Here is a 57671-nt window from a genome sequence, read left to right as displayed (position 1 = left end):
CCGGGCCTCTCCGTCAGGGCCTTACGTATGGTTAGGCTAACCTCAGATAAACGGTTCGTCCGTAAACTACCATTACCCGGAGAACACCCATGCTTGGCACCCGCATGACCAAGACCCTGCTCGGAACCGCCGTCGTCGGCGCCCTCGCCCTGGGCCTGACCGCGTGCGGCTCCTCGGGTTCCGGAAGCTCCGCGGGTGGCTCCGGCTCCTCCTCCGCCGCCGCCAAGGACGGCAAGCGCAGCATCGACACCGCCTTCGGCGCCGTGGAGGTCCCGGCCGAGGCCAAGCGGGTCGTCGCCCTGAACGACACCTCGTTGGACACCGCGCTCTCGCTCGGCATCACGCCGGTGGGCACCAGCTCCAGCCGCGGCGGCACCACCGCTCCGGCCTACCTGAAGGCCGACGCCGTCCCGCTGGTCGCCACGGTCAAGGAGCCCAACGTCGAGGCGATCCTGAAGGCCGCCCCCGACGTCATCCTGGCCTCCTCCGGCATCGAGAAGTCCCAGTACGACAAGCTCGCGGCGGTCGCCCCGACCATCGTCCCCAAGGCCGGCGACTGGCGCTCGGTGCTCGCCGTCTACGGCGACGCGCTCGGCCGCAAGGACGACGTCACCGCCAAGCTGGACGCCCTGGACAAGCGGGCCGCCAAGGCCGGCGAGGGCAAGACCGGCAGTGCCGTGGTGATGCGCTGGATGCCCAACGGGCCGATCGTGATGAACACCACCAACATGCCCGGCGACCTGCTGAAGAAGGCCGGCGCCACCACCATGCCGATCGCCGACGGCCTCGGCGCCCAGCCCCACTCCGACCCGCTCTCCCTGGAGAACCTCAACAAGGCCGACGCCGACCGGGTGTTCGTCGCCACCCTGAACGCCGAGGGCGAGAAGGCCCTGGAGACCGCCCGCAGCCAGGAGGCCTTCAACCGCCTCAAGGCCGTCGGCAACCACCAGCTGACGGGCGTCGACGGCCAGGTGTGGAGCAGCAGCTCCGGGCCGATCGCGGCGGAGAAGGTCGTCGAGGACATCGAGAAGGCCTTCGGCGCGAAGTAACCGCGCCCACGGGGGAATCCCCCCCCCCCGCTGAACCGAAGGGCCGTCACCGTCTCCCCGCTTCCGGGAGGCGGTGACGGCCCTTCGTCCATCCGCCGACGCCTGTGCCCCGGCAGGGGCCACAGGTCCCGCGCTAACCCGCCCCCGGGGCACGCTGCCCGCGCGTCTCCGCGGCCGGGGCCCCGCCCACGTCCGGGACGCGGCAGCCGGGCACGGTCCGCGGGTGCGGCGCCCGCTGCCCCTGGGCGCGCCGCTCCCGGTCGAGCTCGGCGCCCGCCCGGACCGCCCGGTGGACGGCCCGGGCCAGCCGGGCCCCCCACAGCGAGCGCGGGCCGCCGAAGGGGTCGGCGGGGCCCTGGGGCGCAGCGGCCCGGACGGCCACGCAGACCGCGTCGGACGGGGTGCCCGAGCAGTCGTAGCCGGCCTCCAGCAGGGCCTGGACCTTGGCCTCGGTCGCGGTGGCCAGCAGGTTGACCAGCCCGGCGTCGGTGACCGCGGCCGGCACCACGGCCAGGATGTTGATCGTGCCGGGCCGGTACTCCACGGGTTCCGCGGCCGGCTCGGCCGCCCAGAGCGCGACGCCGATCCCGGTGGTCGCCAGCGCGGTGACGCCGCCGTCCTCGGCCCGGGTGCAGTCGTCCACCTCGGCCGCCGTCATCAGCCCGACGCCGGGGCCCGAGAGGCCCTGCGCGGCGGCCAGTTCGGCCAGGTGCTCGGCCGGGTCCATCCGCGAATAGCCCGGCCGCACCTGGGCGTTGAGCACCCACCCGCGCTCCCCGAGCCCGCCGCCGAGCACCGCGCTGCTGACCATCCGCCAGCCGGGCCCGGCCCGCCAGACCAGGAGGTGGCGGCAGGCGCCGTCCTCGGTCCGTACCGCCCGGCCCACCCGCACTGCGCCGCCGTTCACGGTCACCGTCCCTCCGTCCCTGCCCATGCCCGCTGCCCTGCACCGCTGTCCACCGCCCGCTCACCCGCGCCGAAGCCCCCGGGCGTCAGGAGCAGACGGCGGAGCCGCCCACGGACGGCTCCGGGTCTTCCTCCCGCCCCGGGCGCATCACCTGCACGTTCTCCAGCCGCGCCTCGACCGGCTCGTCCGGGTCGAGGCGCTTCTCCACCGCCTTCAGATGGCCGATCCGCACCCCGGTGCCGATCTCCGGCGGGGGCGGGCAGGCCGCAGCAGTCCTCGTCCGGCAGGACGGAGGTGCCGGCCGTGCCGAGGGCCCTGGCCTGGTCGATGATCTCCTGCTTCTCCCACCCGACCAACGGGCGCACGACCGGCAGGGTGGCCGCCCGGTCCACCGCGACCACGGTGGCCAGGGTCCGGCCCGCCACCTGCCCCAGGCTGTCGCCGGTCACCAGCGCCTGCGCCCCGGTGGCCGCGGCCAGCGGCGAGGCGGTGCGGACCGTCAGGCGCCGCTGGGCCACCGCCCGGAGCCGCCCGGTGGGACGTCACCGCCGCGGGCGGCTACGCGGCCGGCCCTCCGCGCGGCTCCTCGGCGTCGCCCTCCGGCGCCAGCTCCGGCACCGGATGGGGCTTGCCCTCCGAGTCGACCGCCACGAAGACCAGTTGCGCCGTCGCGACCGTGGTCACGGGCCCGGCGAGGTTCCACCGCTCCGAGGTCACCACCACCGACACGTCCATCGACGTCCGCCCGACGCGGCCGACCCGGGCCCGGACGGTGAGGAGGTCCCCCGCCCTGACCGGCGCCAGGAACGACATCTCCCGGACGGAGACGGTGACGGCGGGGACACCGGCGTGCCGGCCCGCGGCGGCGGCCGCCGCGTCGTCGATCAGCTTCATCATCACGCCGCCGTGCACCGTCCCGTAGAGGTTGGTGTCGTGGTCGCTCATGATGTGGGCCAGGGTCACCGCCGAGTCGGCCGGGGTGCGGGACAGGACAGCGGGACTGGTCACAGCGACGGCCCGCCCGTCATGGCACCGTGGGGATCGTGGTCGGCGTTCCGCCGCACGGGAATCTCCTTCGTGAGGTCGCACACCCCGGGAGCGCCAAGGAGCGACGCGGCCGTGCGTGTACGGCTCGTCCGCACCGTCGGCCCGCCCCGGGGTCGTGGTGGGGCCGCGGGCCACCACGGCACGCGGGCAGCGGCAGGTCGTCGGACTCGCGGGCGCGCCCTCCCGGCCGGACCGGGACGGACGCCTGCCGGCCGTCGCGTCGCGGGCCCGGCGCGGATGACGGCGGGTGTTACCGCCCACCGCTGCGGGGCGGTCCCGGACTCCCGCCGGGCTCCCTCGTGACGACGCCCCGCCTGGCGGGCGGGGCGAACCAGCTGCCCTGCCAGCTTACGTCCATCCGCGCAGCTCACGACCACCGCCCACCTGCCCGGTCGGTCCACGCACGACCCCCGGGCCCGCGCGCCGGGGCGGACGGCAGAATGTCCCCCGTGCGGCACATCCTCGTCATCGGCATCGGCGCGGGCGACCCCGACCACCTCACCCTTCAGGCGGTCAAGGCGATCGCCCGCACCGACGTCTTCTTCATCCTCGACAAGAACGAGGAACGGCAGGACCTGGTCGACCTGCGCCGTCGGATGCTCGCCGAACACGGCCGGCCCGGGCACCGGGTGGTCGAGGTGCCGGACGCGGAGCGGGACCGCACCACCTCCGCGTACGCGGCCGCCGTGGACGACTGGCGCACCCGGCGCGCCGACCTCGTCGAGCGGCTGCTCGCCGAGCACCTCGGCCCGCAGGAGAGCGGCGCCTTCCTGGTCTGGGGCGATCCGGCCCTGTACGACAGCGTCATCGCCGTGCTGGAGGACGTGTCCACCCGGGGCGGCGCACCCTTCGGGTACGAGGTGCTCCCGGGCATCAGCAGCGTCTCGGCGCTCGCCGCCCGGCACCGCACCACGCTGACCAGGGTCGGCCGCCCGGTGCAGATCACCACCGGCCGCCGCCTGGCCGAGGGGTTCCCCGAGGGGGTGGACGACGTGGTGGTGATGCTGGACGGCCGCGCGGCGTTCGCCGGGATCGACCCCCGGGGGCTGGAGATCCACTACGGCGCCTACCTCGGCACCCCCGACGAGGTGCTGGTCTCCGGGCCGCTCGCCGAGGCGGCCCCGCGGATCCGCGAGCTGCGGGAGCGGGCCCGCGAGCGCAAGGGCTGGATCATGGACACCTACCTGCTGCGGCGCTCCGACGGCTGACGGCCGCGCTCCGGCCCCGGCCCCGGCCTCGGCCCCGGCCCCGGTCCCGGTCCCGGTCCCGAAACGACGAACGGCCGCGCCCCGCCGGGGAGACCGGCGCGGCACGGCCGTTCGGGCCCGCGCCGGTCAGGCCTTCCTGACCACGCCGGACTTGAGCTGCATCGCGCCGAAGCCCTCGACCCGGCAGTCGATGTCGTGCCCGTCCACCCCGTCCACCAGACGGATGTTGCGCACCTTGGTGCCGGCCTTGATGCCGGAGGCACTGCCCTTGACCTTGAGCGCCTTGACCACCGTCACGGTGTCGCCGTCGCTCAGCACGTTGCCGACGGCGTCCCTGACCACCCGCTCGCCGACCGCCGCACCGGCCTCCTCCGCGCCGCCGGGCACCCACTCGTGGGCGCACTCGGAGCAGACCACGAGGGCGTTCGTCTCATAGGTGTACTCGCTGGAGCACTGCGGGCACAGGGGGAGGCTGTCGCTCGTGCGTTCAGGATATCCGGGGGCTCGGAGGCGCCCCCGGCGACGGCCGACGCGCCGGCGCGGGAGTCGGAGCCGGGCGGGGCGGGCCGGGAGCGTGCGGGAGCCGGGCTGCGGCGAGACCGGCTACGGCCGGTCCGATGGTCGTAGGCATGCGGAAATCCTCTCCGGCGTACGGCAGTCGGGGAGCCGCTTCGCCGGATTTCCCGCCCCCCGGAGCCGCATGTGGCGCGATCCCGCACCTTCCGCGCGGCGAGCGCGCCCGCCCTCGGGCGCCGGCATGACCCAACCCCCTGGAACTCCCGACCCGTTCACCCCACGGAGGAGGAGTGCGGCCGCCGAACGGACGCGGCCGGGCCCGCGGCTCACCCTGCCGTGAGCGCGAGCCGGATCCAGCGCTCGGACTCCTCGACCGCCGCCGCCACGTCGAAGGACTCCGGATCGGTCGCGGCCTGCACCACCAGCCCCTTGAGCAGCCCGACGAACACCGGCGCGAAGGCCCGCGGGTCCACGCCGGGGCGCAGCTCGCCGTCCCGCTGCCCCTGCCCGACGACCTCGGCCGTCCACTGCCGGGTCCGGGCGTCCAGCTCGGCCACCGCAGCGGTCAGCTCCGAGGCTCCGGCGAGCGCCTCGGCGCCCAGCACCACGAAGGCCCGGCCCAGGTCGGTCGGGTTGCGCACGCCCTCCAGGCAGCCGCGGGCGAACCCGCACAGCTCCTCCAGCGCCCCCGCCCCGCTGCGCTCCGGCGCGGCCGCCGCCATCGCCTCGGCCAGCGCCTCCTCCTGCAGCCGCGCCAGCAGCGCGGCCTTCGAGCCGAAGTAGTGGGTGGCCAGGCCCCGGCTGAACCCCGCCTCCTCCCCGACCCTGGCCAGCGTGACGCCGGTGCTGCCGTGCTCGGCGATCAGCCGGGCGGCGGCCGCGATCAGCGCGGACTCGGCCCGTGCGCGCCGTTCGGCCTGGGTGCGGCGGGCCGGCGCCGCCCGGAGCGCCCCGGCGCCGCCGGCCCGGCCCTCATCGTGCGTAGACATGCCACCATGTTAGTGTGAACTTGCTTGTTGGATAACAAGTAACTTCCGGAGCGGCGGGCACACCCCCGACCCGCCGCCCCCGTGAGAAGGGAAGTCCCGATGACCGCCACGATGCTCGCCGGCCGGCTCGACGTCGCGAAGGGCTCCTTCGCCGTGGAGGAGGTCCCCGTCCCGGCCCCCGGCCCGGGCGAGGTACTGATCAAGGTCGAGGCCGCCGGCGTCTGCCTCTCCGACGTCCACCTGATCGAGGGCATGCTCAAGCCGCTCTTCCTCAAGGGAGACAAGGTCACCCTCGGCCACGAGGTCGCGGGCACCGTGCACACCCTCGGCGAGGGCGTGACCGGTACGGCCGTCGGGGACCGGGTGCTCCTCCAGGCCGGCGAGACCCGCGACGGCGTGGTGCACACCCGCGGCGTGGACTACGACGGCGGCTGGGCCGAGTACGCGCTCGCCACCGCCACCACCCTGGTGCCGATCCCGGACGAGCTGCCCTTCGAGCAGGCCTGCTTCATCCCCGACGCGGTCTCCACCCCGTGGGCCGCGATCACCACCACCGGCGCCGTGCGCCCGGCCGAGGCGGTCGGCGTCTGGGGCGTCGGCGGCCTCGGCGCCCACGGCGTCCAGCTGCTGCGGGCGATCGGTGCCTTCCCGATCGTCGCCGTCGACCCGCTGCCGGCCGCCCGCGAGCGCGCCCTGGCCTTCGGCGCCGACGCCGCCCTCGACCCGGCCGACCCCGGCTTCGCCGCCCTGCTGCGCGAGGCCACCGGCGGCCGCCCGCTGTCCGTCGCCTTCGACTTCGCCGGGGTCGCCCCGGTGCGCGAACAGGCCATGGCCTCCCTCGGCGAGCACGGCCGCCTGGTGCTGGTCGGCCTCACCGACAAGCCGCTGACCGTCACCAACGGCACCCTGGTCAGCTACCTGCGCCAGCAGATCCGCGGCCACTACGGCTCCGAGGGCCAGGACGTCGTCGACCTGGTCGACCTGGTGCGCGGCGGCCGGCTGGAGTTCTCCCGCTCGGTGAGCGGCACCCTCCCGCTGGCCGAGGCCGCCCGCGCGGTCGAGGCGCTGGAGCGCAAGGAGGGCAACCCGATCCGCCTGGTGCTCAAGCCCTGACCGAGCCTTCCCGGCCCCGGGGCGGGTGCTTGAATGTCCTTTCGGAAACTTCCGGCAAGCCGACGAACAGGACGACCGCATGCACCCGCTCCGGGACATCCCCTGGCACCAGGGCAGCTGGCTCAACGAGCCCGAACGCGTCCGCACCGACGGCACCGACCTCCTGGTGACCACCCGTCCGCGCAGCGACTTCTGGCGCACCACCAGCTACGGCTTCGTCCGCGACGACGGCCACGCACTGCTCACCGGTTTCCCGCCCGGCAGCGCCACCGAGATCACCTTCGTCGCGGACTTCACGGCCCTGTACGACCAGGCCGGCCTGCTGATCCGGGTCGACCCCCGGACGTGGATCAAGGCCGGAGTGGAAATGAGCGACGGCCTCCCCCACCTCGGAGCGGTCGTCACCCGCGGCGTCTCCGACTGGTCCCTCGCCCCCGTCCCCGACTGGCACGGCCGCGCGGTCACCGTCCGCGCCAGCCGCACGGGCGACGCCGTGACCATCCGCGCCCGCTGCGAGGACGCCCCCTGGCGCCTCGTCCGCCTCGCGCCCCTCGCCCCGGAGGCGGACGCGACCGCCGGCCCGTTCTGCTGCTCCCCCGAGCGGGCCGGCCTCCAGGTGCGCTTCACCCGCTTCGCCCAGGGGCCCGCCGACCCGGGGGGGGGGGGGGGGGGGGGGGGGGGGGGGGCGGGGGCGCGGGGCCGGGCCCCCCCCCCCCCCCCCCCCCCCCCCCCCCCCCCCCCCCCCGGCCCCCCCCCCCCGGGGCCCCCCCGGGGGGGGCGCCCCCGGGGGGGGCCCCCCCCCGTCACTCCCCGACGGCGGCCCCCGGCGCCGTCCCTCCCCAGGTGGCGTCACCCGCCCGACGCCACCACCGCCCCGACAAGCCGCCACGGCCCCAACTCCGCTCCCCCGGCCGGGAAATGGCCTGCGCACCCCTAGCCAACCGGCCAGTAGCGCCCCTACCGTCGACTCCCCGTGAGACTTCGACGGAGGAGTCCGCCTTGCGTTCACGCCAACGCCCCCGCCCCCGCTCCCTCCGACTCCCGGCCGCCGCCCTCGCCCCGGCCCTGCTCGTCACCGCGGCTCTGACCACCACCCCCGCCGCGACCGCCGCCCCCGCCCCCATGACCGCGACCGCCGCCCCCGCCGACTACTGCGGCGGCCGCTGCGCCGACATCCTGCCGCCCGGCGAGAACGGCAACGCCACCCTCGCCGAGATCCTGCTCAACCGGGCCTTCGGCACCCGCCCCGCGCACACCGACGACCAGCTCGGCCCCTACGCCGCCCTCGCCGCCGGCTACCCCGGCCTGACCGAGGCCACGCTGCGCGACTTCTTCAACGACGCCTCCTTCGGCGTCCCCGCCGACCAGGTGGCCTCCACCACCAGCCCCCGCCCCGACGTCACCATCGTGCGCGACAAGGCCACCGGCGTGCCCCACATCACCGGCACCACCCGCTACGGCACCGAGTTCGGCGCGGGCTACGCGGCCGCCCAGGACCGGCTCTGGGTGATGGACCTGTTCCGGCACGTCGGCCGCGGCGAGCTCTCCGGCTTCGCCGGCGGCGCCGCCGCCAACCGCCAGCTGGAGCAGACCTTCTGGCAGGCCGCGCCCTACACCGAGGCGGAGCTCCAGCAGCAGATCGACGCCATCGCCGCGCGCGGCGGCCGGGCCGCCCAGGCCCTCGCCGACGCCAACGCCTACCTGGACGGCGTCAACCGGTACGCCACGCAGGCCCACGACGCCCGCACCTTCCCGGGCGAGTACGACCTCACCGGGCACATCGACCCGATCACCAACGCCGGCTCGATCGAGCCGTTCACCCTGACCGACCTGGTCGCCCTCGCCTCCGTGGTCGGCGCGCTGTTCGGCTCCGGCGGCGGAGGCGAACTGGCCTCCGCCCAGGTCAAGTCGGCCGCCGAGGCCCGGTACGGCGAGGCGGCCGGGGACGCGCTGTGGGCGTCGCTGCGCGAGGCCGACGACCCGGAGGCCGTCCGGACCCTGCACGACGGGCAGAGCTTCCCGTACGCGACCGTCCCGGACCACCCGCGGGGCGAGGCTCGGCCCGACCCGGGCTCGGTGGTCCCCGAGCCGGTGGTCCACGACGCCACCGGCTCCGCCGGCTCCCCCACCACCACGGCCCCCGGCGTCCTGCCCGGCAACCTGCTCAGCGCCCGGCACGGCATGTCCAACGCCCTGCTGGTCTCCGGCGCCCACACCGACGACGGCCACCCGGCGGCCGTGTTCGGCCCGCAGACCGGCTACTTCGCCCCGCAGCTGCTGATGCTGGAGGAGATCCAGGGCCCCGGCATCAGCGCCCGCGGCGCCGCCTTCGCCGGCCTGAGCTTCTACGTGCAGCTCGGCCGCGGCCAGGACTACGCCTGGAGCGCGACCTCCGCGGGGCAGGACATCACCGACACCTACGCCGTCCCGCTCTGCACGACCGACGGCTCCCCGGTCACCACCGCCGCCGACTCCTACCTCTGGCACGGCCAGTGCCTGCCCTTCGAACGCCTGGAACGCAGGAACGCCTGGAAGCCGACCACCGCCGACCCCACCCCGGCGGGCTCCTACACCCTGGTGATGCTCCGCTCCCGGTACGGGCTGGTGAGCGCCCGCGGCACCGTCGGCGGCGCCCCCGTCGCCTTCACCTCGCTGCGCTCCACCTACCGGCACGAGGCCGACTCCATCATCGGCTTCCAGGAGCTGAACGACCCGGCCGCGGTGCACGACGCCGCGGGCTTCCAGCATGCGGCGCAGGACATCAACTACACCTTCAACTGGTTCTACGCCGACTCCCGCGACATCGCGTACTACAACTCCGGCAGCAACCCGGTCCGCGCCCCCGGGGTCGACCCGGGCCTGCCCGTCCTGGCCCAACCCGCTTACGAGTGGGCCGACTTCGACCCCGTCGCCAACACCGCCCGGTACACCCCGGCGGCCGAGCACCCGCAGTCCGTCAACCAGGACTACTACGTCTCCTGGAACAACAAGCAGGCGAACGGCTACACCTCGGCCGCCTTCGGCAACGGCTCGGTGCACCGCGCCGACCTGCTGGACGACCGGGTCAGGTCCCTGCTCGCCGACGGCGGCAGGGCGAGCCGGGTCTCGCTCACCCGGGCCATGGAGAACGCCGCCCTGGCCGACCTGCGGGCCGAGGACGTGCTGCCCGACCTGATCCGCGTGCTGCGCAGCGCCCCCGTCACCGACCAGGCCGCCCTCACCGCCCTGCAGCAGCTGGAGGCCTGGCTCGCCGCCGGCGCCCTGCGGAAGGAGTCCTCGCCGGGCAGCCACGGCTACGCGGACGCCACCGCGATCCGGGTGCTGGACGCCTGGTGGCCGCTGCTCGCGGACGGCGTCATGCGGCCGGGCCTCGGCGACGGGCTCTTCGCCGCCCTGACCGGCGCCCTGCAGGTCAACGAGTCCCCCTCGGGCGGCCAGAACGGCCCCGGCAGCGGCCCGGTGAGCGCCAACGAGGCCATCCCGCACAAGGGTTCGTCCTTCCAGTACGGCTGGTGGAGCTACCTGGACAAGGACCTGCGCGCCGTCCTCGGCGACCGGGTGTCCGGCCCGCTGGCCCGGCCGTTCTGCGGCGGGGGCGACCTCGCCGCCTGCCGGACCGTCCTGCTGACCACCCTGAAGCAGGCGGCCGCCCAGACCCCGGCCCAGGTCTACCCCGGCGACGCGGACTGCGCGGCCGGCGACCAGTGGTGCGCCGACGCGATCATCCAGCGCCCGCTGGGCGGCGTGACGGACGCCAGGACCACCTGGCAGAACCGCCCCACCTACCAGCAGGTGGTGCAGTTCCCGGCCCACCGCTGACCGCCCGCCGGGCGGGGGGCCCCCCCCCCCCGGCCCCCCCCCGGGCCCCCGGGGCCCCCGCTCACCCGGCCCGCTCACCCGGACGCGGACCCCCCGGCGCACCGGCACGGCCGTCCGCCGGGCCCGACGCGCGGCCCGCCGGAACTACCCCTAGCGTGGTCCGGGGACCGCCCGACCACCCCCGGGCCGAGGCCCGGGCCCCGTACCAGGAGGCATGCCGACCATGACCGCCACACTCTCCGAGCTCACCGGCGACTACGTCCTCGATCCCGCCCACACCCGGATCGGCTTCGTCGCCCGCCACGCCATGGTGACCAAGGTCCGCGGCGCGTTCCACCGGTTCGAGGGCACCGCCCACCTGGACGGCAGCGACCCGTCCCGCTCCTTTGGCCAGGTGGTGATCAAGACCGACAGCATCGACACCGGTGTGGAGCAGCGCGACCAGCACCTGCGCACCAACGACTTCCTGGACGCGCCGAACTTCCCCGATATCACCTTCCGCTCCACCTCCGTCGAGGTGCGCTCCGACACGGAGTACCGGGTCACCGGCGACCTCACCATCAAGGACACCACCCGTCCGGTCACCATCGACTTCGAGTACACCGGCAACGCCACCGACCCGTACGGCAACCTTCGCGTCGGCCTGGAGGGCTCGGTCACCATCAACCGCAAGGAGTACGGCGTCACCTGGAACGCGGCCCTGGAGGGCGGCGGCGTCCTGGTCGGCGACAAGGTCGTCCTGGAGTTCGACATCTCGGCGGTCCGCCAGGGGTAGCGCGATCGGCGGGCCCGCCGATCGCCGGACCGCACGGCACCCGTCCGGCTAGTCTCCTGGCATGCCGACAGAAGACTCCCTCGCGACCGGCCAGCGCTCCCTGGGCGACCCCGCCCTCGACTACCCGCTCCTGCCCCCGCTCACCGCCGGCTGCCCCCGCACCGGCACCGAGGACGTCTCCTACCCCGTCGAGGTCGACTACGCCTACGACAAGGTCGACCCGGCGGCCCTGTTCGCCCCCGCCCGGGTGCGCGGCGGCCTGGAGCGCTGGGCCCCGCTGCTGCCCCCGCTGCTCGCCCCGGGCCTGGGCGAGGGCGCCACCCCGCTGGTGGAGATCGGGCCCGGGGTGTACGTCAAGGACGAGGCCCGCAACCCCACCTGGAGCCACAAGGACCGGCTGAACCGCTGCACCACCAGCGCCGCCGTGGGCGTCGGTGCGCCGGGCCTGGTGGTCGCCTCCTCCGGCAACCACGGCGCCTCGGCCGCCGCCTACGCCGCCCGCGCCGGCCTGCCCTGCGTGGTGCTCACCGGCCCGGACGTCCCGCCGAACGTCGACGCCTTCCTCACCGCCTACGGCGCCGTGGTGCTCCCGGTGCCGTGGGAGGCCCGCTGGCCGCTGATGCGCCAGGTGGTCGACCGGCTGGGCCTGCACCCGGTCAGCAACCTGACCACCACCCACACCGGGCACGCGTACGGCCCCGAGGGCTACAAGACCGTCGCGTACGAGATCTTCCAGGACGTCGGCCTGCCGAGCGCGGTGTTCGTCCCGACCGGCTACGGCGAGCTGCTGTTCGGCGTCTGGAAGGGCTTCACCGAGCTGCGCCGGCTGGGCCTGACCGACCGGGTGCCGCGGATCCACTCCTGCGAGACGGCCGCCTCCGCGCCGCTCGCCCGGGCGATCGCCGAGGGCCTGCCGGCCGCCCGCGTGACGGTCGGCCCGAGCGACGCGTACTCGATCACCTCCCCGGTCGGCGGCTACCGCGGGGTGCTCGCGGTCCGCGGGAGCGGCGGCCGGGCACTGACCCTGACCGACGCCGAACTCGCCGCCGCCCAGCGGGAGCTGGCGCGAGCCGGGCTCTGGACGGAGCTGTCCGCGGCGGCCGGCCTGGCCGGGCTGCGCAGCCTCGGCGAGCCGGAGCCGGCCGAGGGGCCGGTGGTCTGCGTGTCGACCTCCAGCGGCTTCAAGGACAAGGGGGTCGGCACCCGCACGACGGCGCCGGTCGCCCCCGAGTGGGACGCGGTCGAGCGCCGCCTGCGCGCGGCCGGCCTCACCGGCTGACCGCGAGCCACCCACCCCCGCAGGCCCTGCTGTTCGCCCGCCCGTCCCCGCCCGTCAGGCCTCCGTAGGGTCGGTGTTCGCCGGGGGCCAGCAGGCTTGCACCCTCCGTCGACTCCCCCCTTCCGAAGGGTAGCCACCGTGTCGCGTTCGCTCCGTCGCCTGCTGCCGCTCGCCGTCGCCGTCGCGGCGGTGCCCGTGCTCGCCCTGCCGGCCCTCCCGGCCGGGGCGGCCGGCTACGGCACCCCGACGATCACCTTCTCGGCCGGGTACCTGTCCGGCGCGGTCGGCGCCACCGGCGACCCGACCGTGACCGTGACGGTCGCCCAGTCCGGCGCCCCGGCCGCGGACCTGACCGTCGCCGCCTCCGCCACCACCCGCAGCGCCGTGGCCCGCACCGGCGACGTCACGGTGAGCGGCACCGGCACCACCCGCACCCTGGCGGTCGCCGCCCGGGGCGTGGGCTACGCCGACCTCACCGTCAAGGTCACCGGCCTCGGCGGCAAGTCCGCCACCCGCACCCTGCACTACGCCGCCTCCCCCGCCGTCCAGTCCTCCGCCGCCAGCCGCTACCTGACCGGCTCCAGCGACGCCTCGGCGGCCGTGGACGCGGGCGGCGGCTACCTCGTGGTCGGCGACGACGAGTCCAACACCCTGCGCCTGTACGACCGCTCCAACTCCGGTGCGCCCATCCGCACCTGGGACTTCAGCTCGGCCCTCGGCGTCTCCAAGGAGATCGACATCGAGGCCGCGACCCGGGTCGGCGACACCATCTACTGGACCGGCTCGCTCGGCAACAACAAGGACGGCGTGGTCAAGCCCGACCGGCACACCGTCTTCGCCACCACCGTCACCGGCTCGGGCGCCGACACCCGGCTGACCCTGGCCGGCCAGTACCACGGCCTGCGCGACGACCTGATCGGCTGGGACGACGCCCACGGCAAGCGCTACGGCTTCGCGGCCGGCGCCGCCGACGGCCAGGCCCCCAAGCAGGTCGACGGGTTCAACGTGGAGGGCCTGGAGTTCGCGCCCGGGAGCACCAGCACCGCCTACGTCGGCTTCCGGGCGCCGCTCACCCCGGCCGTCACCGGCGGCCGGGCGCTGCTCGTCCCGGTCACCAACTTCGCGTCGCTGCTGAACGGCTCGGCCGCCCACGCGACCTTCGGCGACCCGATCGAGCTGGACCTCGGCGGGCTGTCCGTCCGCGACATCCGCCGCAACGGCCTGGGCCAGTACCTCATCGTGGCCGGCTCCTGGGCCGCCGAGGACAACTCCGCCCCGTACGCGCTGTACCGCTGGAACGGTCAGCCCGGCTCCGCGCCGACCAAGCTGATCGACCTGCCGACCGGCGACTACGGCGCCTGGGAGGCCGTCCCGGACGTCCCGGACCTGGACGCTCCCGGTGCCCGCGCCCAGCTCATCACCGACGACGGCTCCGCCGACCTCTACGGCGACGGCACCGCCGCCAAGGACCTCACCCACCCCGAGTGGAAGAAGTCCCGCAGCACCTGGTTCACCCTGAACTGAGCGCGCCGGGGCCCTTCGGCACACCGCCGGAGGGCCCCGGCCCCCGCCTCCCGGTCAGAGCTCGACCAGCACCTTCCCGCGGCTGGCCGCACGGTCCAGGTAGAGGCCCCGGTAGGCCGCCGGGATGCTGTCGAAGCCGCGGTGCACGGTCTGCTGGTACGTCACCTGCCCGCTGCGGACCAGGGCCCCGAGGTCCCGGTGCAGCGCGGCCCAGTTCTCCTCGGTGAACCACTCCAGCGAGAAGATGCCGCGGATCGTGGCCCGCGGGAACATGACCAACGGCAGCAGCCGCGGCCCCGTCCAGTCCCCGCCGACCTGGCTCCCCCACTGCCAGCAGACGGCCACCCTGCTCTCCACCGCGAGCATCCCGAAGACCACGTCGGTGAGCGCCCCGCCGAGGCTGTCGAAGTAGCGGTCGACGCCGTCCGGCGCGAGCTCGGCCAGCTCCCTCTCCAGCCGCTCCGGCTCGTCGCCGTCGCGGTAGAGCAGCACCCCCTCGAAGCCCAGCTCCCGCAGCCGCTCCGCCTTCTCCGGCGTCGCCGTGGTGCCGATCACCCGGGCGCCCCGGTGCCTGGCCAGCTGCCCCACCAGCGAGCCGACCGCCCCGGAGGCCCCGCTGACCAGCACGGTGGCCCCCGGGCGCACGTCGAGGAACTTGTCGACCGTCCCCCAGGCCGTCATCCCGGGCCCGCCCAGGATGCCCAGCGCGGTGGACAGCGGCAGGGCCTCGTCGTAGTCGGCCGGGTCGAGCCGGCGGAAGGCCGGGAAGACCATCGGGAAGGTCCCGGTCTGCCAGAGCCGGGGCTCGCCGTTGCTGACCAGGTGGGTGCGCCAGCCGCCGAAGCCCTGCACCAGGTCGCCGGGCGCGAAGCGCGCGGCGGGCCCGGCCTCCAGCACCTCCATGACGGAGTCCGCGCCCATGTGGTCCCCGATCGGGGTGTCCAGCGCGATGCCCTGGAGGTACGGGTCGACGGAGACGTACCGGGTGCGCAGCAGCATCTCGTCCGGTGCGAGCCGGACGTCGAGGTCCTCCACAACCTTCCGGTACACGCGTTCGACGTCCGGCACGCCGTCCGCGTGCTCCTGGACGACCCACTTCTCGATCCTCACGACGTGACTCCAAACTGCCGGGCGGTGGGGCCTACCGGTTCGATGAGCAGGGTGGGCGGCGGTGCACTGTCGTCCACCTCCGCGGTGAAGGGCCTGCCGTCGTCCCGGCAGATGAACTGGACGACGTGCCGGCCGGCCGCCGCGGCCCGGATCAGGCCGCCGGTGGTGGCCCAGACCCCGGAGAGGTAGAAGTTCGCCAGGCCGGGCAGCCCCGGGCCGTTGCGCTTGATCTCCTCCTCCAGCGTCTCGCCGCTCTCCACGAAAGGCTGCCAGCCGAGCACCGTCCCGTCGTAGTTGCCGGTGTAGCGGACCTGGGTGAGCGGGGTGGAGACGTCCTTGACGGAGACCGCCGCCCGCAGCCCGGGGTGGTGGCCGTCCAGGAAGTCCACGATGGCGTCCCGCACCCGGCGCTTCTCCCGCTGGTACTCCCGCCCCCGGCCGACCGGCAGGGTGTGCAGTTCCTGGCCGCGACGGGTCCGGGGCTCCTGCTCCGGCCCGGTGCTCAGCTCCCGCCAGGGCCCGATGTCGCAGAAGTAGCTGGCGTACACCACGGTGGTGTCGGCGGGCGACAGCTCCGGGTAGTGGCGGCTGCGGAACTGGACGTTGATGCTCGGGTGCCGGATGCCGGTCAGCCGCGCGGCGACCTCGTCCTCCAGCAGGTAGGTGGTGCACGGGTCCCCGGCCGGGAAGGGCCGGCGCAGCCCGAGGAAGACGGTCACGTAGCCGGGGAAGACCATGCCCGGCTCGGTGATGGTCTGGGTGTACAGCCGACGGTAGGTGTCGCTCAGGTAGCGGCCCTTGAGCAGGTCCATCATGGTGGTCCGGCCGTCGCAGGCGGCCACCACGATGTCGGCCCGCACCTCCTGGCCGTCGCTCAGCCGCACGCCCACCGCCCGGTCGCCCTCGACCAGGACCTCGGTGACTTTGCTGTTGTACGTGATCTCGCCGCCCAGCCCGCGGTAGCGCCGCTCGATCGACTGCGCCAGCCCGAGCGAGCCGCCCTCCGGCACTCCGGCGGACTGCCCGGCGTGGCAGGCCAGTTGGAAGTAGTTGGGCAGCACCGGGAAGTTGGGGTGCTTCTCGTACAGGATGAAGTTGAACGCCTCGCGCAGCAGCGGGCTCCGGAACCGCGCCGAGTAGTCGCTCATCAGCACGGTGATCGAGCGCCGGATCACGTTGAAGTACGGCAGGAAGGACGCCAGCATCCGCATCCGTTCCCACCGGCCCATCAGCCCGACCGGCTTGAGGAAGGGGTAACGGGCCAGCGCGAGGCGGAACTTGCGCAGCCCGGCGCAGAACTGCCGGATCTGCCGGGCGTCCTCCGGGGCCAGCTCCAGCAGGTGGGCCTCCAGCCGGTCCGGGTCGGAGTAGAAGTAGACCGCCCCGCCGTCCCGGGTGCGCACCACGTTGAAGACGTCGAAGTTGCGCATCCGCTTGCCCTGCAGCGCCCCGAGTTCGAGCCAGATCTGGTGCATCTCGTTGCCCGGCCCGCTGCCCAGCAGCCAGCTGACGCAGCAGTCGAAGGTGAACTCGCCGCGGTCCCAGCCGGTGCAGCAGCCGCCGGGGATCTCGTGCATCTCCAGGATCCGGGTGCGGTAGCCGTTCATCTGCGCGTAGCAGCCGGTGGACAGCCCGCCGAGCCCGCCGCCGATGATGACCATGGTCTGCCGGCCGCTGGTGGTCGTCCCGTTCACTCCGGCACTCCTACGGTGGCACGGTCGAGTTGCGGCAGGCGGCCCCACTTGCCCGCGTGCCAGGGTTCCCGGTTGTCGCTGGGCCAGGCCCGGAACGGCCGGCCGAGCTCCTGGCAGAGGTACTGGGCGGCGAACCGCCCGCTGGTGGCGGCCCGGATCAGCCCGCCGAGCGCCGTCCACTGGCCCGCCATGGAGAAGCCGCTCAGGCCGGGCAGCCGCATCCGGTCCCGGTTGACCAGCCGGTTGGCGGCGTCCTCGGCCTCGGAGAAGGCCTGCCAGGCGAGGATGCTGCCGTAGGTGTTGCCGGTGAACCGCTCGGTGGTCACCGGGGAGGCGACGTCCACGAGTTCGATCCGCCGGCCGAGCCCGGGGTAGGTCCGCTCCAGGAACTCCCGGACGAACGCGGCGACCTCCTGCTTGCGCGCCCGGTAGGCGCGGCGGTCTCCGGTGCGCAGGTCCTTCCAGAACCGGTAGTCGCTGAAGTAGGTGCAGTGCAGCACCGACTTGCCGGCCGGCGCGAAGCCGTCCGCGTAGGAGGACCGCAGCTGGACGACCAGGCTGCGCTGGAGCGAGCCGGGCAGCCGCCCGCTGTCCTCGGGGGCCAGCAGGTAGGTGGTGCTGTGCGGCTCGCCCTCGGGCAGCGGGCCGTCGATGCCGACGAAGGCGGAGACCACCGCCGGGTACAGGTTGCCCGGCTTGTCCAGCAGTTCGCCGTACAGCTTCTCGGTCGCGGGGCTGGAGTAGCGCCCGTCCAGCAGCCGGTCGAGCACCGTCGGGCCGTCGCAGGCGGCCACCACGTGGTCGGCGAAGTGCCGTGAGCCGTCCTTGAGCTCCACCCCGATCGCGCGCCCGTCCTCGATCAGCACGCGCGCCACCCGGCAGCGGTATCCGATCGTCCCGCCGAGCGAGGTGTAGCGCTCCTCCACCGAGCGGGCCAGCCCCAGCGAACCGCCCTGCGGGAAGCCGGCGTTGCCGTTGTGGGCGGCGGCCAGGGTGTAGAGGTACGGCAGCAGCGGGAAGCCCTCCGGCTCCTGGAGGAACATGTTGGGGAAGGCCCGCCGCAGCAGCGGGTCCTGGAAGCGCTCGGCGAAGCCGCTCATCGGGGTCGTCGCGGTGCGCCAGAACAGCCGGAAGGCGGGCAGTACGGTGCGCAGGGTGCGCAGCCGTTCGGCCGTGGTGCGCAGCGGCGGCGGGGTGAGGTCCCAGGGCAGTTCGATCGCGACGTAGCGGCGCAGGTCCCGGCAGAAGGCCCGGATCGGCTTGGCGTCGCCGGGCGCGATGGACAGCAGGTGGGCCTCCAGCCGGTCCGGGTCGCCGTAGAAGGTGACGGCCCGGCCGTGCTCGTCGACCACCCGGTTGAAGGTGTCGAAGCGGGTCACCGACTTGCCGTCCAGGGCTCCGAGTTCGCTCCAGACCTGGTGCGCCCCGGTGCCCTCGGCGGTGCCGATCAGCCAGTCGATGCAGTAGTCGAACAGGTAGCCGTGCCGGGACCACGCGGTGCAACAGCCGCCGGGCAGCACGTGCTTCTCGAAGATCCTGGTCTCCAGGCCGCTCATCTGCGCGTAGCAGCCGGTGGCGAGGCCGGCCAGGCCGGCCCCGATCACGATCACCCGGGGCGGGCCGTCGGCGGCCCGCTCCCTGGTGGTCCAGTCCGGCCCCCGGTCAGCCGCGGCCATCGGCGGTGCCTCCGGCCAGGATGGCGCCCGCCAGTTCGGCGTTGCGGGCGGCGAACTCCCCGTCGAGCATCTCGGCGTGGGTGCCGTGCCCGACGTACACCGCGGTTCCGGCGCTGGAGGCGCCGTGCCAGGACCCGGGCTCGCCGCCCACGTGGACGGAGAGCCGCTCGCGTTCGCAGACCACGTCCACCTGGGCCTTCAGCGTGCCGGTGTTGGGCGTCCGGCTGCTGAACTCCAGGTAGTCCCGGGCCTGTTCGAGGGTCTCCCGGGCAACGATCCGCGAGCCGGTGTGCCGGTGCAGGTGCTCGTGGAGTTCGCGCTCGAAGACGGCCAGGTGCTCCTCGCCGAGGTCGAAGGCCTCGGTGACCCGGTAGGCGTCCAGCATCAGCACCGAGGCCACCGTGCGGCCGCGCCGCTCCAGCTCCTTGGCCACCTCGAAGGCGAGGTTGCCGCCGAGCGAGTAGCCGAGCAGGACGTACGGCCCGGGGGCGTGCAGCTCCTCCACCAGGTCCGCGTACCGGACGGTCTTGTCGTCGCCGGTCAGGTAGTTGAAGGACGCGATCCGGTGCTCCGGCAGGTGCGCGGCGAGCTGCCGGTAGACCAGGCCGTGGCCGCCGGCGGGCGGGAAGCAGAACACCGTGCGGTCCGCGGGTGCCTCGGCGTTGAACCAGAGGTGTGACTCGCCGCCGGCCACCTCCCCGGTGATGATCTGCTCGACGGTGCGGGCCATCCCGTGCAGGGTGGTGACCTTGAACAGCAGCCCGACCGGGATGCTGATGTTGAACTCGCGCTGGAGGTGGTGGATCAGCTCGATGAGCCTGATCGAGCTGCCGCCGAGTTCGAAGAAGTCGTGCTGGAGGCCGACTTCGTCCAGGCCGAGCAGGTTCCGCCAGTGCTCGGCGACCCTCGTCTCGTAGAGCGTGACGGGCGGTTCGTGCTGGGCACCGGAGGTGTCGGCCTTCGGCTCGGGCAGGGCTGCGACGTCCACCTTGCCGTTCGGGGTGAGGGGCAGGGCGGGCAGTTCGGTGAGGTAGGAGGGGATCATCACGGTGGGCAGGTGCTCGGCCAGGTGGCGGCGCAGCTCCCGGCGGTCCAGCGAGGTCCCCTCGGCGGGCACCACGTAGGCGGCGAGGACGGCCTCGCCCCGGGCGTCCTGGCGGACCGCCACGCAGGCCTGGGCGAGCTCCGGGCGGGCGGTGAGGTGCGCCTCGATCTCGCCGAGTTCGATCCGGTGGCCGCGGACCTTGACCTGGTTGTCGATCCGGCCGAGCAGGTGCAGGGTGCCCCGGGCGTCCCAGTGGCCGAGGTCCCCGGTGCGGTAGAGCCGCTCGGGCGTTCCGTCGAGGTCCACGGTGACGAAGCGCCGGGCGGTCTGCTCCGGGTCGTTGGGGTAGCCGGCCGCGACGCCCGCGCCGCCGATCCACAGCTCGCCGGGCACGCCCACCGGGACGGGCTCGCCGTACGGGTCCAGGACGTACACCGCGCTGTTCGGGAACGGCCGGCCGATCGGCACCATCCGGCCGGGCTCCCGGGGGTCGGTGGTGCCCTCGAAGTAGGTGCTGTCGACGCTGGCCTCGGTCAGCCCGTAGGAGTTGACCAGCCGGGTGCGGGGGCCGCACAGGGCGCGCACCCGCTGGTGCTCGGCGGCCTTCCAGGAGTCGGAGCCGACGACCAGCAGCCGCAGGAAGTCCAGCGTCAGGCCCTCGCGCTCGCAGTGGGCCAGCAGGGCGCGGGCCACCGCCGGGACGAACTCGCCGCCGTCCACGGCCTCCTCGCGCATCACCCGGTAGAGCCGGGCGGTGTCGAAGAGCAGCTCGCGGTCGACCAGGACGAGGGTGCCGCCGGTGCTGAGCGCCCGGGCGAGGTCCCCGGAGAAGACGTCGAAGGCGGTGCCGGCCATCTGGAGGTGCACCCGGACCTCGGTGTCCAGCCGGTACTCGGCGCGCCAACCGGCCGTGACGGCGGCCAGGTTGCGGTGGTCGACCCGGACGCCCTTCGGGCGGCCGGTGGAGCCCGAGGTGTGGATCAGGTAGGCGGCGCGGTCCGGGTCGGCGGGCGGCAGCTCCACCGCGTCCCCGGCGGGCCGGTCCAGCTCCTCCAGGGTGACCGGCTCGGCGGGCAGGTCGGCCGGCAGCGGGCGCCGCTGGTCGACCACCACCAGGGCCGCTCCGGCGTCCGCCACCTGGTGGGCGAGCCGGTCGGCCGGGTGCCCGGGATCGAGCGGCAGGTAGGCGGCACCGGCCCGCCAGATCGCCAGCAGGGTGCTGATCAGCTCGGGCGACTTCTCCAGGCAGACCGCGACCACCGAGCCCTCGCCGACGCCGAGTTCGCGCAGCCGTACGGCCGCGTTGCGGGCCTGGCGGTCCAGTTCGCGGTAGGTCGTGCGGCGGGCGCCGTCCCGGCCGGGCGCGACCACCGCGACGGCCTCCGGCCGCTCGGCGGCGGCCTTGGCGATCAGCTCCGGCACCGTGGTGCCGTGCTCGATCCGCCGCTCGGCGCCGCTGAAGGCGGTGAGGATCTCCCGCCGTTCGGCCCCGTCCAGCATCCGCAGCCGTCCGACCGGCTCGCCCTCGGCGGCGCGGGTCATGGCGTCCAGCAGGTTGCGGTAGTGCGCGGCCAGCCGCCGGACGGTGGCCGGCTCGAAGAGGTCGGAGTTGTACTTGAAGACGCAGTGGAAGCAGCCGTCCGCGCGGTCCTCGTAGGCGGACAGCGTCAGGTCGAACTGCCCTTCCTCCTCCGGGAGTTCGATGTACTCCAGCCGGTAGCCGAAGCGCTCCACGGCGACCTTGTGGGTGAGCAGGATGAACATCGCCTGGAAGACCGCGGAGCGGCTCGGGTCGTGCTGCAGCCCCAGCTGCTCGACCAGCAGCGGGAAGGGGTACTCCTGGTTGTCCAGCCCGCCGAGCACGCTCTCCCGCACCCGGGTCAGCAGCTCGGCGACGGTCGGCTCGCCGGCCAGGCTCACGTGCAGCGGCAGCGGGTTGACGAAGTAGCCGTAGACGGAGGCGAACTCCTCCTCGGTGCGGCCGGTGACGGGGCTGCCGACCACGATGTCCGGCTGGCCGGACCAGCGGTGCAGCAGCAGGTAGTAGGCGCCGAGCAGCACCATGAACGGGGTGGCGCCGTGGGCGCGGGCCAGCTCGTGGACCCTCGCGGAGAGGTCCGCGTCGAGCCGGAAGAACTCGGAGGCCCCGTTGTGGGTCTGCACGGGCGGCCGCGGCTTGTCGGTGGGCAGCGCCAGCACCGGCATCTCGGCGGGCAGGTGGCCGCGCCAGTACTCGAGCATCCGCCGGGCCTCGGGCCCGGCCAGGAAGCGGTTCTGGCGGTTGAGGAAGTCCAGGTAGCGGGCGGGCACCGGGGGCAGCTCCGGGGTGCGGCCCTGGCGGAGCGCCTCGTAGACCTCGAACAGCTCCTCGATGAAGGTGAAGGTGGAGATGGCGTCCGAGACGATGTGGTGGACGGCCTTCATCAGCACCCAGCGGTCCGGCCCGCGCCGGAACAGCCGCAGCCGTACCAGCGGGTCCTCGGCGAGGTCGTACGGCCGCCGGTACTCGCGGACGATCAGGTCGTGGATCTCCTCCCACGGCCGGCCCTCGACGTCGAACAGCCCGGTGTCGGCCTCGGCCTCCTCCCGGATGCGCTGGACCGGGCGCCCCTCCTCGGCGGTGAAGGCGGCGCGCAGCTCGGGGTGCCGGGCGACCAGGAAGCGGAAGGCGTCGAACACCAGCTCCGGGTCGAGCTCCGCGCGGACCTCCACGGCGCCGCCGATGTTGTACGCGAAGCCGTCCGGGTGCAGCAGGCGCAGGAACCAGAGCGCCTGCTGGTTGTGGGTGAGCGGGAAGCGGGACTCGTCGGTGTAGAGCTCCACCTCGGCCTCGGCCGGGCCGCCGTCGGCGAGGCGCCCGGCCAGGCCCTCGACGAGCAGCTCGACCAGGTCCCCGACGGTGCCGTTGCCGAGCAGGGCCACCACCGGCAGGGCGACGCCGAGTTCGCCGTGCACCCGGGCGCGCAGCTCCATCGCGAGCAGCGAGTCCAGGCCGTGGGCGCCGAGCCTGGTCTCGGCGTCGATCCGCTCGGCGCCGATCCGCAGCACGGCCGCGGCGGCTGCGGTCAGCCGCTCGGTGACGAGCTCCCGGCGGGCGGACGGGTCCGCGGCGCGGTAGGCGTCCAGGAAGCCGCCGGTCTCGACCGGGGCCTGCTCGGCGGCGCTGGCCGCCAGGTCCGCGACCAGCGGCGGCGGCGCCGGGTACCAGGCGAGGAAGGTCGGCCAGTCGACCACGGTGGCGACCAGCAGCTGGGCGCGGTCCTGGCCGAGGACGCGCTCCAGGACGGCCGTTCCGGCGTCCGGCGGCAGCGAGCTCATGCCGCGGGCGTCGCGGTAGTGGGCGACGAGTCCCAGCTCCTCGATCATGCCGGTGGCCCACGGGCCCCAGTCCAGGCTCAGCCCCGGCAGGCCCTCGGCCCGGCGGTGGTGGGCCAGCGCGTCCAGGAAGGCGTTGCCGGCCGCGTAGTTGGTCTGCCCGGCGGTGGTGAGCAGCGAGGCGACGGAGGCGAACAGCACGAAGTGGTCGAGCGGTTCGTCGCGCAGCAGCCGGTGCAGCAGGTGGCCGCCGACGACCTTGGGGGCGTAGCAGGCGTCGAAGGCCGGGCGGTCCATCTGCGCCAGCAGGGTGTCCTTGACCTGCCCGGCGAGGTGGAACACTCCGCGGATCGGGGGGAGTTGGCGCTGCCGGTAGTCGGCGAGCCAGTCCGCGAGGGCGGCCTCGTCGGTGACGTCCACCGGGGCGAGCAGCGGCTCGGCGCCGAGCGCCTGGAGTTCGCGCAGGAAGGCGATCCGCTCGCCGACGGGGGTGTCGGGGGCGGCGGACGCCCACGCGGCGCGCTCGGGCAGGGCGGTGCGGCCGACCAGGATCAGCCGCCGGGCGCCGCGCCGGACGAGGGTGCGGCAGAGCAGCCGGCCGAGGGCGCCGAAGGCGCCGGTGACGAGGTAGCTGCCGTCCGGGCGCAGCACCGGGGGCAGCGGGCGGGTGAGGCCCTCGGCCTGCCGCAGCCGGCTGGTGAGCCGGCGGCCGGCCCGCAGGGCGATCTCCTGCTCGTCCCGCGCGGCTAGCTCGGCGAGCAGCGCCTCGGCCTGCCCGGCGGCGTCGACGGCCGGGTCGAGGTCGATCAGGGTGCCGCGCTGGGCGACGAGCTCCTGCTGCCACAGCACCCGGCCGATGCCCCAGGCGGGGGCGCCGAGCGGTTCGACGCGGTCGCCGGGGGCGGCGGGCTGGGTGCCCCGGGTGACGATGTGCAGCCGGCCGTCCGGGCGGGCGGCGGGCAGGGCCTGGGCGAGGGCGATCAGGGAGTAGGCGCCGAGGGTCGCGAGCGGGCCGAGGCGGTCGGCGGTGGTGGCGGCCAGGGCGGGCTGGTCGAGGTTCCAGAGGTGGACGACGGTGCCGAAGCCTGGGTCGAGGTCGGCGAGCAGCCGCCGTACGTCCTCGGCGGAGTCGGGCCGTACGGTGGTGCGCTGCCCGTCGTGCCGGTACTCGGTGCCGGGCCGGACGAGGTGGCAGCGGGCGCCGCGTTCGGCGGCCAGGGCCGCCAGCCGGTCGCCGAGGCCGCCCTCGTCGGAGAAGACCAGGAGGTCGCCCGGGGCCTCGTCGGCGGTCGGCTCGGCGGCGGCGACCCAGTCGACCTCGGTGAGCCAGCCGTCGATGGTGGCCAGGCCGACGGAGGCCGGGGCCTGGGCGACGTCGGCGGCCCGGAAGCCGGTGACCCGGCCGACCGGGGTGCCGTCCTCGGCGTAGAGCGCGAGGTCGCCGACGAGCTCCTCGCCGCTGTCCCGGGTGACGGTGGCGTGCACCCACAGCGGGCGGTCGCCGATCGCGTCGAGCCGGACCTCGGCGATCGAGACGGGGAGCCGGACGCTGCCGCCCTCGGGCAGCTCCAGCCGGGTGGTGAGCAGGGTCTGGAAGCAGCCGTCCAGCAGCACCGGGTGCAGGTGGTGGTCGGCCGCGTCCGGGCCGAGCCCCTCCGTCGGCCGGAGCCGGGCGAGCGCCTCGCCGGGGCCCGTCCACACCTCGGCGATGGTCCGGAAGGCGGGCCCGTAGTCGTAGCCGCGCTCGGCGAGCTGCCGGTAGCAGTCCGGGCCGTCGAGGTGCCGGCCCCGGGCGCGCAGGGCGTCCACGTCCAGTGCGGGCCCGTAGGAGCGGCGCTGGCCGGTGCGGACCCGGCCGCCCGCGTGCACGGTCGGCTCGCCGCCGGCGGGGGTGGAGGCGATGGTGAAGCGGGCGTCCTCCGGCGCGTAGCCGAGCTGGACGGCGGGGGGCTCGGCCTCGGAGAGGAACAGCGCCCGGTTGAGCTCGACCTCGGCCAGCGTCACCTCGGTGCCGCCGGTCAGGGTGCGGACGGCCTGGGCGGCCATCTCCAGGTAGCCGGCGGCCGGGAAGACCACCTGGCCCTCGATCCGGTGGTCGGCCAGGTAGGGCAGCCGCTCCGGGTCGAGCGCGCCGGTCCAGCCGGGCTGGGCGCTCGCGGTGCGGCGGCCGAGCAGCGGGTGGTCCAGCCGTCCGAGCCGGACCTGCTCGACCGGCTTGGGCTCCACCCAGTACCGGTCGCGCCGCCACGGGTAGGTCGGCAGCGGCACCGGGCGGCCGCCCGGGTGCAGCGCGTCCCAGCTCAACTCAACGCCGAGGGTGTGCAGTTCGGCGAGGCTGCGGGCGAAGCGCTCGGGTTCGTCCTGCTGCCGGCGGATCGACGGCAGGGTGTGGGTGCGCTCCGCGCACTCGCGGATCGCATGGCCGAGCACCGGGTGCGGGCCGAGTTCGAGGAACAGCGTGTGCCCGTCCTCGGCCATCCGCTCGACGGCGGCCCGGAACCGCACCGGGTTGCGCACGTTCTGCCACCAGTACGCGCCGTCCAGCTCGGGGCCGCGGGCGAGGCCCTCGCGGGCGGTCAGGTAGAGCGGCAGCCGCGCCTCCTGCGGCTTGATGGCGGCGAGGGAGGCCACCAGCTCGTCCCGGATCGGGTCCATCCGCACGCTGTGGTAGGGGACTTCCACGTCCAGCAGCCGGGCGAAGACACCCTGTCGGCTCAGCTCCTCGGCCAGCTCGCCGAGGGCCTCGGCGTCCCCCGCCAGGGTCACCGCGGAGGGGCTGTTGACGGCGCCGAGCGAGACCTGGGAGCGGTACGGGCGGATCCGGCGCTCGGCCTCGGCCTCCGGCAGGCCGACGGCGAGCATGGTGCCGGTGCCGGCCAGGCGCTGCTGGAGGCGGCTGCGGGCGAGCACCACCCGCACGGCGTCGGCCAGGTCGTACACCCCGGCCTCGTGGAAGGCGGCGACCTCGCCGGTGCTGTGGCCGACCACCGCGTCGGGGCGCAGGCCATGGCTGCGCCAGAGCGCCGAGAGGCCCACCTGGACGGCGAAGTTGGCGGGCTGGGCCAGCCAGGTCTCGGCCATCCGGGAGTCCGCCTCGTCGCGCTCCAGCTCGGTCAGCAGCGACCAGCCGGCCTGGGCGCGGATCTCCCGGTCGACGGCCTGCACGGCCTCGCGGTAGACCGGCTCGTCCGCGTACAGCCCCCGGCCCATCCCCCACCACTGCGGGCCCATGCCGGTGAACACCCAGGCCAGCCGGCGCCGGCGGCGCTCCAGGGCGCGGCCCCGGACCACCCGCGGGTGCTCCTCGCCGCGCTCGTACGCGGCCAGCGCCTCGTCCAGGTCCTCCCGGGTGGAGTAGACCACACCGAGGCGCTCGGGCAGGTGCTGGCGGCGGTGCGCCAGGGTGTGGCCGAGGTCGGCCAGGGACGTCCCCTCGGCGAGCTCCCGCCGTACGGCGGCGGCCAGTTCGGGCAGCCCGGCGGCGTCCTTGGTGCTCAGCGGCAGCACCGTGCGGGCCGGCTCGGCCACCGGTGCGGCGGGCGCGGGCCGGGGCGGCTCCTCCAGCAGGACGTGGGCGTTGGTGCCGCCGAAGCCGAAGGAGTTGACGCCGGCCCGGGCCGGGCCCCGGTGCTCGGGCCAGTCCGTCGGGGCGGTCGGGATCTCGAAGGGCAGCGCGTCCAGGTCGATGCCGGGGTTGGGCCGCTCCAGATTGAGGTGCGGCGGGATCCGGCGGTGCTTGATCGCGAGCGCGGTCTTGATCAGCCCGGCGACGCCGGCCGCCGCCTCGGTGTGGCCGATGTTGGTCTTGACCGAGCCGACGTAGCAGCGGTCGCCGGCGCGGCGGCCGATGCCGAGCACCCGGCCGAGGGCGGCCGCCTCGATCGGGTCACCGACCGGGGTGGAGGTGCCGTGCGCCTCCACGTACTGGAGGCTTCCGGGCAGCACCCCGGCGTCGGCGCAGACCCGCTCGATCAGGGTGACCTGGGCGTCCGCGCTGGGGACGGTGATGCCGTTGGTGCGGCCGTCCTGGTTGACGCCGGTGCCGAGGATCACGGCGTGCACCGGGTCCCCGTCGCGCAGGGCGTCGGAGAGCCGCTTGAGCACCACCACGCCGACGCCCTCGGCCCGGACGTAGCCGTCGGCCGAGGCATCGAAGGCGCGCGAGCGGCCGTCGGCGGAGAGGAAGCCGCCCTTCGTCTCGGCGATCGTGTACTGCGGCGCCATGTGCAGCAACGCGCCGCCCGCCAGGGCGAGTTCGGTCTCGCCGCGGAGCAGGCTCTGGCAGGCGAGGTGGACCGCGACCAGCGAGGAGCTGCACGCGGTGTCGATCGAGACGCTGGGCCCGCGGAAGTCGAAGCAGTGCGAGATCCGGTTGGACACCATCGTCATCATGGTGCCGGTGGCGGTGTGCGCCGCGATGGTGTCGAACCCCAGGTCGGCGAACTGGAGGATCTTCCAGTCGAGGGTGAACGCCCCCATGTAGACGCCGACCTCCCGGCCGGCCAGGTCGCCGGGGCGCAGGCCGCCGTCCTCCAGGGCCTCCCAGCTGACCTCCAGGAGCTTGCGCTGCTGCGGGTCCATGTGCTCGGCCTCGCGCGGGCTGATCCCGAAGAAGTCCGGGTCGAAGGTGTCGAAGCCGTCGACGTAGCCGCCCCGGCCGCCGATCAGCCGCCCCGGCTTGGCCCGGTCCCTGCTGCCCAGGGTGCCGGTGTCGTAGCGGTCGGCGGGCGTCTCGGTGAGACAGTCCCGGCCCTCGATCAGGTTGCGCCAGTAGGAGCGGTGGTCGTTGGCGTGTCCCGGTAGGCGGCAGCCGATACCGGTGATCGCGATGCGTTCGCGGGGCACGGCGAAGGGCGAGGAGGTCATGATCCATTCCGGGGGTGACGGCGTGGCGCCGGGGACACGGGCAGATGGGAGCGGCCGCTCGGGCCGGAGGGTCAGACGGACTGCTCGGTGGTCTTCGCCCGGCGCCAGGGGTGCATCAGGGTGGCGCCGAGTTCACCGGTCGCGGGGAACGCGGCCGGGTCGGTGAGGCCGACGGCCTTCGGCACTCGGCCGGGCCGCCAGGTGAAGCTCCCGAACACGTGGTCCCAGAGCGAGAGGTCGGAGGCGTAGTGGCCGGCTTCGGCGAGGTCGGTGCTGTGGTGCAGGCGGTGGAGTTCCGGCCCGGCCAGGACGTGGCCGAGCGGACCGATACGGACTTCGATGTTGGCGTGGACGAAATACCCCTGAGCCAGGATGAATATTCCGACCACGAACACCGAATCCGGCGAGAATCCGATCAGCGCCAGCGACAGTTGGACCACGGACTGCGCGACGAACACGTCCAGGAAATGGTTCACGCCGTTGTTCGCGACGTTCACCTTGTCCGGGACGTGGTGCACCCCGTGCAGCCGCCAGAGCCACCGGTTGCGGTGGGACCAGCGGTGCACGAGGTAGTCGCCGAGCGAGCCGACCAGCAGCGCGAGTGGGATCTCCACCGCGAACGGCAGCGCCGGGTGCGTCGGTCCGAGCACCTCCACCAGCGTCGTGACCAGCCCCTGGGCCAGTGCGCCGCCGACCATGCTCAGCACGAAGTAGGCGCTGTACCAGCCGAGTTCACGACGGCTCGGGTGCCAGTCGGCCCGGTACGGGATCACCCGTTCCAGGACCGCCAGGTATCCGAGGATCGCGATCAGGAAGAGCGGGGAGACCTGGTCCGGCGCCCAGTGGAAGTGCAGGGTCGCGACGGCCGTGCACAGCACACCCAGGAGCAGCAGCGGATGGGCGAGCCGGCGGGCAATGGCTGACAGCACGCGCCCCCCGTTCTTCGCGGACTAACGACTGGAAACGTCAGAGACTCTAGCGGGTGATGCGCGCCGTGACAGTCATTCGACGTGTTAACTCCATGAATGACCCGATCGGCGGACTATACGCGCACGAAGTTGACGTTCATCCGGCGCGAAGGGGGCGCATTGTCGAAAGTTTCCGGGACTTGACGGGGTGCACCCGCAGCCGTGCGGGGAAGCGCGCGCTGGTCTGCGCCCCCTCCGCGCTGCCGCGCGCGGTCGGCGATCCGGCCAATCCGGGCTCCCGGAGCGGCCGGCCCCCGGAGCGGGCGTCGGATCAGGAGCGGGCCGGCTCCGCCCGTCGGTGTGCGGCACGGGGCGCGTGCGCCGCGAGACGGTCGCGCAGACCGCGCAGCTCGTACTCGACCAGCGCGGGCAGCACGGTCGCGCCGGTCGCCTCCAGGGCGGGGCCGAGCAGGTCGACGGCGGCCGCCGGATCGTGCGCGCAGACGTGGCAGTCGGCCGCCCGGACGATGAAGAGGAGACGGCTGGCGGGCAGTTGGTCCGGACCGAGCAGGCCGAGGGCGGTCTCGGTGGCGTCCAGCGCCCGGCGGGCCAGCCGGGGGTCGTCGGTGGCCGCCGCGAGGTCGCGCAGCGCAGCGGCCGCGGCGGACTCGACCCGCATCCGCATCGGGGCGATGGAGAGCCAGGGCACGTCGGCCTCGTCCTGCTCGCCGATGTGCTCCAGCTGCGCCCGGGCCAGGCCGATCTGCCGGACGGTCGCCCGGACGTCCCCGGTCAGCGCGAGCGCCCGGGCCTGGCTGATCCGGCCCATCGCCCCGGCCCAGGGCCGGCCCGGGGCGGCGCGCTCGATGTCCCGCGCGTAGCCGAGGGCCGCGGCCGGGTCGCCGTCCAGCCGGGCCAGGATGCTCATGTCGCTGAGCGTGCCGACCTGGGTCGCCTGGTCCCCGGCCAGCCCGGCCCAGGTGAGGGCGCGGTCGTAGCAGGCCATCGCGGTGGCGTTCCGGCCGTCCTGCATCCGCAGGGCACCGGCCGCGTGGGCGTGCTCGGCGGCCAGCCGGGCCAGCGGGCCGCGCTGGTCGGCGGGGGCGGTGGCGAGCCGGGCCAGCACCGCGTGCAGGGTGCGCTCGACGGCGGCGGCCAGGGCCGGCCGGTCGCCGGTCTCGCCGGAGCGCAGGTGGGCGGCGAGCAGCCCGGTCAGGGCGTGCGCGGTGACGGCGTCCAGCGGGCGGGCGGCGGGCGGATCGGCGAGCACTGCGGCGGCGCAGAACTCCGCGTGCAGGGCCGCGAGTTCCGCGGGCTCGGGGACGGAACAGCCCTCGGCCCCGTGCAGCGGGCAGAGCAGGCCGTAGTCCGGCAGTCGCAGCGGGGCGGGGGCGCGCAGCGGGGCGGGCGCGCCGAACGGCGGCCCGCCCGGCAGCGGCGGCCGCAGCAGGGCGGGTGAGAAGGCGTCCAGGTCGCACAGTTCGGCGGTCTCGGCGCGCTGGCAGGCGGCGCTCAACTCCCCGGCGGCGCCCAGCAGCGCGTCGATCCGGTCGGCGACCCTGGGGGTCACCCGGCGGGCGCCGTGCTCGATCTTGCTGACCGCGGTGTGGTCGTAGCCGATCCCGGCGCCGAGCTGTGCCTGGGTGAGGCCGGCCCGGCGCCGCCAGTGCCTCAGCCGGGCGCCGAACTCCCGCCAGGCGTCCTGCCCGCGGCCGGTCGGCGGCGCCGGCACCGCCACCGCGGGGGCCACACGGTTCCGCTGCACGGCTGCCTCCCCGGGCTCGTCGTCCCCGGCCGGTCGCAGGGCCTGTCGACGATTCCAGTGATTCCGACGACTCCGATCAGGAGGACGGTACTCGATCGCCACCCACCGCGTACATGACGTGGTCTCAACCACTTGAAGAAAACCCCAGCTTGGCGCAAAGCCGGACCGACGGGCTTGACGGAATTTGCCAACCCCTTGCCTCGGGCGCACCAGGCATTGACCGGGGCATGACGCCGTGTGAGTGTTCGGGCACCCGAGCGCGGACGGCCCGCACGGCCGTCCCCCCGGACGCGGCCTGCGGTGCGGCCACCAGCCTTCGCCGTCCGCGGTCGAGGACCCCCACACGCGAGGAGCCTCGATGCAACGCAGAGTTTCCGCAGGCCGGTTGCTGACCACGGCGACCACCCTGACCGTCCTGGCCGGCATGATCGCCGCCACCGCGGGGCCGGCCACCGCCGCGCCCGCCCCCTCCCCCGCACCCCCGAGCGCCCTGGCGGCGGCGGTGAACGCGGCCGACGCCGCGGCCGCGGCCGGTCTGGACGCGCTGGCCAAGGGCCCCGACGAGACCTACGAGCGCACGTCCGTGACCCCGTGGGTCGGCGGGCTCTACTCGGTGGCCTACGAGCGCAGCTACCACGGGCTGCCCGTGGTCGGCGGCGACGCCGTCGTCCTCGCCGACGCCCAGGGCCGGGTCCGCGCCCTCCAGTCCGCCGCGACCGGCCCCGTCGGCGGTTCCACCACCCCGCAGATCGGCGCGGACCAGGCGGAACGGACCGCCCGCACCAAGCTGGCCTCGGTGGACTCGGTGGAGTCGCGCCGGCTGGTCGTGCGGGTCAAGGACGGCAACGGCGGCCGCCTGGCCTGGGAGACCGTGCTCGCCGGCCACCGGGGCAGCACCCCCAGCCGCCTGCACGTCTTCGTCGACGCCACCACCGGCGAGGTCGTCGACAGCTACGACGACGTCCGGGCGGGCACGGTCAACAGCGAGTGGAACGGCCCCGCCCCGGTCACCATCAGCACGACGAACTCCGGCGGCTCGTACTCGCTGCGCGACCCCAACCGCCCCGGGCTGTCGTGCTCGGACTACGGCACCGGCCAGGTGTTCTCCAAGTCCGGCGACTCCTGGGGCACCGGCAGCGCCTCCAGCAAGGAGACCGGCTGCGGCGACGCGATGTTCGCGGCGCAGAAGGAATGGGACATGCTCCGCGACTGGCTGGGGCGCAACGGGCACAACGGCAACGGCGGCAGCTGGCCGGTGAAGGTCGGGCTCAACGACGTCAACGCCTACTGGGACGGCAGCACGATATCCATCGGCCACAGTCAGGCCAACAAGTGGATCGCCTCGATCGACGTGGTGGGCCACGAGTTCGGGCACGGCATCGACCAGTACACCCCCGGCGGGGCCAACAACGAGTCCGGCCTGGGCGAGGCCACCGGCGACATCATGGGCGCGCTGACCGAGGCCTACGCCAACGAGCCCGCCCCCTACGACTCGCCGGACTACACCGTCGGCGAGATGATCAACCTCGTCGGCAACGGCCCGATCCGCAACATGTACAACCCCTCGCTCGTCGGCAACAACCCGAACTGCTACTCGGCGTCCATCCCGAGCACCGAGGAGCACGCCGCGGCCGGCCCGCTCAACCACTGGTTCTACCTGCTCGCCGAGGGCTCCAACCCCGGCGGCGGCAAGCCCACCAGCCCGACCTGCAACACCTCCGCCGTCACCGGCATCGGCATCAAGGACGCCGGCCGGGTCTTCTACGGCGGCATGCTCCTGAAGACCAGCGGCATGACCTACAAGCGCTACCGCACCGCCACCCTCACCGCCGCCAAGAGCCTCGACCCCTCGTGCACCTTCTACAACCGGGCCAAGGCCGCCTGGGACGCCGTCAGCGTCCCCGCCCAGAGCGGCGACCCGACCTGCACGCCGTCCGGCACCAGCGACTTCTCGCTGTCGCTCGGCCCGACGTCCGGCTCCGTCCAGCCCGGCGCCTCCACCTCCTCGACGGTGAGCACCGCGGTCACCTCCGGCACCGCCCAGAGCGTCGCCCTGACCGCCTCCGGCCTGCCCGCCGGCGTCACCGCGACCTTCAACCCCTCGTCGGTGCAGGCCGGTTCCTCCTCGACCCTGACCCTGGCCGCCTCCTCGGCAGCGGTGGCCGGGTCGTACCAGATCACCGTCACCGGCACCGCCGGCGCCACCACCCACACCGCCCAGTACAGCCTCACCGTCGGCGGCGGGGGTACCCCCAACGGGCCCGCGCCCGACATCGACGTCGCCAAGGTCCAGGCCCACCTGGCCCAGCTGAACAGCATCGCCAACCAGAACGGCGGCCACCGCCGGGCGGGCAGCGCCGGCCACAGCCAGTCGCTGGCGTACATCAAGGGCAAGCTGCAGGCGGCCGGGTACAGCGTCACCGAGCAGACCTGCACCTCCTGCACCTACCAGTCCAACAACCTGATCGCCGACTGGCCCGGCGGCCCGTCCGACCAGGTCACCATGTTCGGCGCCCACCTGGACAGCGTCTCGGCCGGCCCCGGCATCAACGACAACGGCTCCGGCTCGGCCGTCCTGCTGGAGAACGCGCTCGTGCTCGCCCAGCAGAACCCCGGCCTGACCCGGCACGTCCGGTTCGGCTGGTGGACCGGTGAGGAGCAGGGCCTCCAGGGCTCGCAGTCCTACGTCGGTCAGCTGAGCTCCGCCCAGCGCTCCGCGATCAAGGCGTACTACAACTTCGACATGGTCGGCTCGCCCAACGCCGGCTACTTCATCAACAACATCAACTCCACCGCCGCCGCGCCGATGAAGGCCTACTGGGACTCGCTGAACCTGAAGCCGGAGGAGAACGTCGAGGGCCAGGGCCGCTCGGACGACTACTCCTTCCAGCAGGCCGGCATCCCCACCTCCGGCTACGCGGCCGGCGCCGATGCCACCAAGACCTCGGCGCAGGCGGCCAAGTGGGGCGGCACGGCGGGCCGGTCGTACGACTCCTGCTACCACTCGTCCTGCGACACCACCAGCAACATCGACGCCACGGTGCTGAACCGCAACGCCGACGGCGTGGCCTACACCATCTGGAAGACCTCGGTCGGCGGCACCACGCCCGCCAACGACTTCTCCCTCTCGGTGAACCCGGCCACCGCCACCGTCAAGCCCGGTGACACCACCACCGCGACCGTCGCCACCTCGACCACCTCCGGCTCGGCCCAGACCGTCAACCTGGCCGCCTCGGGCGCCCCGGCGGGCGTGACGGTCTCCTTCAACCCGTCCTCGGTGCAGTCCGGCAACTCGGCGACGCTCACCGTCGCCACCTCCGCCTCGACCGCCACCGGGACCTACACCATCACCCTGACCGGGACCGGCTCGGCCACCCACAGCACCAGCTTCTCGCTGGTGGTGGGCAACGACTCGCCGAACCCGGGCGGCACCTGGACGCCCGGCACCACCTACCAGGCGGGCGACGTGGTGACGTACAACGGGGTCAGCTACCGCTGCCTCCAGGGCCACACCGCCCAGGTCGGCTGGGAGCCGCCGGTCGTCCCGGCGCTCTGGCAGGCCGTGTGACCGCGGCGTCCTGACGCCGGATGAAGCCGCTGCGCCGCGGTCCGTCGAGGGGGACGGACCGCGGCGCAGCCGTGTCCGGGGCGGCCGGGGGGCGCGCCGCCCGTTCGGCGGACCCACGACGGGCGGGCCCCGCCCTGGCGTAGGGTTCGGTGCGGACGCACCGTCACCGATCCGTCACCCACCGGAAGGAGCCGCCCCGTGGACACGGACACCGGCCCGGTACCGGAGCCGGCCGCCGAGATCGTCGAGCAGTGGCGGGCCGAGGAGGCCGAACTCGTCGACCTGCTCGCCCGGGCCCGGGACGGCCTCGGCGGCGTCGCCGCGTTCCGGCTCGGCCCGACACCGACCGTCCTGGTCACCGACCCGGCCGCCGTGCAGCACGTCCTGGGCCACCACCCGGACCGCTACGTCAAGCGCTCGCACCGCGCCCGGACGCTGGTCGGGGACGGCGTGCTGTCCGCCTCCGGCGAGCCGTGGAAGCGCCAGCGGCGGCTGCTCCGGTCGCAGTTCACCGGCACCGGGATGCGCCGCCACGAACGGCGGATCGCCGCGGCGGCGCGCCGCACCGCCGAGCGCTGGGAGGGCTACCGGCGCAGCGGGGAGACCTTCGACGTCGGCGAGGAGATGCGCGGCTTCGCCCTGGACACCGTCTGGCGGGCGCTCACCGGGCTGCCGCTGGACGACCGGACGGACCACGAACTGCGGTCGGTGGAACGGGTGGTGGCCGCGATGCCGACCCTGCCGACGGACGCGGCGGACGCCCGGGACGCCGTCGCCGGGGACCTCGCCCGGATCGACGCGGTGGCGCACGCGGCGATCGACGCGGCGCGCTCGGCCGGGCCGACCGAGGAACCCGGCGTGCTCCGGGTGCTCGTCGAGGCGGCCGAGCAGGACCCGGCGTACACCGACCGGCTGATCCGCGACGAGCTGGTCACCCTGCTCGTCGCCGGCCACGAGACCACGGCCACCACGCTCACCTGGCTCTTCCTGCTGCTCGACCGCCACCCGGAGGCCCGGGCGGCCGACCCGCGGGCGCTGGTCTCCGAGACGCTGCGGCTCTACCCCTCCGCCTGGCTGCTCCCCCGGCACGCCCTCCAGGACGACGTCCTCGCCGGGCACCGCGTCGCCGCCGGGACGGACGTGCTGGTCTGCCCCTACCTCACCCACCGCGACCCGGCCCTGTGGCCCGATCCGGAACGCTTCGACCCGGCCCGCTTCGGCCCCGGTGCGCAGCGCCCGGCGCAGCTCGGCGCCTACTTCCCGTTCGGCCTCGGCGCCCGCGCCTGCCTGGGCACCCGGTTCGCCCTGCGGGAGACCGTGGCGCTGCTGGAACTGCTGCTGCCGCTGGGGCCGTTGGCGTTCCGCTCGCGGCCGGACGGGGCGGCGTACGGCATCACCGTGCGGCCGGACGGGCCGACGCCGGCGGTACTGGGCTGAGGTCGTCCCGGGGCGTGTCCGGCGGTGCGGGCAGGAAGCCGTCGGTGAGCTCCCGGCCGGCCAGGGCGGCGTCGACCCGGGCGCCGATGTGGGCCCGGGTGGTCGGGCAGTCGAGCGGGCGGTCCCGGCTGCAGAGCAGCATGTGGGTGAGGACGGCCGCGGCGTGCTCCAGCCGGCGGGCGCGGGCGAGCATCCCGTCCCGCTGGGCGTGCAGCAGCGCCCTGCGCTCGTCCGCCTGTTCGCTGGCCAGCACGGCGACCGTCCCGCCGACCGGGATCATCCCGTCCACGTGCCAGAGCTGGACCAGGGCGAGGCGTTCCAGCGCCTCCCGGTCGTAGTAGCGGACCCGGCCGCGGCGCGCCGCGGGGGCGACCAGGCCGCACTCCTCGTAGTAGCGCAGGGCCGGCACCGAGAGGCCGAAGGCCGCCGCGACCTCGGTGATCGAGTGGAGCTCCGCCATCCGCCGTCACCTCCCTCGGGGTTGCGCTCAAGCACGCTTGAGCGAGAAAGCTGAGGCAAGCCTAACCTCTCGTCCAAGCGAAGGGCCCTGCGCTCATGCCGCCCACCGATGCACCGGCCGACACCACACCGACCGCCGACGCGCCGGGCGCCACCGCTCCGGCCGCGTCGGGCGCCTCCCGGGCCTCCGGCGTCCTGCTCGTCCTCGGCTTCGTCCTGCTCAGCCTCAACACCCGGGTCGCGTTCGGGCAGCTCGGACCGCTCGCGCCGGTCGCCGGCTGGGGCGCGGGCACCGTGACGCTGCTCGCGCTGCTGCCGCCGCTGTGCATGGGCCTGTTCGCCCCGCTCGGGGCACTGGCCCGGCGGCGGCTCGGCGAGGAGCGCGGCCTGTTCTGGGCGAGCGTGCTGCTGCTGGCCGGCGCGGTGCTGCGGACGGCGGGCCTGCCCGGGCTGTACGCGGGCACGGTGCTGGTGGGGGCCGCGGTGGCGGTGGTGAACGTGCTGGTCCCGGTGTTCGTCCGGGCGCGCTTCGCGCCCCGGCGGATCGGCACCATGACGGGCGTCTACGCGCTGTCCATGGGCGCCGGGTCGGCGGCCGTCGCCGCGCTCGTCGCGCCGGTCGCGAACGCCTGGTCCTGGCAGGCCGCGATCGCGCTCGCCGTCGTCCCGGCGGCGCTGGCGGCGGCCGGCCTGGTGCCCCAGCTGCGGACCGCCCGCAGGCCGGCCGGGCCCGCCGCGCCCGGCGGGCGCCGACGCGTCGGGCGGACGGCGCTCGCCTGGAGCCTGACCGCCTTCTTCGGCGCCCAGACGCTGGTCTTCTACGCGACGCTGGCCTGGCTGCCCACCGTCCTGGTGGACGCGGGCGTGAGCCGGACGGCCGCCGGCACCGACCAGGCCGTGCTGATCCTCGGCCTCGCCGTCGGCGGCTTCCTCGCCCCGACCCTGGCCGCCGCCCGGAACGACCAACGGCCGTACCTGCTGGGCGTGGTGGCCGTCTGCGTCCTCGGCCTGGTCGGGGTGGTGCTCGCCCCGGCGGGCGGGGCCCCGCTCTGGGCCGCCGTGCTCGGCACCGGCATGGGCGGCGGGCAGGCGCTCGCCGCCGTCCTGTTCGCCCGTCGGGGCACCGACCCGGAGCACGTCGCCGCGCTCTCCACCATGGCCCAGACCTGGGGCTACCTGCTCGCCGCCACCGGGCCCGCGCTCGTCGCGGCGCTGCGCACCGCGAGCGGCTCCTGGACGGCGCCGCTGCTCGCGATGACCGGTCTGCTGCTGGCCGGCGGCGCCCTCGGACTCCGGGCGGGCCGGGATGTCACAAACCCGCGCCGGGATCCGTCGGACAGGTGACCGCACGGTTCGCCCGCCCCGCGGACGGACCGGAAGAACACCGGAGCAGAGGAACACACCACGATGACCACCCGCCCGATCACCGCCGAGGTCCCGCTGCGCCCGCGCCTGGCCCAGGACCCGGTGGCGCTCGTCCCCGAGCTCGCCGAGGTCTCGGCCGCGCTGTTCAGGGCCACCGGCAACCGGTCCGTCCCCCGCAGCACCATCAGCCTGGTCCAGCTGCGGGCCGGCCAGATCGTCGGCAGCACCTACCTGACCGTGCTGCACACCGGCTTCCTGCGCAAGGCCGGTGAGTCCGAGGAGCGGATCGCCTCGGTGGCCGGCTGGCCGGACTCGCCCTGGTTCACCGCCCCCGAGCGCGCCGCGCTGGCCCTGGTGGAGGCCGTCCTCCAGCCCAACCCGCACGGCGAGCGGGTGTCCGACGCGCTGTACGCCGAGGTCGCCGGGCACTACGACGACACGGCGCTGACCACGCTCATGCTGGCCATCGGCCAGGTCGGCTTCTTCACCGCCATCGCCCTGGTCGCCAAGCCCGTCCCGGGCCGCTCCTTCACCGACCCCTGGGCCTGACCGGGCGGACGGCGCCCGTGGTCGACCGATCACCCGCCTCGGCATAGGCTGGTCCGCGCCCGAACGGACTTCCGTCGGGCCGCGGGCCGGCGAGCCGGAGGGGCGGCCGCACCCGCGAAGGACCACAGGGGGGCGGAAGCATGTCCGAGGATCGGCGACACGAACGGCGGGGCGACGAGGCGGGGGACGACCGGGCCCGGGACGCCCGGGCGGGGGACGACCGCCTCGCCGACGTCGAGATCGAGTACGACCCGTACGGCGGCCTCGGGGACGACGGGGAGGACGGGGCCCCGCGCGGCTCGACCGCGCGCCGGGTCGTGATGGTCACCGCCGGCGGGGTGTTCGCCGCCCTGCTGGCGGTCGGCGGCTACGGCGCCTACAACGTGCTGAACGCCGTGACGGACCACGGCCCGTCCGGCGGCGGCCAGCAGGGCTCCGGCACCGTGGCGAAGGCCCCGCAGGAGCCGCCGACCGCCGAACAGGCGGAGTCGGCGGCCAAGGAGTTCCTGGCGGCCTGGGGCCGCGGCGACCTCGCGGCCGCCGCCGGCCTGACGGACCGTCCGGAGAGTGCCCGCGCCGCCCTGGGCACCTTCCACGAGCAGGTCGGCCCCCGCTCGCTGGCCCTGACCGGGACGGGCCGCGCGCAGGGCGACACCCCGAGCGAGCCGGCCCTCGGCTTCCGGGTGAGGGCGGAGTTCGAGGGCACCCCGTCCGCCTGGGAGTACGACAGCGTGCTGAGCGTCGTCCGCTCCCCGGACGGGCGGGCCGTGGTGCGGTGGAAGCCGTCCGTGATCCACCCGCAGCTCGCCCCGGGCCGGACCATCGCGGTGAAGGCGCTGCCCGACCCGGTGTCCAAGCCCGCCGACCGCAAGGGCCGGCCGCTGGACGCCTTCCCGTCGCTGGCCGCCCTGCTGCCGCAGATCGCCCCGCCGAGCGGTGCCACCGGCGCCGCCGGCCGGGCCGTGGTGCTCTCCGGCGGCGGGACGGGCGCCGAGCCGGAGCGGCTGTTCGTGCTGACCCCGCCGAGCGCCCCGCAGGTCCGGCTCACCCTGGACGCCGACCTCCAGCAGGTGGCCGAGGACGCCGTCAAGCAGCAGGCGGCGAACGGCAACCCGGCCTCGCTGGTGGCGGTGCAGCCGAGCACCGGCGACATCCTGGCGATCGCGAACGCCCCGCAGGGCGGCTTCAACCGGGCCCTCGCCGGCGGGCAGGCGCCGGGCTCGACGATGAAGGTGGTCACCGCGGCCGCGCTGCTGGAGGCGGGCGTGCGGCCGGACACCGTGGTGCCGTGCAAGGAGACCACCTACTCGCCGCGCGCCTGGCACAACGACGAGAGCGGCGACTTCCCGTCCGCCACGCTCGCGGAGGACTTCGCCCGCTCCTGCAACACCGGCTTCATCGACAAGGGTTTGGAGAAGCTCCAGCCCGGCACCCTCGGCGCGGTGGCCCGCGAGCAGTTCGGCCTCGGCCTGGAGTGGCGCATCGGCGTCCCGAGCCGGGACGCCACCATCCCGCTGCCCGGGAACCGGGACGAGGCCGCGGCCGCGTACATCGGCCAGGGCCGGATCCAGGTCAACTCGCTGCTGATGGCCTCGGTCGCCGCCACCGTGCAGAGCGGGACGTTCCGCCAGCCCGTGCTGCGCGAGGACGTCAAGCCCGTGACGGCGCCCGGCAAGCTGCCCGCGGACGTCGCCCGGGACCTGCGCGCCATGATGGCCAGGACCGCCACCCAGGGCACCGCACGCACCCCGATGGCCGGCCTGTCCGGCCAGATCGGCGCCAAGACCGGCACCGTCGAGGCCGGCGGCCAGGCCACCAACAGCTGGTTCATCGCCTACCGCGGGGACCTCGCCGTCGCCGCCGAGGTCGAGGGCGGCGGGCACGGCTTCAGCGCGGCGGGCGTGGCCGCGGCGCAGGTGCTGAAGGCGGGCGGCAAGGGCTGACGGCGGGCGGCGCGGGCCGCACCCGGGCCGCCCGGGCCTCCAGGTACCGGCGCTCCGCGAGGCTCGCGGTGGCCCGGGCGGCGCCCCGGTACTGCTCGTACGCCCCCGCACGGTCGCCGGCCCGCTCCAGCAGGTGCGCCCGGACGGAGAGCAGCCGGTGGTGCCCGGCCATCCGGGCGTCCTCCTCCAGCCCGGCGAGCAGCGCCAGCCCGGCCTCCGGGCCCTGCGTCTCGGCCAGGGCGACCGCCCGGTTGAGGGTGACCATCGGGTTGGGCGCGATCCGCTCCAGGACCAGGTACAGCGCGGACACCTGCCGCCAGTCGGTGTCCTCGGCGGCGGCCGCGTCGGCGTGGGTGGCGGCGATCGCGGCCTGGAGCAGGTACGGGCCGAGCGCCGGGCCCGCGAGCGCCTCCCTGACCAGCGCCGTCCCCTCCTCGATCAGCCCGCGGTCCCACCGGGTCCGGTCCTGCTCGGCGAGCGGGACGAGGTCGCCGGAGGCCGTCGTCCGGGCGGCACGGCGGGCGTCGGTCAGCAGCATCAGCGCCAGCAGCCCGGCCACCTCGCCGTCCTCCGGCAGCCGGGCGCGCACCATCCTGGTCAGCCGGACCGCCTCGTGGGCGAGGTCGACGCGCTGCAGCTCGCCGCCCGAGGAGGCGGTGTAGCCCTCGTTGAAGACCAGGTAGAGCACGTGCAGGACCACCCGCAGGCGCTCCTCGTACTCCTGCGCCGACAGCGCCGACAGGGCGGACAGGGCGGACAGGGCGGACAGGGCCGATCCGGCCGCCCCGGGCGGGCCGAACGAGCCGCCGGCCGCCCTGATCCGCTGCTTGGCCCGGCTGATCCGGGCCGCCATCGTCGCCTCCGGCACCAGGAACGCCCGGGCGATCTCGGCCGTGGTCAGGCCGCCGACCGCGCGCAGCGTCAGGGCCGTCCGGGAGGCCGCGGTCAGCGCCGGGTGGCAGCACAGGAACAGCAGGAGCAGCGTGTCGTCGGTGTCCGGCACCTCCTCCGGCACCACCTCGGCGGCCGCCGTCGCCCGCTCCCGCTCGCGCCGGGCGCGGTCCCCGCGCACCTGGTCGACCAGCCGCCGGGAGGCGACCGTCACCAGCCAGCCGCGCGGGTTGTCCGGCACCCCCTCGGCGGGCCACTGCACGGCGGCGGCGAGGACGGCCTCCTGCACCGCGTCCTCGCAGCCCTCGAAGCGGCCGTACCGTCGTACCAACGTGCCGAGGACCTGCGGCGTGAGCCCACGCAGCAGGTCCTCGAAGTCCGGTTCCGTCATGCCTCCAAGTGTCCGTCGGAGAACATCACCTGCCGCACCTCGACGCCCAGCCCCTCGATCGCGGCGTCCGGGATCCGGGCGGCCAGCTCGACCGCGCGGTCCCTGTCCTCGCAGTCGACCAGGTAGAAGCCGCCCAGGAACTCCTTGGCCTCCAGGAACGGCCCGTCGGTGACCACCGGCTGGCCGTTGCGGACGGTCACCACGGCGGCCTGCGACGGGTCGACCAGCGCCTGGGTGACGATCAGCTCGCCGGATCCCTTGAGCTCCTCGATGAACCGGCCGTGCCCGGCGCCGATCGCGGCCTTCTCCTCGTCGGTCAGGGCCTCCAGCACGGCCGGGTTGATGTGCAGGCCGATCAGGAACTTCATCCGGGTCCTCCTCGGGTTCGCGGGGCCCTCGGCCGGGCCGCCTCCGACGGTGGTCGGAGCGGGCTCCGCGGTCTTGACGTCCTCCGCCCGGCCATCTTCCCCGAATCCGCGCCGGGGCGGCGGCGGGCGGCGGGTGGATCCGGACGGCTGCGGGGCGGCGGGCGGCGGGCGGATCCGGACGGCTGCCGGCGGGCCACCTTCCGTATGCCGACCGTCCACTCGACGTGACTGCGGTCCTTGATAGCGTCGGTCGTGACGCCGCGTCACCACGGCGCTGCACCACGACGAAACGAGAGAGCGTCACATGGCCCCCAGGACGATCCGCCGAGCCGTCATCCCCGCCGCCGGGCTCGGCTCCCGCCTCCTGCCGCTGACCAAGGCCACGCCGAAGGAGATGCTGCCCGTCGGCGACAAGCCGGTGATCGAGCACACCGTGCGCGAGCTGATCGAGAGCGGCATCACCGACATCACCATCGTGGTGAACGGCGACAAGGGCCTGATCCAGGAGCACTTCCGCCCCAACCCGGTGCTGGTCGAGCAGCTGCGCCGGGACGGCAAGACCGCCTTCGCGGCGGCGGTCGAGGAGGTCGGCGAACTGTCCCGCAAGGGCCACATCAGCTACCTCTACCAGCACGGCCCGTACGGCAACGGGACCCCGGTGCTCAACGCCGCCCGCCACTTCGGCGACGAGCCCTGCCTGGTGCTCTGGCCCGACGACGTCTTCGTGGCGGAGGTCCCCCGCGCGCAGCAGCTGATCCGGGCGTACGAGCAGACCAACGCGCCGGTGCTCGCGCTGATGCCGATGGCCCCAGAGGACTCCTACCGCTACGGCGTGCCGGTGGTCAAGGAGGACCTCGGCGGGGGCTCGCTGCGGATCACCGGCCTGGTCGAGAAGCCCAAGCCGGCCGACGCGCCCTCCTCGTACGCCGCGATCGGCGGCTACGTCATCACCCCCGGCATCGTCGACGAGCTGCGCGAACTGACCCTCCGCTGGCACGAGAAGCCCGAGGACGAGGTCTACCTGACCGACGCCATCAACGCCTACGCGGCCCGGCGCGCGGTCTACGGGCAGGTCATCGCGGGCACCTGGTACGACACCGGCAACCCCGCCGCCTACCTGCGGGCCCAGTTCGCCGCCGCGCTCGCCAACCCCGAGTACGGCCCCGAGCTGCGCCGGCTCGCCGCGGAGCTCTCCCCGTCCGCGACCGGCTGAGGCCGGTCGGTCCCGGCCGGGGCGGCGGGCGGGGCGCCCGACCGGGGCCGCGGGTCCGGCCGGGGCGGCGGCCCTTCAGAGCTCGGTGAGCTCGCCCAGGCCCAGCGTGCGCAGCATGTGGTCGGCCATCCGGCGGTGGCCGACGGCGTTGGGGTGGGTGGGGTCGTCCAGCCATGGGATGGCCTCGCCGTCGGGGAACTCGGCGAGCCAGTGGGCCTCGTGGTCGACGAGCAACGCGCCGGTCCCGGCCGCCAGTTCGCGGACGGCCTGGCAGTACGCGGGCAGCTCCGCACGGGCGGCGCGGCCGGCGGAGCTCGACACCACGGGCGTCTGCAGGACGATCCGCGCACCGGCGGAGCGGTCGATGACCTCGCGCATGGCCGCGCGGAACTCCGGCAGGCCGTCCCGTCCGGCGCAGGCGTCGTTGGTGCCCAGCGAGAGCGACAGGACGTCCGGCGCGAACCGCCCGATGACGAAGTCGTACGCGTCGAGCACGTCCGTGGCCCGCCAGCCGGACACCCCCGTGTTGACCACGACGTCCGTCAGCCGCCCGAGCTGCCAGTGCAGCCGCTCCTGCACGTGCTCCACCCAGCCGCGGGCGCCGTGGGTGTGGTAGGCGGCCTGGGTGATGCTGTCCCCGGCCATCACCCAGGTCATCGGCTCCTCGGAAAGCCCGATCATCTGCTGTTCCTCCCTTGCCGGTTGAGCGTGCGGCGATCCTACGGCCCCGGGGCCGACCGCGCCCCCGGGCGTCCACCGTCCGTCGGCCGCAGGGCGGCGGACGGCACGTCATGGGTCTGCTCCACCGTTCCCACCGGGCGCGGGACGAATTGCCCGGGCACCGGAGGGACCGTATGGTGCTCGGACGCCGTCGCGCGGACGGCTCGGGGGACGAGGAGAGCAGCATGGCGCAGGGGTCGGGGTACGCGATCCAGGCCGGCGGGGCCGAGGCGCAGGCCAACGCGCTGGACAAGGCATCCGAGGACGAGGCGACGATCGGGACGGCGATCAGCGATCCGGTCTGCTACACCGCGGACGTGTTCGGGGGCGAGGACGCCGACCCGGCGTACCGGAACTTCAGCACGTCCTGGCAGGCGGAGAGCGCGACGATCAAGAGCGCGCTGAGCGAGCTGGCCGGCAAGGTGCGGAGCTCCTCGGCCGGCTACCGGTCGGCCGACGGCTCCGTGGTGAAGGACCTCGCGACGGCCTCCCGCAGCGGCGACTACCGGCCCTTCGGCTGAGGCTCGCCGAACGGGCGCGCGGCCCCGCGCGAACGGGCCCGGGAGCAGGACCGACCCGGGAGCACGGACGGGCGCGGGAACCAGGGACAGGTGCGGGAGCGGACGGCGGCTGACGAGCCGCCGGCGGGCACCTGACGCACGGCCGCCGGGCAGCGGCGGGAACGACACCACGGGCAACGGGAACAGGGGGGCGAACGAGCCGCCATGGCAGGCGAATCCACCACGCAGCGCTGCAAGGCGCTGACCGACCGGCTGAAGGACGTCCGCGAGGCGGACAGCAAGAACGATCTGATCTCCGCGATCAAGGGCGCCCTCGCGGTCCACGCGCCGGTCGGGGACCCGGGCACCATCGAGGCGGCCGGCAACCGCTACAAGAACGCGGCCGCCGATTCCCACCAGCTCCACCAGGAGGTCCTGGCGGTCGCCACCGCCGGGCTGCCGGACGTCTGGACCGGTTCGACGGGTGCCAAGGCCGCCGAGGTGGTGGCCGCCGCCGCCCGCGCCGTCGACCAGCAGACCACCGCGCTCCACAACGGCGGGCTGGCGCTGCTCGGCCTCGCGGACGCGCTGCGCTCCGCCCAGGGCCAGGACGGCGCCGCGCGGTCCGCGCTCCAGCAGGTGCTGAGCTCGCTGGGCGGCGAGGACGGCTGGTTCGACGACTGGTTCGAGGACGACGACGAGGAGGCGGCGCGCAAGAAGGCGCAGCAGGCCGCCGTGCCCCAGGTCGACGCGATGCTGAGCGCCGCCAAGCATGCCGACGAGGCGGCCCGGGCGGCGGCCCGCGACCTGAACAAGCTGGCCTCCGAGGCCCGGGCCGGGAAGATGACGTCGGGCGCCGTCACCGCCGCCGACAAGCTGGTGCTGGCCGAGACCGCGGGCCCGGACGGTCCGACCGAGCTGAACGAGCTGCTGACCGCCAACGACATGAAGCGGTCCGGCGAGTACCTCGACAGGATGAACGACAAGGACCGGGCGGACTTCGAGAAGCTGCTCGCCGACTCCAAGTCCCCGCAGGAGCGCGCCTACCTGATGAAGGCACTCGCGGCCGGCCACTCCATGGACGAGATCCGCACCTTCCAGGGCAAGATCCACGGCAAGGACCCGGAGTGGCTCCGGACGCACCTGACGCCCGTCTACACCGAGGACGGGGACACCACCAGCGGCGGGCAGCGGGAGAACGGCTCCAACGTCAACACCGACCAGGTGGCCTTCGACGGCGCCGACTGGAAGCAGGCGGACACCGAGGGCACCTGCGTCGCCTCCTCCACCGTCACCGCCCGGGCGATGGTCGACCCGCTCTACGCGCTGGACCTGACCGGCGGCCCGTCCGGCCAGGAGGACGACCCGGCGGCGTTCCAGCAGCGGCTGCTGGCCGAGCAGCACCGGGTCCACCAGGAGGGCGGCGGCGGCGACGGCTGGAACGGCATGGGGGCGGACGGCAAGGAGAAGGTGCTGGAGAAGGAGGTCAGCCCGCACACCGGCGCCGACTTCGACTACAAGCCGGTGCCGGACCCGAACGCCCGGCGCGAACTGCTGCCGGACATCGAGAAGGCCGTCGCCGACGGCAAGCCGGTGCCGGTCGGGGTCGAGGGCTACGACAAGGACGGCAAGCGGTCGGGCCACGCGATGATGATCGTCGGCCAGGAGGGCAACATGCTGCAGATCTACAACCCGTGGGGCACCACCACGTGGGTCAGCGAGGACGACTTCGTCAACGGCCGCATGGCCGGGGCCTCGGACGACCGGCTGCCCACCGCCTACGCCGTCCACCTGCCGAAGTGACCGGGGCGGCAGGGGTGTCCACGCGTTCACCGGGCCGGGTGGCGGCCCTGGCCGTCGTCCTGGCGGCCGGTCTGGCCGCCGGTCCGACGGCCTGCGGGCAGGACGGGGCGGGCGGGTCGGGCGGGTCGGGCCGCGGCCGGGTGCTCGGCGCGCAGGAGCGCTCGGTCAGCCTGGCCGTCGGCGAGCGCTTCACCATCGCCGTCCGGGACAACACCTCGGTCGGCGACCGCTGGAGCGTCGCGGAGCCGAAGCCGGACGCCTCGGTCGCGACCCTGGTCGCGGAGAAGCTCGACCTCCCGGAGGGGTCGAAGACCTCGGACGGGGCCGGCGGCACCCGCTACTACACCTTCGAGGCCAGGGGCCGCGGCACCACCGCCGTCACCCTCCTCAACTGCTTCCGCAGCTACTGCGACCTCCCCGCCCCCACCGACGAGAACAGGAAACTGATCGTGCGCACCACCTACCCGGTGACGGTCCGATGAGCTCCGAGGACCGCTTCCGCCCCAAGGGCGACGACGAGCTGCGGCAGCTCGACGTCGCCGCCATGCTCCGCTACGGGCTGGCCTTCGCGGGCCCGCACCGGAACGCGCTGTTCGGCGAGGGCGCCGTCGCGGCGGCGCTGGCCGCCGACGGGCTGGGGGTGCTCCCCCGCTCGCTCGCCTTCCTCGCCGAGGTGGTGCGCAGCGGCGGCGCCCGCTACGCCGCGGACCTCGCCGAGCCGCTGCCCGGCGCGGAGCCGGCCCGGCTCGCCCGGGAGTGGCTGGGCTCGGCGGCCACCACCGTCACCACGGTGGACGGCGACCAACTGCTCGCCCGCTGGCTGGACGCCGTGGCGGAGATCCTCGGGATGCGCCGGGACGTCCGGGACGTCCGCGGCGGGGCGGGCGGCTGAGCGGCCTACACTCGGCCGTGCCGGTGGCTCCGACCACCCAGGACGAGAGAGACGAGCCCCTGCCGTGCCGAAGCCGTACCAGCCGAAGCCGTACCAGCCGGGTCAGCCGGCCCCCTCGGAGCCGTCCGACCAGCCGGGCCCCGCGGATCAGCCGGGTCGGTCCAGCCCGTCGGCCCTGCCGCCGGTGATCCGCGGCGACGTCCCCGGGTCGTTCGCCCACGGGGTGTTCCACGAGCGCCACCCGAAGCTCCTCCGGCAGGTGCTGGCCGCGCTGCCGTACGGCCCGGGCGAGCGGGCGGCGGTCGAGCGGCTGCTGGTGGAGAGCACCACCGGCGTGCTGGAGCCGCTCGGCGCGGACGCTCCGGACGGGGCGCGCTGGCTGGCGTGGGGCGAGGGCCTGTGGGGCCGGCCGTGGGGCGAGGCGCCGTTCCTGTGGGCGGAGAGCTACTTCTACCGCCGGCTGCTGGAGGCCACCGGCTACTTCCGGCCCGGCGCCTGGCAGGGCGTCGATCCGTTCGCGCCGTTCAAGTCCGCCGAGCTGGGCGGCCGGGCGGTGGACGAGGAGCTGGCCGCGCTGGACGGGCTCGACGGACTGCCGGAGGCCCGGCGGGCGGAGGCGCTGGTGTCCTCCGCCCTGTGGGGCAACCGGGCGGACCTCAGCTTCCGGATCACCGCGGGCGCGGCCGGGGAGGCGGCCCCTGACCTGGCCGCCGACGACGGCGCCCTGCTGCGGGCCGCGCTGGAGCGGGCCGGGAACGGCGCCGGGACGGTCTGCGTCGTCGCGGACAACGCGGGCCGGGAGCTGCTGCCGGACCTGGTGCTGATCGACCACCTGCTGGCCCACGGCCTGGCGGCGCGGGTCGCGCTGTACGTGAAGCCCCAGCCGTACTTCGTGTCGGACGCGACGATGGCCGACGTCCTCGCCGCGGTCGGCCGGCTGCGCGCCGCGCCCTCCCCCGCCGCCGCGGCGGTCGGCGCCCGGCTGTGGCGGGCGCTGGGCGACGGCGCACTGGCCGTCCGGACGCATCCCTTCTTCTGCGCCCCGCTGCCCTACCACGACCTGCCCGCCGACCTGCGGGCCGAGTTCGCCGGGGCGGCGCTGACGATCGTCAAGGGGGACCTCAACTACCGCCGGCTGGTCGGTGACCGGTACTGGCCGCCGACCACCCCGTTCGCCGGGGCGGCGGGGGCGGCGGGGCACTTCCCCTCGGCCGTGGCGGCGCTGCGGACGCTGAAGTCGGACGTGGTCGTGGGCCTGGACGCCGCCGTCCTCGCCCGGCTCGACGGGACGGGGACGCCGTGGCGCACCGACGGCCGGCACGCCGTCGTCCAGGTGGACCCGCGCACGGGCCCGGCGGCCTGACCGGGCCGGCGTCCCGGCGGGCCCGGCGGTCTGACGGCCCGGCGGGCCCCAACGGGCGCGGCGTTACCGCTTGACAGGGTGCGTAATACTGTAACGCGCTGGTACGCCCACGGATCCGGCCCCGCCCCCCCTCCCGCTGCTCGGAGCACCGCATGCACCCCTTCCTCGACCACCCCGGGCCGCTCGCCTTCGCACACCGGGGCGGTGACCTCGGGCGCCCCGAGAACTCCCTCGCCGCCTTCGAGGCCGCCGTCGCGCTCGGGTACCGCTACCTGGAGACGGACGTGCACGCGACCGCCGACGGCGTGCTGGTGGCCTTCCACGACGAGCGGCTGGACCGGGTCACCGACCGCACCGGGGCGGTGGCGGAGCTGCCCTGGGAGGCCGTCAGGCAGGCCCGGATCGGCGGGACGGAGCCGGTACCGCTGCTGGAGGACCTGCTCGGCGCGTTCCCCGGGGCCCGCTTCAACATCGACGTCAAGGCGGCGCCCGCCGTCGCGCCGCTGGTCGAGGCGGTCCGGCGGACCGGCGCCTGGGACCGGGTCTGCGTGGGCGGCTTCTCCGACGCCCGGCTGGCCGCCGTCCGCGCCGCGGCGGGGCCCCGGCTGGCCACCTCGCTCGGCCCGCGCGAGGTGGCCAGGCTCCGGCTGCGGTCGCTGGCCGAATCGTTCCTGCGCCCCGCCCGCCCGGGGAAGCCGTCCCGTCCCGGTGCTCCGTCCCGTCCGGGTGCGGCGTCCCGTCCGGGTGCGCCGTTCGCCGGGCTGTGCGCGCAGGTGCCGGAGCGGCACCGGGGCGTCCGGGTGGTCGACGGGGCCTTCGTCCGCACCGCCCACCGGCTCGGCCTCCAGGTGCACGTGTGGACTGTGGACGATCCCACACGGATCAGGGCTCTCCTGGACCTGGGTGTGGATGGCATCATGGCCGATCGCATCGACGTCCTGCGGGACGTCCTCGGCGAGCGGGGCTGCTGGCACGACGGCAGTACCGGCTCCAGCACGGTGATGGGAACCCCATGAGCACCACGAACTCGGCGACGCACCTGCCGGACGACCCCCCGACCGGCCCGGCCGGCGCCGTCTCGGCGGCCACCGGCGACGGACGGGCCCTGCGCCGGATGCAGTTCGGCTGGTACGTCAACGACTGGGCCAACGCCGCCTTCTCGGCCACCGTCCTGACCGTCTTCCTCGGCCCGTACCTGACCTCCGTCGCCAAGGACGCCGCCGACCCGGCCGGCGACGTGCACCCGCTCGGCCTGACGATCCGCGCGGGATCGTTCTTCCCGTACACCGTCTCCTTCTCCGTGCTGCTCTCGGTCGCGGTGATGCTGCTCACCGGTACCCTCGCCGACCGCACCGGGCGGCACAAGGAGCTGATGTGCGGCTTCGCGTACGTCGGCTCGCTCGCCACGATGGGGATGTTCTTCCTCGGCGGCGACCGCTACCTGCTCGGCGGCGCGCTGCTCGTGGTCGCCAACATCTCGTACGCCGTCTCGGTCGCGCTCTCCTACGCCTACCTGCCCGGCCTGGCCTCCCCCGACGAGCGCGACCAGGTCTCCTCCAAGGGCTGGGCCTACGGCTACGCGGGCGGCGGACTGCTGCTGATCGCCAACCTGGCGCTGTTCCAGGGCCACGACGCGTTCGGCCTGGACTCCGGCACCGCCGTACGGATCTGCCTCGCCTCGGCGGGCCTGTGGTGGGCGCTGTTCACCGTCGTGCCGATGCTGCGGCTGCCCTCCCGGGCGGGCGTGGCCCCCGCGGCCCCCGCCACACCCGGCGGACCCGGCGGACCGGGCAAGCCCACCGCCGGCAGCCTGCGCGAACTCGGCCGCACGCTGCGCGGCATGCGCGAGCACCCGCTCACCCTGCTCTACCTCGCGGCCTTCCTCTGCTACAACGACGGCATCCAGACCGTCGTCTCGCAGGCCTCGCTCTACGGCAGCGAGGAGCTCGGGATGGACCAGACCTCGCTCGTCACCGCCGTGCTCCTGGTCCAGGTCGTGGCCATCGGCGGCGCCCTGCTGCTCGGCCGGATCGCCCACCGGTACGGCGCCAAGCGGACCATCCTCGGCTCCCTGGCCGGCTGGGTCGTCACCCTCGCCCTCGGCTACTTCATGCCCGCCCACCAGCCCGCCTGGTTCTACGCCCTGGCCTGCATGATCGGCCTGGTGCTCGGCGGCAGCCAGGCGCTCTCCCGCTCCCTGTTCTCCCACCTGATCCCGCCCGGCAAGGAGGCCGAGTACTTCAGCTTCTACAAGATCAGCGACCGCGGCACCAGCTGGATGGGCCCGCTCGTCTTCGGCGTGGCCTACCAGGTCACCGGCAGCTACCGCTCGGCGATCATCTCGCTGCTGGTCTTCTTCGTCATCGGCTTCGCCGTCCTGCTGAAGGTCCCCGTCCGCCGGGCCGTCGAGGCCGTCGGCAACCCGGTCCCCGAACGCCTCTGACGCCCCGCCGGACCGCCGCGGGCCCGGCCGCCCCCGCTCAGGCGGGAGGGCGGCCGGGCCCGGTCCGTTCCCAGGTCCGTGGACGCTCCGTCAGCCGGTGACCATGGTCCTGCCGGGGAGCGTGTTCCAGCCGCTCCACCCGCTCTTCCCCGGCCGGTACGAGGCGTGGTTGAAGACGCCGTTCCGGCCGGTGGCGAAGAGGTCCAGGGTGCCGGCCGCCGCGTTGAACGTCGCGGTCGGGAAGCGGCCGGTGCTGAACCTCCAGTCCCCGACGGAGGTCCAGTCGCTCCACGGCTTGCCGTCGGGCTGCCACTCGGCGCGGGCGAGGATGCCGTCGCCGTCGACCGCGAACAGCGCGAAGCCGCCGGTGGCGGGGTCGAAGACGGCGGTCGGCGAGCCCGCGAACGTGCGGCCCCGGATCTCGGACCAGCCGCTCCACTTCGTCATGCCCGGGGTGTAGTAGGCGTGCGCGACGACACCGCTGGTCCGGGTGGCGAAGACCTCCGCGGCCTTGGTGACCGGGTCGTAGGCGGACGTGGGGCTGCCGGTGAACCTCACGCTGTCGTCCTGGGCGTACCAGGGGGACCAGTCCTGGCCCGGCAGCCAGTAGGTCTGCTTCAGCACGCCGTCGGTGTTGACCGCGAAGAGCTCGACGGCACCGGTGGCGGCGTTGTACAGGGCGCTCGGGCTGCCCGTGAACTCCCGGTCGGCCTTGATGTCGTACCAGCCGCTCCACCCTGCCGTGCCCACGGTGTAGTAGGAGTGGGAGACGGCCCCGTTGGTCTGGGTCGCGAAGACCTCCGCGGTCTTCGTCGCCGGGTTGTAGACGGCGGTGGGGCTGCCGGTGAACCTCCTGTCGGTGGGCTGGAAGTACCACTCGCGCCAGCCCTGGCCGTCCTGCATCCAGTAGGTCTGGCTGAGCACGCCGTCGGTGCCGACGGCGAACAGCTCGATGGCACCGGTGGCGGGGTTGAACAGGGCGGTGGGGACGCTCGCGAACTGCCAGTCCTCGCCGACCCGCGTCCAGTCGCTCCAGGTCGTGCCGTCCGCGCTCGAGGAGGACACCACGTGGCGGTCACTGTCGACGGCGAAGACCGTGGTGGTCTTCCGGACCGGGTCGTAGACCGAGCTGCGGGCGGCCGGGTTGGCGGTGACCGTCCCCCACCAGCCGTCGCGGACCTGGTCGATCCACGCGCCGAGGTCGTCGACCCGGGTGTCGTACGCGCCGGTGCGGGTCTCGGTGGCGGGCACGCCCAGGCAGCCGCCCTGCCAGGAGCGGGAGGCGACGGCGACCAGCTCCGCCCTGCCGTTGACCTCGCGGATCACGGGGGCGCCGGTGTCGCCCTTGCAGACCGCCGCGCCGCCGGTGCCGGTGGTGCCGATGCCGGTCGGGCTCACGGTGTCGAGGCTGAACGCACCGGCGTGGAGCCGGTTCGGGATCCACTCCGTCCCGGTGCGCCCGTACCCGGGCACCCGCAGCGTCTGCCCGGCCGTCGGGGCGGTGTCGGCGACCGCGACCGGGGCGATGCCGGTGACGGGCACGGCCAGGCGGGCCAGGACCAGGTCGCGGTCCTGGCGCGGCATCAGCTCCACCACGTCCGTCACGACACCGGCGCCCGTGGCCAGGTCGGTGCGGCCGACGGTGGCGGTGGTCCTCCACTTCGGCGCACCGGCGGCCAGCGCCTGCGGCTGCGCCGGGTCGTCGGAGAAACACGAGGCGGCCGTGGCCACCCAGTAGCGGTCCACCAGCGCGCCGGTGCAGACGCGCGCGTTGTCGCCGATCGCCAGGCGGACGGTGTAGGCGTAGGAGCCGTCGGCGGCCGCGTCGCCGACCACGGCGCCGGCCGGGGCGAGGGTGCACAGCGTGCCGGCGGCCGCGGCCGCGGCCAACACACCCGCCCGACGGGAACGGGACGGGATCTTGCGGGGCATGAGGGTTCTCCAGAAAGCGCGAGGGGAAGGTGCGGGGATCGTTGGGGGGGACGGCAGCCCGCGGGTGCGCGGGCTGCCGTCGGTGTTCGACCGGCGGCCACGACCGGCCGACCGGCGTCGGCCGTGGATCAGGGGGCGGAGGGACCGCCGTGGAAGCGGACCCAGACCGGGCCGCCCTGGCCCTGCGGGTCGACGGACCAGAGGGTGCTGTTGACGTCCCTGACATAGGTGACCAGGTGCCTGGTCACCGGGTCGACGACGGTTTGCGGAACGGCGTCGGCCGCCAGCGCCGTGCCCGACGGGCTGAGGCCGAAATCGGTCCACTTCCCGGTGGCGAAGTCGAGCGCGTTCAGCCGGTTGTCCGGCCCGTTGACGTACACCACCGTCCGGTTGCCGGCCTCGTCGGCGATCGCGACCGGGTCGGTGGCGGCCATCGCGCCCCAGTCGCGCCAGCCCGGGCCCCACGGGTCGACGGACCACAGGTGGTGGGCGGCGTCACGGACGAAGGTGGTGAAGTGCCCGGTGGCCGGGTCGACCACGGTCGAGGGCACCGCGTCGGGGGCCAGGGCCGGCGGGACGAACTCGACCCGTCCGGCGCCCTGGCGGTCGATATAGTTCAGCCGGTTGTCCGGCCCGTTGACGTAGACCACGATGTGGCCGTCGTTCGGGTTGATGACGGGCACCGGGTCGGTGGCGGCCAGCCCGCCGAAGTCGTACCAGCCCTCCCCCTGCGGGTCGACGGACCACAGGTGGTGGGCCGTGTCGCGCACGAAGGTGACCAGGTGGTTGGTGGCCGGGTCGACGACCGTGCGCGGAACGGCGTCGGGGGCCAGCACCGTCCCGGCCGGGGTGGGGACGAATTCGGTCCACTTGTCGGTGGTGCGGTCGTAGGACCAGAGCTTGTGGTCCGGCCCGTTGACGTACACGATCACGTGGTTGTCGGCCGGGTTGGCGATCGCGGTGGGGCGGGCGGCCGCGTAGCCGCCCAGGTCGGTCCAGCCCTCGTTCTGCGGGTCGACCGACCACAGGTGGTTCTTGCTGTCCTGGACGAAGGTCAGCGGATGCCCGGTGGCGGGGTCGACGACGGTGAACGGCGAGCCGGTGACCTTGGTCCCCGACGGGGTCGAGTGGCGGACGTTGGTGATCCACACGCCGAGGTCGTCGACCCGGGTCGCGTACGCGCCGGTCCGGGTCTCGGCGGCCGGGGTGCCCAGGCAGCCGCCCTGCCAGGAGCGGGAGGCGACGGCCACCAGCTCGGCCTTGCCGTTGACCTCGCGGATCGCGGGGGCGCCGGTGTCACCCTTGCAGACCGCCGCGCCGCCCGTCCCCGTGATGCCGACACCGCTCGCGCTCACCGTGTCGAGCGAGAACGCGCCGGTGCGCGGCTTGTTCGGCACCCACTCGTCCTTGGTCCGGCCGAAACCGGCCACCCGCAGCGACTGCCCGGCCGTCGGCGCCGAGGTGCCCACCGCAAGTGGCGTCACACCGCCGATCGGCACGGCGATACGGGCCATCACCAGGTCCCGGTCGGCGCGCGGCACCAGCTCGACCACCTGGGCCGACGTGGCACCGACGGTGGCGGTGGTGTTCCACCTCGGCTTTCCGGCCGCGAGCGTGGCCGGCTGCGCCGGGTCGTCGGAGAAGCAGGAGGCCGCGGTGAGCACCCAGTACTGGTCGATCAGCGCGCCGGTGCAGGCGCGCAGGCTGTCGCCGACGACGATCCGCGCGGTGGCGGCGGAGGCGGTGTCGGCCGCGGCGCCGCCGGAGACGGCGCCGGCCGGGGCGAGGGTGCACAGCGTGCCGACGGCGGCCGCGGCCAGCACACCCGCCGGACGGGAACGGAAGTGGGACTTGCGGGACATGGGGACTCCCCTTCGGGACGGTGTGTGGGAGCGCGGGGGCGGCCGGTCTCGCGTCGGCGGCCCCCGCGGGGCACGGCTGCGGGGACCGGGTCAGCCGGTGGTCGCGGCGATGCCCTGGATGGCGCTGCTGGCGACGCCGTAGAAGGTGGTCCAGCTGCCGTCGGCCTTCTTGTCGGCGGTCCAGATCCTGTCGTCGCTGCCGATGGCGAACAGGCGGACGGTGTCGCCGATGGTGGTGCTGGCGACCTGCTTGACGCCGAGGACGTCGGGCACCTTCTCGAAGGTGGTCCAGGGGCCGTTGCCGGTGCTGTCGGTGGTCCAGATCTGGCTGTCGGCGCCGACGGCGAACAGCCGGACCGCGTTGCCGGTCGTGGTGGCGGCGATGTGCTGGATGCCGCTGCTGGGGATGGCCTCGAAGGTGGTCCACGTCCCGGCGGTGTAGTCGCCGGTGGCGGTCCAGATCCGGTTGTCGCCGCCGATCGCGAACAGGCGCACGGTGTTGCCGACAGCGGTGGCGGTGATCTGCTTGATGGCGCTGCTGGGCAGGGGCGTGAACGCGCTCCAGGTGCCGGCGGCGTAGTCGCCGTCCGCGCCGTAGATGCGCTCGTCGCCGCCGATGGCGAACAGGCGCACCTTGTCGCCCATGGCGACGGCGGTCACCTGCCGGATGCCGCTGTTGCCCGGCACGACCTCGAACGGCGACCAGGCGCCGGAGCCGTCCCGGGTGGCGGTCCGGATCCGCTGGTCGCTGCCGATCCCGAACAGGCGCACCTTGTCGCCCATGGTGACGGCACTGACCTGCCGGACACCGGCGCTGTTCGGCACGGCTGCGAAGGTGCCCCACACGTTCGTGGTGTACGCGCCCTCGTTGGCCCAGATCTGGCCGTCGCCGCCGATCGCGAACAGCTCGCTGGCCGGACGGGAGGCCCTCACCTGCGTCACCCACTCGCCGATGTCGTCGACCCGGGAGCTGTACGCGCCGGTGCGGGTCTCGGTGGCCGGGGTGCCCAGGCAGCCGCCCTGCCAGGAACGGGAGGCCACGGCGACCAGCTCGGCCTTGCCGTTGACCTCGCGGACGGCGGGGGCGCCAGTGTCGCCCTTGCAGACCGCCGCGCCGCCCGTCCCCGTGATGCCGATCCCGGTCGCACTCACGGTGTCCAGGGTGAACGCGCCGGTGTGGAGCTTGGACGGCACCCACTCGTCCTTGGTCCGGCCGAAACCGGCGACGCGCAGGCTCTGCCCGGCGGCGGGCGCGGTGGCGGCGACGGCGAGCGGGGCGATGCCGTCGACGGGCACCGCGAGACGGGCCATGACGAGGTCGCGGTCGGAGCGCGGCACCAGCTCGGCCACCTCGGCCGTCTTGCCGCCGAGCGTGACGGTGGTCTTCCACTTCGGCTTGCCGGCCGCCAGGGCCTGCGGCTGCGCCGGGTCGTCGGAGAAGCAGGACGCCGCGGTGAGCACCCAGGAGCGGTCCACCAGCGCGCCGGTGCAGGCCCGCAGGCTGTCGCCGACCACCAGACGGGCGGTGGAGGCGTACGTGCCGTCGGCGGCCTCGGCGCCGACGAGGGCCTGAGCCGGTGAAATCGTGGCTGCGATGAGACCTGCGGAGGCAGCTGCCATGCCGGCAGCCCTCCGAGAGAGGGGAATCTTGGAATTCATATTTCGGTCCCTCGGATGGAAACGGAGATTCTGGAAGGAGCGGTCTGTCGGATCGCCGGTCCGGGCGCCTGGACGAACCCGCGCGGCGTTCCGATGACGACGGGCGCAGGATCGCTTCGATACCAGGCGTACGTCCCTCGACGAGCAGCCCCGGCTCGGCGGAGCACTTCGCCCCTCAGTGGCGTGAAGCAAAGGCGTGTTGGCATACGGATCACAGGGTTCGCGCTTCCGCGTGCCGGGGACGGGCGATCCGTTGCCACACTGCCGCCGCGGAAACCGGCTACCCGCGGGAATCCCGCCGGTGTCAGCCCGCGACCCGCAGTTCCACGAGCGTGGAGCGGGCCCCCCCGACCGTCCCCTCGCCGACACTCTTGTAGCCTCCCTGGGCCACGGTGACGGCCTGGGTGGTGCCGGCAGCGGTAAGGCTGGCACTGATCGGCTGATCCGCCGCCTCCAGGGCGAAGACGCGGGTCATCTCCAAGGTCAGGTAGGCGTCCGGGCCGGTCGCACGGAAGCAGGCGTCTCCGTTCCGGCTGTAGACCTTGATCTGAGGGGTCGCCGGGTCACAGTCGACCAGCATGAGCCGACCGTTGCCCCTGATGAGCTTGATGCCCGTTGCCTGCAGGATCTCCGCGGCACCCGGGTAGGCGAAGTCCTCCACGGCGGTCGGCGGCAGGTCCTCACCCGCGGCGACAGCAGCCACGGACTGCGCTGACGCCGAGGCCAGCGTCGGCACGGCGACCGCAGCGAGGAGCGCACCGGACGCGGACGCCAGGAGGATTCGGCGAAGACGGCTGGTCACAACGTGTCCTTTCAGGCCGCTCCGAGGCGGCATCAGGTCGTGGGGAATCGCAACACAAATCGGCAAGATCCATGTGCTGCGACCGCAAAGTACTGGACCCGACCGATGCCGCGTCAAGTCAGATCATTTTTTTCGCTTCCGGCCGAATGAATCGCGGGAGCGACGGCTGGTTTGTATGGATACACATTAAAATGAGGCAAGCATCCCGGTTTGCCCCGCCTTTCACTAAAAAAATATCCGGTATCAATGATTTGATTGACAAACAGACATGACCCTGTGTTAGAGATCCTTTCCGGCACCGGGATTCGGTGTCGCGGCATGCGGCCGCCAGACCAAAGGATCGAGTATCCATTGATGCAGAGAACGCGTGCGAAGGGCGGAGCAGGACAGGGGGTGCGCGCAACACGGGCGCTGTGCCTCGCGTTGCTCTCATCCGCTCTCGTGGCAGCGGGAGTGACCTCACCTCCCCGGGCGTTCGCGGACGGTGGAGTCCCGTCAGCGATAGAAGCAGGAACGTTCCCGCAGACGGACCGCGGCCGGACGGTCCAGCTCTGGATGGACGGGGGCCCCGGAGTCAGGGCTGCCGCCGAGGTCGCTCTGACGGGTACCGATGACGACGTGCGGCGGTTCCTGTCGCAGGCGCCCGCGGAGGAGTACCAGGACAACCGGATCTACACCGCACAGATCGCCACGATCGGAGGCGCCGGCCTTCAGGACGCCGCCCGACAAGCCCTCAGTGGCACCCCGGACCAGCTGAAGTCCTTCCTCAAGGACGGCTGGAAGGCCCCACTGCTCCAGGACCAGCGGGTACGTGTGGCGCAGATCATCAGCACCGGTGGGCCCGGGGTCCAGGAGGCCGGTCGCGCCGCGCTGAACGGCACACCCGACGACGTCAAGCTGTTCCTG

Annotated in this window: 40 protein-coding genes and 2 pseudogenes (1 of these 42 running past the window's edge); 22 read left to right on the top strand and 20 right to left on the bottom strand. The window is 74.5% G+C overall.

Annotated elements, in window-relative coordinates; translation table 11 throughout:
• The first annotated feature begins 104 nt into the window (after positions 1–104).
• Positions 105–1049, top strand: coding sequence for an ABC transporter substrate-binding protein (locus ACH5AR_RS03330; protein ID WP_396299681.1), 945 nt, complete (start codon positions 105–107; stop codon positions 1047–1049).
• A 133-nt stretch (positions 1050–1182) separates the two neighbouring features.
• Here the strand turns inward: ACH5AR_RS03330 and ACH5AR_RS03325 are convergent, their stop codons facing one another.
• The 4 genes and pseudogenes from ACH5AR_RS03325 to ACH5AR_RS03310 all read right to left on the bottom strand — a co-directional run bounded on the left by ACH5AR_RS03325 (position 1183) and on the right by ACH5AR_RS03310 (position 2964).
• Positions 1183–1983 (bottom strand): adenosylcobinamide amidohydrolase, encoded by an 801-nt coding sequence (locus ACH5AR_RS03325; RefSeq protein ID WP_396299680.1) that lies wholly within the window; start codon positions 1981–1983, stop codon positions 1183–1185.
• A gap of 58 nt (positions 1984–2041) precedes the next feature.
• A complete protein-coding gene (locus ACH5AR_RS03320; protein ID WP_396299982.1) occupies positions 2042–2188 on the bottom strand; it encodes a hypothetical protein in 147 nt (48 codons plus the stop codon).
• An 88-nt stretch (positions 2189–2276) separates the two neighbouring features.
• Positions 2277–2474 (bottom strand): annotated as a pseudogene (locus ACH5AR_RS03315) (tRNA 4-thiouridine(8) synthase ThiI); the annotation flags it as partial.
• Between the two features lie 40 nt (positions 2475–2514).
• Positions 2515–2964, bottom strand: coding sequence for an acyl-CoA thioesterase (locus ACH5AR_RS03310; RefSeq protein WP_396299679.1), 450 nt, complete (start codon positions 2962–2964; stop codon positions 2515–2517).
• A 488-nt stretch (positions 2965–3452) separates the two neighbouring features.
• Between ACH5AR_RS03310 and cobF the strand changes: the two genes are divergently transcribed.
• On the top strand, positions 3453–4211 hold the full coding sequence (cobF, locus tag ACH5AR_RS03305; protein WP_396299678.1) for a precorrin-6A synthase (deacetylating): 759 nt from the start codon (positions 3453–3455) through the stop codon (positions 4209–4211).
• A 126-nt stretch (positions 4212–4337) separates the two neighbouring features.
• Here cobF and ACH5AR_RS03300 read toward each other — a convergent pair whose 3' ends face one another.
• Positions 4338–4676, bottom strand: coding sequence for a zinc ribbon domain-containing protein YjdM (locus ACH5AR_RS03300; RefSeq protein ID WP_396299971.1), 339 nt, complete (start codon positions 4674–4676; stop codon positions 4338–4340).
• 377 nt (positions 4677–5053) lie between these two features.
• Positions 5054–5716, bottom strand: coding sequence for a TetR/AcrR family transcriptional regulator (locus tag ACH5AR_RS03295; protein WP_396299677.1), 663 nt, complete (start codon positions 5714–5716; stop codon positions 5054–5056).
• 99 nt (positions 5717–5815) lie between these two features.
• Between ACH5AR_RS03295 and ACH5AR_RS03290 the strand changes: the two genes are divergently transcribed.
• The 6 genes and pseudogenes from ACH5AR_RS03290 (at position 5816) to ACH5AR_RS03265 (ending at position 14226) form a co-directional block, all read left to right on the top strand.
• Complete coding sequence (locus tag ACH5AR_RS03290; protein WP_396299676.1) at positions 5816–6829, top strand: zinc-binding dehydrogenase; 1014 nt, start codon at positions 5816–5818, stop codon at positions 6827–6829.
• Between the two features lie 79 nt (positions 6830–6908).
• A pseudogene (locus ACH5AR_RS03285) lies at positions 6909–7487 on the top strand (DUF1349 domain-containing protein); the annotation flags it as partial.
• A 341-nt stretch (positions 7488–7828) separates the two neighbouring features.
• Positions 7829–10648: a penicillin acylase family protein gene (locus ACH5AR_RS03280; protein ID WP_396299675.1), complete on the top strand. Its 2820-nt coding sequence runs from the start codon at positions 7829–7831 to the stop codon at positions 10646–10648.
• Between the two features lie 223 nt (positions 10649–10871).
• Positions 10872–11423, top strand: a complete 552-nt coding sequence (locus ACH5AR_RS03275; RefSeq protein WP_396299674.1) for a YceI family protein — start codon at positions 10872–10874, stop codon at positions 11421–11423.
• 61 nt (positions 11424–11484) lie between these two features.
• Positions 11485–12702: a pyridoxal-phosphate dependent enzyme gene (locus tag ACH5AR_RS03270; RefSeq protein WP_396299673.1), complete on the top strand. Its 1218-nt coding sequence runs from the start codon at positions 11485–11487 to the stop codon at positions 12700–12702.
• Positions 12703–12840: 138 nt separating this feature from the next.
• Positions 12841–14226: a hypothetical protein gene (locus ACH5AR_RS03265; protein WP_396299672.1), complete on the top strand. Its 1386-nt coding sequence runs from the start codon at positions 12841–12843 to the stop codon at positions 14224–14226.
• Positions 14227–14280: 54 nt separating this feature from the next.
• Here the strand turns inward: ACH5AR_RS03265 and ACH5AR_RS03260 are convergent, their stop codons facing one another.
• The 6 genes from ACH5AR_RS03260 to ACH5AR_RS03235 form a co-directional block, all read right to left on the bottom strand.
• A complete protein-coding gene (locus ACH5AR_RS03260; RefSeq protein WP_396299671.1) occupies positions 14281–15336 on the bottom strand; it encodes a zinc-binding dehydrogenase in 1056 nt (351 codons plus the stop codon).
• Entirely contained in the window at positions 15333–16997 is a 1665-nt protein-coding gene (locus ACH5AR_RS03255; protein WP_396299970.1) for a phytoene desaturase family protein, read from the bottom strand. The genes ACH5AR_RS03260 and ACH5AR_RS03255 overlap by 4 nt, the downstream gene beginning before the upstream one ends.
• Before the next feature lie 29 nt (positions 16998–17026).
• Positions 17027–18706: a phytoene desaturase family protein gene (locus ACH5AR_RS03250; RefSeq protein WP_396299670.1), complete on the bottom strand. Its 1680-nt coding sequence runs from the start codon at positions 18704–18706 to the stop codon at positions 17027–17029.
• Positions 18693–27932 carry an amino acid adenylation domain-containing protein gene (locus ACH5AR_RS03245; protein ID WP_396299669.1) on the bottom strand — a complete coding sequence of 3080 codons (9240 nt, stop codon included), beginning with the start codon at positions 27930–27932 and terminating at the stop codon, positions 18693–18695. Before ACH5AR_RS03245 ends, ACH5AR_RS03250 begins: the two co-directional genes overlap by 14 nt.
• Positions 27933–28003: 71 nt before the next feature.
• Entirely contained in the window at positions 28004–28861 is an 858-nt protein-coding gene (locus ACH5AR_RS03240; protein ID WP_396299668.1) for a sterol desaturase family protein, read from the bottom strand.
• A 310-nt stretch (positions 28862–29171) separates the two neighbouring features.
• Positions 29172–30605 (bottom strand): helix-turn-helix domain-containing protein, encoded by a 1434-nt coding sequence (locus tag ACH5AR_RS03235; RefSeq protein WP_396299667.1) that lies wholly within the window; start codon positions 30603–30605, stop codon positions 29172–29174.
• Positions 30606–30963: 358 nt separating this feature from the next.
• On the opposite strand from ACH5AR_RS03235, the gene ACH5AR_RS03230 reads away from it, so the two are divergent.
• Entirely contained in the window at positions 30964–34173 is a 3210-nt protein-coding gene (locus tag ACH5AR_RS03230) for a M28 family peptidase (RefSeq protein ID WP_396299666.1), read from the top strand.
• 198 nt (positions 34174–34371) lie between these two features.
• Positions 34372–35610 (top strand): cytochrome P450, encoded by a 1239-nt coding sequence (locus ACH5AR_RS03225; protein ID WP_396299665.1) that lies wholly within the window; start codon positions 34372–34374, stop codon positions 35608–35610.
• Here the strand turns inward: ACH5AR_RS03225 and ACH5AR_RS03220 are convergent.
• Positions 35567–36070: a MerR family transcriptional regulator gene (locus ACH5AR_RS03220; RefSeq protein WP_396299664.1), complete on the bottom strand. Its 504-nt coding sequence runs from the start codon at positions 36068–36070 to the stop codon at positions 35567–35569. The genes ACH5AR_RS03225 and ACH5AR_RS03220 overlap by 44 nt on opposite strands.
• Before the next feature lie 95 nt (positions 36071–36165).
• Between ACH5AR_RS03220 and ACH5AR_RS03215 the strand changes: the two genes are divergently transcribed.
• The 3 genes from ACH5AR_RS03215 (at position 36166) to ACH5AR_RS03205 (ending at position 39926) form a co-directional block, all read left to right on the top strand.
• Positions 36166–37413: an MFS transporter gene (locus ACH5AR_RS03215; RefSeq protein ID WP_396299663.1), complete on the top strand. Its 1248-nt coding sequence runs from the start codon at positions 36166–36168 to the stop codon at positions 37411–37413.
• 63 nt (positions 37414–37476) lie between these two features.
• Positions 37477–37983, top strand: coding sequence for a carboxymuconolactone decarboxylase family protein (locus tag ACH5AR_RS03210; protein WP_396299662.1), 507 nt, complete (start codon positions 37477–37479; stop codon positions 37981–37983).
• Between the two features lie 140 nt (positions 37984–38123).
• Positions 38124–39926, top strand: a complete 1803-nt coding sequence (locus tag ACH5AR_RS03205) for a penicillin-binding transpeptidase domain-containing protein (protein WP_396299661.1) — start codon at positions 38124–38126, stop codon at positions 39924–39926.
• On the opposite strand, the gene ACH5AR_RS03200 is transcribed toward ACH5AR_RS03205, so the two are convergent.
• Complete coding sequence (locus ACH5AR_RS03200; RefSeq protein ID WP_396299660.1) at positions 39871–41208, bottom strand: RNA polymerase sigma factor; 1338 nt, start codon at positions 41206–41208, stop codon at positions 39871–39873. The two genes, ACH5AR_RS03205 and ACH5AR_RS03200, sit on opposite strands and share 56 nt — an antisense overlap.
• Positions 41205–41576 (bottom strand): YciI family protein, encoded by a 372-nt coding sequence (locus ACH5AR_RS03195; RefSeq protein ID WP_396299659.1) that lies wholly within the window; start codon positions 41574–41576, stop codon positions 41205–41207. The genes ACH5AR_RS03200 and ACH5AR_RS03195 overlap by 4 nt, the downstream gene beginning before the upstream one ends.
• 304 nt (positions 41577–41880) lie before the next feature.
• Between ACH5AR_RS03195 and ACH5AR_RS03190 the strand changes: the two genes are divergently transcribed.
• Positions 41881–42789 (top strand): UTP--glucose-1-phosphate uridylyltransferase, encoded by a 909-nt coding sequence (locus tag ACH5AR_RS03190; protein WP_396299658.1) that lies wholly within the window; start codon positions 41881–41883, stop codon positions 42787–42789.
• A 75-nt stretch (positions 42790–42864) separates the two neighbouring features.
• Here ACH5AR_RS03190 and ACH5AR_RS03185 read toward each other — a convergent pair whose 3' ends face one another.
• A complete protein-coding gene (locus tag ACH5AR_RS03185; protein ID WP_396299657.1) occupies positions 42865–43470 on the bottom strand; it encodes an SGNH/GDSL hydrolase family protein in 606 nt (201 codons plus the stop codon).
• Between the two features lie 173 nt (positions 43471–43643).
• On the opposite strand from ACH5AR_RS03185, the gene ACH5AR_RS03180 reads away from it, so the two are divergent.
• The 7 genes from ACH5AR_RS03180 (at position 43644) to ACH5AR_RS03150 (ending at position 50510) form a co-directional block, all read left to right on the top strand.
• Complete coding sequence (locus ACH5AR_RS03180; protein ID WP_396299656.1) at positions 43644–44030, top strand: hypothetical protein; 387 nt, start codon at positions 43644–43646, stop codon at positions 44028–44030.
• Positions 44031–44234: 204 nt separating this feature from the next.
• Positions 44235–45812 (top strand): peptidoglycan-binding protein, encoded by a 1578-nt coding sequence (locus tag ACH5AR_RS03175; RefSeq protein WP_396299655.1) that lies wholly within the window; start codon positions 44235–44237, stop codon positions 45810–45812.
• A gap of 14 nt (positions 45813–45826) precedes the next feature.
• Positions 45827–46294 carry a protease inhibitor I42 family protein gene (locus ACH5AR_RS03170; RefSeq protein WP_396299654.1) on the top strand — a complete coding sequence of 156 codons (468 nt, stop codon included), beginning with the start codon at positions 45827–45829 and terminating at the stop codon, positions 46292–46294.
• The gene (locus ACH5AR_RS03165; RefSeq protein WP_396299653.1) at positions 46291–46704 is read left to right on the top strand and encodes a hypothetical protein; all 414 of its coding nucleotides are present in this window, start codon (positions 46291–46293) and stop codon (positions 46702–46704) included. Before ACH5AR_RS03170 ends, ACH5AR_RS03165 begins: the two co-directional genes overlap by 4 nt.
• Before the next feature lie 184 nt (positions 46705–46888).
• Positions 46889–48067, top strand: a complete 1179-nt coding sequence (locus tag ACH5AR_RS03160; RefSeq protein ID WP_396299652.1) for a damage-control phosphatase ARMT1 family protein — start codon at positions 46889–46891, stop codon at positions 48065–48067.
• 152 nt (positions 48068–48219) lie between these two features.
• Positions 48220–49083: a glycerophosphodiester phosphodiesterase gene (locus ACH5AR_RS03155; protein WP_396299651.1), complete on the top strand. Its 864-nt coding sequence runs from the start codon at positions 48220–48222 to the stop codon at positions 49081–49083.
• Positions 49080–50510, top strand: coding sequence for an MFS transporter (locus tag ACH5AR_RS03150; protein WP_396299650.1), 1431 nt, complete (start codon positions 49080–49082; stop codon positions 50508–50510). The genes ACH5AR_RS03155 and ACH5AR_RS03150 overlap by 4 nt, the downstream gene beginning before the upstream one ends.
• Positions 50511–50600: 90 nt before the next feature.
• On the opposite strand, the gene ACH5AR_RS03145 is transcribed toward ACH5AR_RS03150, so the two are convergent.
• The 4 genes from ACH5AR_RS03145 to ACH5AR_RS03130 all read right to left on the bottom strand — a co-directional run bounded on the left by ACH5AR_RS03145 (position 50601) and on the right by ACH5AR_RS03130 (position 56765).
• Positions 50601–52442 carry a trypsin-like serine protease gene (locus ACH5AR_RS03145; protein WP_396299649.1) on the bottom strand — a complete coding sequence of 614 codons (1842 nt, stop codon included), beginning with the start codon at positions 52440–52442 and terminating at the stop codon, positions 50601–50603.
• A gap of 128 nt (positions 52443–52570) precedes the next feature.
• Entirely contained in the window at positions 52571–54304 is a 1734-nt protein-coding gene (locus ACH5AR_RS03140) for a trypsin-like serine protease (RefSeq protein WP_396299648.1), read from the bottom strand.
• A 90-nt stretch (positions 54305–54394) separates the two neighbouring features.
• Entirely contained in the window at positions 54395–55924 is a 1530-nt protein-coding gene (locus ACH5AR_RS03135; RefSeq protein ID WP_396299647.1) for a trypsin-like serine protease, read from the bottom strand.
• A 343-nt stretch (positions 55925–56267) separates the two neighbouring features.
• Positions 56268–56765 carry a hypothetical protein gene (locus tag ACH5AR_RS03130; RefSeq protein WP_396299646.1) on the bottom strand — a complete coding sequence of 166 codons (498 nt, stop codon included), beginning with the start codon at positions 56763–56765 and terminating at the stop codon, positions 56268–56270.
• Between the two features lie 354 nt (positions 56766–57119).
• Here ACH5AR_RS03130 and ACH5AR_RS03125 point away from each other — a divergent pair, with 354 nt between their 5' ends.
• On the top strand, positions 57120–57671 hold the start of the coding sequence (locus ACH5AR_RS03125; protein ID WP_396299645.1) for a chemotaxis protein. It continues 3126 nt past the right edge of the window; only the first 552 of its 3678 coding nucleotides appear in the window; its start codon is at positions 57120–57122; the stop codon falls past the right edge of the window.

Source organism: Kitasatospora sp. NPDC018619 (assembly GCF_044391605.1).
In the GTDB taxonomy this organism is placed as follows: Bacteria; Actinomycetota; Actinomycetes; order Streptomycetales; family Streptomycetaceae; genus Kitasatospora.
Note: the sequence above shows the minus strand (reverse complement) of the source record. Positions and strands in the feature narration are given on the sequence as shown.

Coding starts and splice junctions, on each gene's coding strand:
- ACH5AR_RS03330 (WP_396299681.1), top strand. CDS start 105: ATGACCAAGACCCTGCTCGGAACCGCCGTCGTCGGCGCCCTCGCCCTG.
- ACH5AR_RS03325 (WP_396299680.1), bottom strand. CDS start 1,983: ATGGGCAGGGACGGAGGGACGGTGACCGTGAACGGCGGCGCAGTGCGG.
- ACH5AR_RS03295 (WP_396299677.1), bottom strand. CDS start 5,716: ATGTCTACGCACGATGAGGGCCGGGCCGGCGGCGCCGGGGCGCTCCGG.
- ACH5AR_RS03290 (WP_396299676.1), top strand. CDS start 5,816: ATGACCGCCACGATGCTCGCCGGCCGGCTCGACGTCGCGAAGGGCTCC.
- ACH5AR_RS03275 (WP_396299674.1), top strand. CDS start 10,872: ATGACCGCCACACTCTCCGAGCTCACCGGCGACTACGTCCTCGATCCC.
- ACH5AR_RS03270 (WP_396299673.1), top strand. CDS start 11,485: ATGCCGACAGAAGACTCCCTCGCGACCGGCCAGCGCTCCCTGGGCGAC.
- ACH5AR_RS03255 (WP_396299970.1), bottom strand. CDS start 16,997: ATGGTCATCATCGGCGGCGGGCTCGGCGGGCTGTCCACCGGCTGCTAC.
- ACH5AR_RS03250 (WP_396299670.1), bottom strand. CDS start 18,706: ATGGCCGCGGCTGACCGGGGGCCGGACTGGACCACCAGGGAGCGGGCC.
- ACH5AR_RS03245 (WP_396299669.1), bottom strand. CDS start 27,932: ATGACCTCCTCGCCCTTCGCCGTGCCCCGCGAACGCATCGCGATCACC.
- ACH5AR_RS03230 (WP_396299666.1), top strand. CDS start 30,964: ATGCAACGCAGAGTTTCCGCAGGCCGGTTGCTGACCACGGCGACCACC.
- ACH5AR_RS03220 (WP_396299664.1), bottom strand. CDS start 36,070: ATGGCGGAGCTCCACTCGATCACCGAGGTCGCGGCGGCCTTCGGCCTC.
- ACH5AR_RS03215 (WP_396299663.1), top strand. CDS start 36,166: ATGCCGCCCACCGATGCACCGGCCGACACCACACCGACCGCCGACGCG.
- ACH5AR_RS03210 (WP_396299662.1), top strand. CDS start 37,477: ATGACCACCCGCCCGATCACCGCCGAGGTCCCGCTGCGCCCGCGCCTG.
- ACH5AR_RS03205 (WP_396299661.1), top strand. CDS start 38,124: ATGTCCGAGGATCGGCGACACGAACGGCGGGGCGACGAGGCGGGGGAC.
- ACH5AR_RS03200 (WP_396299660.1), bottom strand. CDS start 41,208: ATGACGGAACCGGACTTCGAGGACCTGCTGCGTGGGCTCACGCCGCAG.
- ACH5AR_RS03195 (WP_396299659.1), bottom strand. CDS start 41,576: ATGAAGTTCCTGATCGGCCTGCACATCAACCCGGCCGTGCTGGAGGCC.
- ACH5AR_RS03190 (WP_396299658.1), top strand. CDS start 41,881: ATGGCCCCCAGGACGATCCGCCGAGCCGTCATCCCCGCCGCCGGGCTC.
- ACH5AR_RS03185 (WP_396299657.1), bottom strand. CDS start 43,470: ATGATCGGGCTTTCCGAGGAGCCGATGACCTGGGTGATGGCCGGGGAC.
- ACH5AR_RS03180 (WP_396299656.1), top strand. CDS start 43,644: ATGGTGCTCGGACGCCGTCGCGCGGACGGCTCGGGGGACGAGGAGAGC.
- ACH5AR_RS03175 (WP_396299655.1), top strand. CDS start 44,235: ATGGCAGGCGAATCCACCACGCAGCGCTGCAAGGCGCTGACCGACCGG.
- ACH5AR_RS03165 (WP_396299653.1), top strand. CDS start 46,291: ATGAGCTCCGAGGACCGCTTCCGCCCCAAGGGCGACGACGAGCTGCGG.
- ACH5AR_RS03155 (WP_396299651.1), top strand. CDS start 48,220: ATGCACCCCTTCCTCGACCACCCCGGGCCGCTCGCCTTCGCACACCGG.
- ACH5AR_RS03150 (WP_396299650.1), top strand. CDS start 49,080: ATGAGCACCACGAACTCGGCGACGCACCTGCCGGACGACCCCCCGACC.
- ACH5AR_RS03145 (WP_396299649.1), bottom strand. CDS start 52,442: ATGCCCCGCAAGATCCCGTCCCGTTCCCGTCGGGCGGGTGTGTTGGCC.
- ACH5AR_RS03140 (WP_396299648.1), bottom strand. CDS start 54,304: ATGTCCCGCAAGTCCCACTTCCGTTCCCGTCCGGCGGGTGTGCTGGCC.
- ACH5AR_RS03135 (WP_396299647.1), bottom strand. CDS start 55,924: ATGGCAGCTGCCTCCGCAGGTCTCATCGCAGCCACGATTTCACCGGCT.